Origin of the sequence: Roseburia sp. AM51-8 (genome assembly GCF_003478275.1) — a bacterium.
Classification (GTDB): domain Bacteria; phylum Bacillota; class Clostridia; order Lachnospirales; family Lachnospiraceae; genus Pararoseburia; species Pararoseburia lenta.
Map to the genome: position 1 here is coordinate 576,714 of NZ_QUEY01000002.1, position 57,671 is coordinate 634,384.

Here is a 57,671-nt window from a genome sequence, read left to right on the forward strand (position 1 = left end):
ACAAGACTGTCAAACGCGCGGGCATGGACTACTGGGATCAGTTGGATGTGACGCGTTATGACGATTGGAATGACTTTTTGGAACGCAACCCGGGAGCAAAGATTTATTATGCAACGACCAAGGGAAAACATGTCTATTCGGATGTGTCTTTTGAGCCGGACTGTTTTATCATGTTTGGCAAGGAGAGTGCAGGTATCCCGGAGGAGATCTTAGTCGAGCACCCGGAGGAATGCATCCGTATCCCGATGATCGGTGAGACAAGATCACTCAACCTGTCAAATTCTGTGGCGATCGTCCTCTATGAGGCATTGCGTCAGAATCATTTCGACCACATGAAACTGGAGGGCGAGTTGCATCGCCTGCACTGGTAAAAAGGAACAGATATGGGAATCATTGAAGCAAAAGATTTAGTACATGAATATATCATCCGCGATGAAGAAGGCAATGTGGAGAGCATCCGCACAGCCCTCGATCATATGGATCTTTCCGTGGAAGCGGGACAGTTTATCGCGGTATTGGGACATAATGGATCGGGCAAGTCTACCTTTGCCAAGCATCTGAATGCTCTTTTGACACCGAGCGAGGGAACTCTGATCGTAGACGGCATGGATGTATCGGACGAGAGCCTGACCTATGATATCCGACAGGAAGCCGGTATGGTCTTTCAGAATCCGGACAATCAGATCATTGCCAGTGTGGTACAGGAAGATGTCGGTTTTGGACCGGAAAATATCGGTGTGCCGACAGAGGAGATCTGGGAGCGGGTGGAAAAGAGCCTGAAGGCTGTCGGTATGTGGCAGTATCGGGAACACTCTCCCAATAAATTATCCGGTGGACAAAAGCAGCGTGTGGCGATCGCCGGAGTTATGGCGATGGAGCCAAAGTGTATCATTTTGGACGAGCCTACTGCTATGCTGGATCCGAATGGACGAAAGGAAGTTTTGGAGGCTGTGCATGCGCTCAACCGTGAGAAAGGTGTGACCATTATTTTGATCACACATTATATGGAAGAAGTTGTGGACGCAGACTATGTATATGTCATGGATCAGGGCAAAGTCGTTTTGGAGGGCAATCCGCGTGGTATCTTTTCACAGGTGGAGACACTCAAGGAACACAGGCTGGATGTGCCGCAGATCACGCTTTTGGCGCATGAACTGCAAAAAGCGGGACTTGCTATACCGGATGGTATTCTGACAAGAGAAGAATTGATCGATGCCCTGCAAAAAGTGGCAGACAAGAGAAAATAAGGTGAATTATGTCATTTATATTAGATAATGTATCTTATCGTTACAGTGAAAAAACAGCATATGAGATCACAGCACTGGATCATGTGAATTTGCAGATCGATGACGGTGAATTTATCGGCGTGATCGGGCATACCGGGTCCGGAAAGTCGACCCTGATCCAGCATCTGAACGGGCTGCTGAAGGCGACGGAAGGCACGATCTACTTTAACGGACAGGATATTTATGAGGAAGATTATGATCTTCGTGATCTGCGTATGCAGGTGGGCATGGTCTTTCAGTATCCGGAACATCAACTTTTTGAGGAGACAGTCTTTAAGGATGTCTGCTTCGGTCCTAAGAACCAGGGCTTGCCGGAAAAGGATGTTACGCTTCGTGCCTATGAAGCATTGCAAAATGTGGCTTGCCGGAAAAATATTTTGATGTTTCTCCTTTTGAATTGTCCGGAGGACAAAAGCGTCGTGCTGCAATCGCCGGTGTGATCGCCATGAAACCGCAGGTGCTGATCTTAGATGAGCCGACGGCGGGGTTGGATCCGAAAGGACGTGACGAGATCCTGGATATGATCGCAGATATGCATGCCAGATATGGCAACACGGTTATATTGGTCTCTCATAGTATGGAAGATGTGGCAAAGTATGTAGACCGTATCATTGTCATGGATCACGGACATGTCAAGTTTGATGATGCGCCGCGTCAGGTCTTTCATCATTATAAGGAGTTGGAGGAGATCGGACTTGCGGCACCGCAGGTGACATACCTGATGCATGAGATGAAGGAAAAGGGCATGGATGTGTCAACAGAGGCGACGACCGTAGACGAAGCAAAAGAGGCGATACTACGCCTGATAGGATAGAATTATGTTAAGAGATATTACATTAGGACAATATTATCCGGCGGATTCTGTCATTCATAAACTGGATCCCCGGACAAAGTTATTTGCAACACTTCTGTTTATCATCAGTGTTTTTTCTTTTGACGGCATTGTGGGATTTATCGTCATGACCGCCTTTTTATTTGGCGTGATCGCCCTGAGCAAGGTGCCTTTGTCTTTTATGCTGCGCGGACTCAAGGCTATTATGATCCTGCTTGTTATCGCGGGTCTTTTTAACCTTTTTCTGACACCTGGACAGGTGCTCTGGAGTATCTGGAAGATCCACATCACGCGGGAAGGACTGCGCAATGCGGTGCTGATGACCATCCGCATGGTCTATCTGATCATGGGATCGTCCGTGATGACGCTGACGACAACCCCGAACCAGTTGACGGACGGCTTGGAAAAGGCATTGAAGCCTTTGCAGAAGATCAATGTACCGGTGCATGAGATCGCAATGATGATGTCAATCGCCCTTCGTTTTATCCCGATCCTGATCGAGGAGACGGATAAGATCATGAAGGCGCAGATGGCAAGAGGTGCGGATTTTGAAACGGGTGGACTTGTCAAAAAGGCAAAGAATATGGTGCCGCTCTTAGTACCGCTTTTTGTATCAGCGTTCCGCCGTGCCAATGATCTGGCACTGGCGATGGAAGCAAGATGTTATGTTGGTGGCGAGGGCAGGACCAAGATGATGCCACTGGTCTATCATAAGGTCGATCGTCTGGCGTATGTGGTCGTGATCGCCTACTTTGTCCTCTTGATGGTCATAAAGGTGGTGCTTTAATGCGGGTAAAACTGGTTGTGGCATACGAGGGAACCAACTACTGCGGATGGCAGATCCAGCCAAACGGGATTACGATCGAACAGGTGCTCAATGAGACCCTGAGTTCTCTTTTAGGGGAAGAAATCACGGTGACGGGAGCCAGCCGGACGGATGCCGGTGTGCATTCTCTGGGCAATGTTGCTGTTTTTGAAACCCATACCAAAATGCCGGCAGAGAAGATCTCTTTTGCACTCAATCAGCGCCTGCCGGAAGATATCGTGGTGCAGGAGTCCTGCCAGGTGCCAGAGGATTTTCACCCACGTTTTTCCAAAAGCAGGAAGACATATGAATATCGTATTTTAAATTGTCGTTTCCGCCAGCCGCTGGAGAGAAGGACAAGTTATTTTTATCACTATCCGCTGGATGTCAGTGCCATGCAAAAGGCGGCGGCTTATCTGGTGGGGGAACATGATTTTACTTCCTTTGCGTCCGTGCATGCGCAGACCAATACTTATGTGCGCATGATCTATGCACTGGATGTGGTGCGTGAGGGAGACATGATCCGTATCCGCGTGCAGGGGAATGGATTCCTTTACAATATGGTGCGCATCATAGCCGGAACCCTGATCCAGGTGGGCGCAGGGATCAAAAAGCCGGAGGATATGGAAAGCATCCTTGCGGGAAAGGACAGAGAATTGGCAGGACCGACAGCACCGGCGCATGGACTTACCATGATCGGGCTGGAATATTTATAGAAAAGAATTGACAAAAAGCCGTGTGCGTAATATAATGTAACGGCTGATGTAGTTTAGAAGCACAGTTTCATTAGCCCCGAAACGTGTTTTGACTATAGACATGTCAGTGATCGTATTTCGGACATTGTACGAGACTGACGCTTTATGTTATTTAAGGAGGAAACCAAATGAAGACTTATATGCCAAACCCAAGTCAGGTTGAGAGAAAATGGTATGTAGTAGATGCAGAAGGACAGACATTAGGTCGTCTTGCTTCTGAAGTTGCTAAGGTATTAAGAGGAAAGAACAAAGCGATTTACACACCTCATGCTGATTGCGGAGATTATGTGATCGTTGTTAATGCAGAGAAGATCAAGGTTACTGGTAAGAAGTTAGACCAGAAGATCTATTATCATCATTCAGACTATGTTGGTGGAATGAAAGAGACAACTTTAAAGGAGATGTTAGCTAAGCATCCTGAAAGAGTTATCGAACATGCAGTTAAGGGAATGCTTCCAAAGGGACCTTTAGGAAGAGAGATGTACACAAAGTTATTTGTATACGCTGGCCCAGATCACAAGCATGCAGCTCAGAAACCAGAAGAGTTGACATTTTAATTCGGTAAGGAGGTAAATCACATTGGCTAATACAAAGTATTACGGAACAGGAAGAAGAAAATCATCTGTTGCTAGAGTATATTTAGTACCTGGAACAGGTAAGATCACAATCAATAAAAGAGATATCGATGAGTATCTTGGACTTGAGACTTTAAAGGTTGTTGTTCGTCAGCCACTCGTTGCTACAGACAATCTTGACAAGTTCGATGTTTTAGTAAACGTTAAGGGTGGCGGTTACACAGGTCAGGCTGGTGCCATCAGACACGGTATTGCTAGAGCATTACTTCAGGTAGACGCTGATTACAGACCGGTTCTGAAGTCTAACGGATATCTTACAAGAGATCCTAGAATGAAAGAACGTAAGAAGTACGGCTTGAAGGCAGCTCGTAGAGCACCGCAGTTCTCAAAGAGATAGGATTTTCACAATTCAGAACATCCTACGATGTTTCAGAAGAGTATATTACACCTCAGGACTTTTGCCCTGGGGTGTTTTTTAGTTAGAAAATATCCATCTTCTAATCGCATCTTCTTGCAGAAATTGCGGATACAAGTACAAGTACACCGACAAATGTCATACCAACATAGCAGATCTGCATTGCCGCCATAATACCTATACTATCTTCTAGTATGGCTTCCAGAGACATAAAGATGGTGCTGCCGAGCGCACCGGAAATTGTGCGAAGGGATGTGATCAAAGACTGACCGAAAAACCGGTTGAAAGTTGAAAGATCGAACCTTTACCGAGGTTGCTGATACCATACAAAATACCGGTAAATCCAGTAACTGCGAGAATGGCAGATAAAATATCCAGTTTACTATGTTCATTTTCCAGAACATTATCCATGGCGAAAAAAGCAACCACAAGAGCAATGATACACAAAACTGCCAGACTATAAAAGATCATGCGCCAGCCCCAGTGATCGACAATGATACCGGCAGCCTGCATTATTCTGCCAAGCATCATGACAGTAAAACTTTGTGCAAATCCATTCAAAATCACCCCGATAGAAAACAGCAATGAACTTTGCTATGCAACAAGTCAGAACTACAATGGACCTTACCATTTTGGCGGAACCATTATTTCCAATGGAGATGTGGGATACCACGGAAGAAGTGGGGAAAATCGCACCAATCAGACGGCAAACGATCATGGAAGTCTGGCATGCATAAAAGGACAGTGGTATATTTTCCACCACAGACAGACGCACAGTGGTACTTTCAGCCGACAGGCATGCGCAGAACCCGTAAGGATCGCAGAGGATGGAAGTATTGTCCAGGTAGAATGTACTTCTATGGGATTCCATAGGGGAGCACTGGAAACGAAGGGATCTTATCCGGCAATTATTTCCTGTGTCTTGACCAATGGTGCTATGCCGCACATTACCAACACTTTGATACAGGAGGATATCATCTTCTCTGCCCGACCGAAGATGTGGTGGGTATTATTGCGGCTAATTTTGAGTGGCGCTTTCGTACCATACCGGCATTGAAGCCGCAGGCTGGACACAGTATGGAAAAGAGTTATGAAGAAGGTTGTAAACTCTTAAAACTTATGAATATTGATGATGTTCCCATCTATCATGGAGCCAAAGATTTTATAGAAAACAGGGCAGATCTTCCAACTTCCGAGGGATCGCGTTTCATTATTGAAGAAGCCATGCGGGAGTGTGAGGAGCCGTTGTATATTGCACTGCTGGAAAATGTCGCAGGACAAAAGCGGCATATAGAAAAAGCACCGCGGATTCTGGATGATTTTTTTGCCAGATTAAAACTTTGTTATGGCAATGAATAAATTCTTAAGCAAATCTTAAAGACTTGCCTCATTGAATCTTAATGCTATAAAAGCCACAATGGATATGTAAGAAAAACATATCTCTTGTGGCTTTTTTATATGGATCGTACATCTGTTTCCAAAGAAAAGATTTAGAAAAGTTAAGAAGTGTTTTTAGGGGATTGTTAAGAAATAAACACCATACTATAGGACGAAAAAAGATTGTAACAAATGATAGGTGTCTGCGTCTAATGATAGAAGACAAGAGAGAAAGGACAGAAAAGATGGAAAATGTACTGGATTATTTGGAAAAAACGGCAAAGAAGTATCCGACACAGATTGCCGTGGAGGACGAAAATACATCTTTGATGTGGGCGGAACTGGTCTATCGGGCAAAGCGGATCGGCAGTGTCCTGTGTGATCAGATGAAAAGACAGGATGCCGTGGTCATCGTTGCGGAAAAGAGCACACAGACCCTGGCACATATGTTTGGCGTTTTGTATGCAGGAGGCTTTTATGTGATGGTCGATCCTATGCAGCCCCAAGACCGCATCCAGAGGATCTTTTCGGTTTTACGACCAAGCCTTGTGATCGCAGATGAAAAATACATGGAAAATGTAAAGCAGATCCTGAGTACTATGCAAAAGAAAGAGACAGAAGACAGACCAAGGCTCACGGCTATGCAAACGCTGCTGCCTTCCTATGATGTGACGGATAAGGTTACAGAAGATAGTGGCACTGCGGAAAATACAGCCGACCAGCCTTGGAATGATCTGGTCGCAGAAGTCAAATTACAGAAGATCCGAGCCAAGAGCCGGCCGACCGATATTCTATACGGTATTTTCACTTCCGGCTCCACCGGCATGCCAAAAGGAATTGTAGTCAGTCATGGTGCTGTCATTGATTTTATTTCACATTTTACACAGACCTTTTCCATCACAAAAGAGGATCGTCTGGGAAATCAGGCTCCCTTTGACTTTGATGTGTCGGTCAAGGATATCTACTCCTGTGTGATGACCGGAGCAACCTTGGTACTGATTCCGCGCACCTATTTTTCGGCACCACCACTGCTTTTGGATTATTTGTGTGACCGACATGTGACCAGCCTGACCTGGGCGGTATCGGCACTGACCATTATTTCTTCTCTGGGAGGCTTGAAGTACCGGGTGCCGACAGAGATAAAGCGTGTCATGTTCAGTGGCGAGGTTATGCCGAACAAACAGTTAAAACTCTGGCAGGAGCTTTGCCGGACGCTATGTTTGTCAATCTCTACGGACCATCGGAGATCACCTGTAACTGCACCTATCACATCATCGACCATGCGGTGACCGAGGGTGAAAAACTGCCGATCGGAAAGGCATTTGCCGGAAGAAGCGTCTTTCTTTTGGATGAGCATCATAGGCTCATCACAGAAGCCGGGCGACAGGGGGAGATCTGTGTAAGCGGGCAGTCCCTTGCCAACGGTTATTATAACAATGAACTGGAGACAAGAAAGCAATTCTGTTATCTGGAAAAAGAGCAGTTGCCAACCGACATAACAGGACAAGTTCTGACGGAGGGACAGCGTTTTTATCGCACGGGAGACTTGGGATATTTTGATGAGGAAGGACTGCTCTATTTCTGTGGGCGTAAGGATTTTCAGATCAAACACATGGGGCATCGGATCGAACTTGAGGAGATCGAGCAGGCTTTGGATATGGTGCCAAATCTCAAACGTTCCTGCTGTCTGATGGATACAGCGCACAATCGGATCGTTGCCTTTTATCTGGGAAATGTGAAAAGTGCAGAGATCCGCAGGGCTCTGAAGGAACATGTGCCGGATTATATGGTACCGCGTAAGTTTATCCAGGCAGAGACTTTTCCACTCAATAAAAATGGAAAGACTGACCGTGCTTATTTTAAGAGCATATTGGAATCGGCATAATGAAAAAGATAGGAGACAGGAAACATGCAAGAAGAAAAATTTCCTTACATAGACCGGTTGGACGAGACCGTTTTAGATGAAGCCATCCTGCGCTTTGGTACACCGACCTATGTCTTTGATGTAGAGCAGGCAAAAAAGCGTGCCCGGACATTCCGGGGGATCATAGGGCAGGCGGCGGATCTTTGTTATGCCATGAAAGCCAATCCCTTTTTGGTAAGAGCCATGGCAGAGGAAGTCAATCGTATTGAAGTGTGTTCCATGGGCGAATTCCGCATCTGTAAACAGAAGGAGATTCCGGCGGAGAAACTTTTGATCTCCGGCGTGATGAAAGACCGGGATGATCTGTGGGAGATCTTGGAGACTTATGGAAACCGCTGCCATTATACGATCGAGTCCTTAAATCAATATGCCATTTTAAATGAATGGGCACGAAGCAGCGGGAAAAAGGTTCCGGTATATTTGCGCCTGACTTCCGGTAACCAGTTTGGCATGGATGAGGAAACGCTGACCAATATTGTGGAACTGGAACAGGATAAAGATCTTTTGGAGATCTGTGGCATCCACTATTTTTCCGGGACACAGAAGAAGCGGAAAAAGACCTTGGAGGAATTGACATATCTGGATGAAGTCTTTGCCCGATTAAAGGAAAAAACAGGCTATCAGGTGACGGAACTTGAATACGGACCGGGGCTGGCAGTACCTTATTTTGCCAGACAGGCGGATGAGCGTTTTGAGACTTTGGAAGCCATTGCGGATGCCTTGGCAAAAATGCAGTGGCAGGGCAAGGTTACTTTAGAAATGGGACGTGCCTTTGTGGCGGATTGTGGCTATTATATTACGACGGTCAAGGATACCAAGCGAAGCGGTGACCAGAATTACTGCATTATCGATGGCGGTATGCATCAGGTCAATTATGACGGACAGATTCGGGGCATGTATCAGCCCAAACTGACCATCCGTCCGCAGGGAGCCAGAGGAATCTATCAAAACTGGACGATCTGCGGCGAACTCTGCACGGGAAATGATATCCTGGTGCAGAATATCAAGATTGATGATCTGCGGGTCGGCTCGACCATCATCTTTGAGAATACCGGAGCCTATGCAGTCATGGAAGGGATGGCACTTTTCTTAAGTCATGTGCTTCCGGCGGTCGTTCTCTACGATCCGGTCGGTGGTTTTACGCAAGTCCGGGCAAGACGCGAGACTTATGTTTGGAACTCATAAAATACAGAATAAGAGGAGAAATAAAAATGGAAGAATTACTTACTATCTTAAATGACGTGGATGACAGCATTGATTGGGAACATGAGGAGGGATTGATCGATAATCGCATCTTAGATTCCTTTGGCGTGATCTCCCTTGTGGCAGAATTGGACGAGACTTTTGATATTGAGATCGAAGCATCCGAGATCATCCCGCAGAATTTCAATTCTGTGCAAGCCATTTATGCTATGGTAAAGAGATTGCAGGAGAACTAAGATGGCTTACCATGAAGTGACCTATCTCTTTCTCTTTTTGCCACTGGTGCTGATCGCTTATCAGGTCGTGCCACAAAAGAGGCGCTGGTGTGTCCTGCTTCTGGCAGGATATGCATTCTTTTGGTCTTTCAGCAAAAGTCTGGTATTGGTGTTGATGGCAACGTCCATGTTTACGCATTATATCGGACTTTGGCTGGAACGGGTCAAAGAGGACGGAGATAAGAAAAAACAAAAGTGGATTTTATTTTTCGGTGTCTTTGTCCTGCTGGCTGTCTTGGGCTATTTAAAGTATGCAAATTTCTTTGTAGAAAATGTAAATGGTCTGCTGACGGCAGTGGGTAAGTCAGGCATGGCACTGGAGACGAAAAAAATAGCCGTTCCCATCGGTATTTCTTTTTACACCTTGCAGGCGATCGGCTATATGGCGGATGTCTACTGGGGCAAGATCCCGGCAGAACGACATCTTGGGAAAGTGGCACTTTTCCTAGGCTTTTTTCCGCAGATCATGGAAGGACCCATTGCCATGTATTCCCAGACAGCGGATGCACTGTGGAGTGGAGAAAGCCTGAAATCCGAAAATCTGGCGCAGGGATCTATCCGTATCCTCTGGGGACTTTTTAAAAAGATGATCATTGCAGATCGCCTTTATTATCTGGTAACAGAGGTCTTTGACCACTATGAGAACTACAGCGGTGCCATCGTGATCGTGGCAGCCGTTTCCTATGCCGTGCAGTTGTATATGGAGTTTTCCGGCTGTATGGATATCGTGATCGGAAGCGGACAGATGTTTGGTGTGAGACTGCCGGAGAATTTCAACCAGCCCTTTGCCTCCAAGAGCGCGGCAGAGTTTTGGCGCAGGTGGCATATGACACTGGGCGTATGGTTTAAGACCTATGTCTTTTATCCGGTATCTGTTTCACCATTCATGCGAAAATGGAATAAATTTGGAAAAAAACATGTGGGAAAATATATGACAAAACTGGTGGGGTCTGCCATCGCTCTTTTCCCGGTCTGGCTTTTTAACGGACTTTGGCACGGACCGCAATGGAACTATATCTTTTATGGTATGTATTATTTTGTCATCCTCTTGCTGGAAGTGGCATGTGAACCGCTCAAGGAGAAGTTTTATGCTAAGACCGGTACAAGCGAGACAACCGGCTGGTGGAATGTCCTGCGGATTGCAAAGACCTGGATCATTATTTTTACCGGAGAACTTTTCTTCCGTGCCAATACGCTGACGGCGGGCTTTTCCATGTTTGCAAGCATTTTCCGGGGATTTGCACCGGAAAGGCTCTGGGACGGAACCCTGCTTCGCATGGGACTGGACCTGGCAGATTATAGCATTATCATTGCCGGCTGTATCGTAGTCGGTATTGTGGGACATTTGCGGGAAAAGAAAAAATTGAGTCTGGATCAGATCGCTGGCATGCGTCTGCCGGCTCGCTGGGGACTTTATTACGCGCTTATTTTTGCCGTGATCCTATTCGGCGCATATGGCGTGGGTTATCAACAGGTGGATTTGATTTATGCTGGATTTTAAAGAAAAAATGAAAATAAAAAAATATAGAAACAGCCTATTTTTTGTCATACTGGCACTGCTGATCATCGGCAGTTCTGCCGGGTTGTCCTATTTGTCCATGCAGGACGATCATCTGCTCCAGAGCCGCAATAAGAGCATGATCCGTATTCAAAAACAGAGGGAGGACTCACTGGATGCCCTCGTGGTCGGAGACAGTTTGAGTTACAGTGCTATCTCTCCTATGAAAATGTGGGAAGAGAAGGGCATTGCATCCTATGTCTGTGGACAATCCGGGCAAAAGCTACAGGAGACCTATTCCATGCTGGAGATCGCCTTTAAGACCCAGCATCCCAAGGTAGTAGTCATGGAGACAGGACCTCTCTTTCGTGTGCGCGGTAAGAGCGAGGAGATCAAGTCAACGCTTTCCGAGATGGGCAACCGCTATTTTCCGATCTTTCGCTATCATGATGTCTGGAAGACCCTGCTCTTTGGCAAAAAGTATGCAGAACAGGATTTTGAGGGCTATCTGGTGCGCGGGACAAAGATCCCTTATACCCATGGCGATACTTATATGAGCAAGGCAAAGACGCTGGAGGAGATCAAACCAAGCATTGTTCTGTATATGCAAAAGATCATTGCACTGTGCGAGCAAAATGATGCCAAACTTTTGTTGGTAAGCGCGCCATCACCGCACAACTATAATACGGCACGCTGTAATGCGATCGCGGCATATGCAAGGGAAAATGATATTGCCTATCTCAATCTCAATGATACGGCAAATCCGGTCGGGATTGACTGGTCAAAGGACTGTCTGGATAAGGGAGATCATCTGAATGCATCCGGCGCAGAGCGGGTCAGCATCTATCTGGCTGCCTATCTCAAGGAAAACTATGATCTGCCGGATCACAGAGGAGAGGAGGCTTATGCGTCCTATACACAAATGGAAAAACAGTACGATCGGATCGTGAATGAGAAAATAAAAGAGATCCGTGAGTAAGAAAGAAAAAGACAGGGAGTTCCCCCTTGTCTTTTTTTGTATTTTTGGCTAAGATACAGAGTATAGAGATATAGAAAAGAGCAGGAGGTTTTTCATATGAAAGTAACAATTTCAGATGCTATTCGATACATCGGTGTGGATGATACCACCATCGATCTGTTTGAAAGTCAGTATGTTGTGCCGGAGGGCGTTTCCTACAATTCCTATCTGATTCTGGATGAGAAGGTCGCGCTTATGGATACAGTGGATGCCAGAGGTGCCGAGGCATGGGAAAAGAATCTCATGGATACTTTGGCAGGACGCAAGGTAGATTATCTGGTGATCTCCCACTTGGAACCGGATCATGCCGGAAGCATTGGCAGACTGGTGGAATTGTTCCCGGAAGTGACGCTGGTGGGCAATGCTAAGACTTTTGCCATGCTGCCACAGTTCTTCCCGGATGGTGTGATGGAGTGCGAAAAATTAACGGTCAAAGAGGGCGATACCTTATCTTTGGGCAGCCATACACTGACCTTTGTCATGGCACCCATGGTACACTGGCCGGAAGTTATGGTTTCCTATGAGTCCAGTGAAAAAGTCTTATTCTCTGCGGATGGTTTTGGCAAGTTTGGCGCCCTGTCTTTGACAGAAGATGCGGACTGGGCTTGCGAAGCGCGCAGATATTACTTTAATATCGTAGGAAAATACGGCAATCCGGTGCAGGCACTTTTAAAGAAGGCGGCAGGACTTGATATTGCCACGATCTGTCCTTTGCATGGTCCTGTTTTAAAAGAAAATCTGGGTTATTACATCGGACTTTATGATACCTGGAGCAAGTATGAACCGGAAAGCAAGGGCGTTTTGGTGGCATATGCATCCATCCATGGAAACACGAAAAAGGCGGCAGAAGCACTGGGGCAGATGCTTCGGGAAAAAGGCGTAGAAAAGGTGGTTGTCAGTGATCTTGCCAGAGAGGATATGGCAGAAGTCATCGAGGATGCTTTCCGCTATGACCGTATGGTACTTTGCGCAGCATCTTATGATGGCGGCGTATTCCCATGCATGCAGGACTTCTTACATCATTTGCAGTCCAAGGCATATCAGAAGCGCACGATCGGCATGGTAGAAAATGGTTCCTGGGCGCCATGCGCAGCCAAGGCAATGCGTGAGATCGTGGATACTTTCAAGGATGTGACTGTGGTAGAACCGCTTGTGACGATCCGCTCTACCATGAAGGACTCTGATCGTAAGACCATGGAGGCTTTGGCGACCGCAATCGCAGAGGCATAGACTTTGGGTGAAAATGAAAGAGAGAGATTATTTATTTGATAATTACAAGGCATTTCTGATCGTACTGGTGGTTGTCGGACATTTTATTGAAGTGGCATCGGATGACAATGTGGTGATGGAAACGACAAAGTGGATCATCTTTTCCTTTCACATGCCTGCTTTTGTATTTATCTCAGGGTATTTCTCGAAAAAAACACAGGGCATCTACAAGTTGTTACAACAACTTGTGGTGCCTTATCTTGTGTTCGAGATTCTTTACTACATACTTTATACTTACATTCTGAATAGGGACACGGAACTGGCGTTTTTATATCCAAAATTTTCTCTATGGTATCTGCTTGCCATGTTTATGTGGAAGATGATTACACCGCTGTTTCGTCGACTGCCGGGTTATCTTTGGATTGCATTTGTGCTGGGACTTTTCGTAGGGGCATCATCCTTGGATGATAACTATCTGACTTTGCCGCGTATGTTTACCTTTTATCCCTTTTTCCTATTGGGGATGGACTTAGATCGGAACAGGATTGACCTACTTCGTGCGCGCATCCGTCGTATGTGGGCATTTGGTATATTTTAGCCATCAATGCATTTTTGGCATGGGTTGCAGTAAGTGATCGTATTTCTATCAAAATTTTTTATGGCAGGTACGACTACGAATATCTGGGATTGTCTGTGCCCATGGGGATCGCACTTCGTGCAGCCTGCTATCTGATTTCCTATATTATGATCTATGTTGTTGCTATCATGATTCCGGGAGCGAAAAACAGTCTTTCTGCCCTGGGGCAAAAGACCATGGCGATCTATCTGTTTCATGGATTGATTTTTGCAGTCTTCCGGCGCGGAGAAATCTGGTATCAGAGTTTGGGGGAGATTGTGGAGGATGCTATTTTGGTGGAGGCATCCATCGGAACCATCTGGCTTCTTTGCCAACGGCCATTCGTAGCATTTACGGATTGGGTAACGCATATCCCGATGCCGCTGCTGCAAAAAATCGCTAACTTCGGGTTTATAGGTCGTTTGGAAAAATTACGTGGTGTAGGGCAACAAAAATTGTAAGGAAAACAGGAGTCTTGTCTTGCTATGAACCAAATCCTAGTATAAAATAGGAAAAGATGGTAAAAACACCGTCAAACATTGCGGTGATCAAGATAGCACAGATAAGGAGGAGACTATGGAACAAAATACGATTTGTGTGCAGGGAGGTTACACACCGGGCAACGGCGAACCACGTCAGATCCCGATCATTCAGAGTACAACCTTTAAATACGATACGAGTGAGGATATGGGAAAATTATTCGACCTCGAGGCAGAAGGCTATTTTTACACGAGATTGCAGAATCCGACCAATGACTATGTGGCAGCAAAGATTGCCCAGTTGGAGGGCGGTACAGCGGCAATGCTTACCAGCAGCGGACAGGCAGCCAATTTCTTTGCCCTCTTTAATATCTGCGGAGCAGGGGATCACATTGTATCTTCGACCAGTATCTATGGCGGAACTTACAATCTGATCTCGGTGACGATGAAGCGCATGGGAATTGACGTGACCTTTGTAGACCCGGATGCATCGGAAGAAGAACTCATGGCAGCTTTTCAGCCAAACACCAAGGCAATGTTTGGTGAGACGATCGCCAACCCGGCACTGACGGTTCTGGATATTGAGAAGTTTGCGCGGGTTGCTCATGCAAATGGGGTACCGCTGATCGTGGACAATACTTTTGCAACACCGATCAACTGCCGTCCGTTTGCATGGGGTGCAGACATTGTGACCCATTCTACGACCAAGTATATGGACGGACATGGCGCCGGTGTTGGTGGCGCCATTGTTGACAGTGGCAACTTTGACTGGATGAAGTATGCGGATAAGTATCCGGGACTTTGCACGCCGGATGAGAGTTATCACGGTGTGACCTATGTGGAGCGTTTTGGTAATGGCGGTGCATTTATCACCAAGTGTACGACACAACTGATGCGTGATCTGGGATCGATCCAGAGCCCGCAGAATGCCTTTATCTTAAATCTGGGCTTGGAGAGTCTGCATGTGCGTATGGCAAAACATTGTGAAAATGGACAGGCTGTGGCAGAATTTTTGGAAAATCATCCAAAGGTTGCCTATGTCAATTACTGCGGACTTCCGGGGGATAAGTATCATGCGCTGGCAGAAAAGTACCTGCCAAACGGCTCCTGTGGCGTTGTCTCCTTTGGTCTGGTCGGCGGAAGGGATGCGGCAAGCACCTTTATGAAGCATTTAAAGATCGCAGCCATTGAGACCCATGTGGCAGATGCCAGAACCTGTTGCCTTAATCCTGCATCCAGCACACATCGTCAGATGAATGATGAGCAGTTGAAAGAGGCAGGTGTTCCTGCAGAACTGATCCGTATCAGTTGCGGTATCGAAGACAAGCGTGATCTGATCGCAGATCTGGCACAGGCACTGGAAGCCATCTGATGACAAGAATTCCTATCGGTTTATAGGAAAATGCGAGACCCCAAAAAATCAGGGCTGGGGCATTATTCCTCAAGGCGAAAAACAGTGAGGACTTGTACGCAAATAAGAACACAATCGGTGCATTTGAATGGGAGAAATTCTGTTGAAATGTGCCGATTTTTACGTTACCATAAATGTAGATATACACGTCTCTTTTGGACTTTGCTTTGTCAAAAAATTAACGAAGCAGGGGCTTTGGTGAGTGGGGTGTGTGATAAATTTATGAGGAGGAGAATAAATGCAAGATTACAAGGTCATCGAAGTAAAGCGCAGTATCTTTGAGGACAATGATGCAGATGCTGCCAGACTTCGTGATGAATTGAAAGAGCAAAAGACTTTTCTTTTGAACCTGATGTCTTCACCGGGAGCAGGCAAGACGACCACACTTCGTCAGACTATTTCCCGTTTGAAGGATGAGATGCGCATCGGTGTCATGGAAGCAGATATTGATTCTGATGTTGACGCAGCAACCATCGCAGAGACAGGTGCAAGAGCCATCCAGATCCATACCGGTGGTATGTGTCATCTGGACGCAGACATGACCAGACAGGGCATCCATGAATTTGGTACCGATGATCTGGATCTGGTCGTTCTGGAAAATGTCGGCAATCTGGTCTGCCCGGCAGAGTTTGATACCGGTAGTGTCAAGAATGCTATGATCTTATCGGTTCCTGAGGGGGACGATAAGCCTTTGAAGTACCCGCTTATGTTTTCTATCTGTGATGTGGTACTGATCAACAAGTGCGATACACTTAGCGTATTTGATGATTTTTCAAAGGAAGCAGTAGAGGAGCGTATAAAGAAATTAAATCCAAATGCTCAGGTGATCTTTGTTTCCGCAAAGACCGGAGAGGGATTTGATGCCTGGTGCGACTGGCTTCGCAAGGAAGTAGCAGACTGGCAAAATAATTAATAAGCATAAGAAGAGAAATGTGGAGGAAAGTATGGAAAGAAGTAAGGACGAAAAGTATCTGATGACACCGTATTCATTGGATGAGAATCGTAACAAAAAGGATCCGAGAGCGGGATATTGTATCGAAGAGTTAAAGAATAAGCCGTTCCGTGAGCCACTTGCAAAGTTTGCAAAGGCTGTTACCGACCGTGCAAAGGTACAACTTGGCAAGGAAGATATCACAGCAGAAAGCCCGGAGTACTGGGGACTTTACAATCTTGTTACAGATGAGCAGTGCGAGATCGGTATCAAGATGGAGAAGCGTCATCCAAGAACACTTGCTGATATGAAGGCTCTTTGCCCGGAATATTCTGAGGAAGAACTCTTGAAGCAGTTGGAAGAAATGTCTTATAACGGTGTGATCGAGTGGAATTATGAGAATCCACAGCATGAGAAGCAGTGGGTACTTCCTATGTATGTACCGGGTTCTGCTGAGTTCGGCAACATGAATGCAGACCTTTTGGAGAGACATCCGGAAGTAGGACCATTCTTCGAGCGTATGAGCCGTATCCCATTGGAGGGGCTGACCCAGATGGTACCACAAGGCGGCGCAGGCGTTGGTATGCACGTTATCCCGGTAGAGGATGCTATCAGCATGGAGAACAATTCTTCTTCATTGGAGCATATCTCCTACTGGCTGGACAAGTACGAAGGAAAATATGCAGCCAGCCCATGTTCTTGTAGAAAGTCCCGCAAAACTTTTGAAGAAGGCTGTGCGGATGATCCGGAAGGCTGGTGTATCGCAATCGGCGATATGGCTGACTACGTTGTTGAGACAAACAAGGGTGGCCGCTATATCACCAAAGAAGAAGTATTAGAGATCTTAAAGAAGGCTGAGGACAATGGTTTTGTTCATCAGATCACCAATATCGACGGCGAGGAAAAGATCTTTGCTATCTGTAACTGTAATGTCAATGTATGTTATGCGCTGCGTACATCACAGTTATTTAACACACCGAATATGTCACGTTCTGCTTATGTAGCACATGTTGTAAAGGATAACTGTGTTGCCTGCGGACGTTGTGTTGAGGTTTGCCCTGCCGGTGCCGCAACCTTAGGACAGAAGCTCTGCAAGAAGGACGGATCTGAGGTCGTATATCCTAAGATGCCACTCCCAACCGAGCAGAAGTGGTCTCCGGATATGTGGACAGAGGATTACCGCAATATCAACCGTATCAATACACACAAGACCGGTACTGCTCCATGTAAGACAGCATGTCCTGCACACATTCCGGTACAGGGTTATTTGAAGATGGCTGCACAGCAGATACGAAGAAGCCTTGGCTCTGATCAAGAAGTACAATCCACTTCCGGCAGTCTGCGGACATGTATGTAACAGACGTTGCGAGGATGCATGTACCCGTGCAACGATCGATGAGGCGATCGCTATCGATGAAGTAAAGAAATTTATCGCAATGCAGGATCTCAAGGCAGACAAGCATTATGTACCAAAGAAGGTCATTCCAAAGATTCAGGGTGGCTTCGACGAAAAGGTAGCCATCATTGGTGCAGGTCCTGCCGGTATTTCCTGTGCATATTATCTGGCAGAAAAAGGCTACAAGCCAACCTTGTTTGATAAGAACAAGAAGCCGGGTGGAATGGTTACATACGGTATTCCTTCTTTCGTTATGGAAAAGGATGTTGTTGAGGCAGAGGTTGACGTACTCCGTGAGATGGGCGTTGACATTCGTCTTGGTGTTGAAGTAGGTAAGGATATTACCTTAAAGCAGTTGCGTGAGGAAGGCTATAAGGCATTCTATATCGCTATCGGCTGCCAGGGTGGACGTGGTGTCAATGTTCCTGGTGAAGATGCAGAAGGTGTAATGAAGGGTGTTGACCTTTTACATACCGTTATTGACGATGAGTCTTACACACTTTCCGGTGACACCGTTGTTATCGGCGGTGGTAACGTAGCCATCGACGTATCCCGTACCGCAGTTCGTTGTGGATCTCCTAAGGTAACACAGGTTTCTTTGGAGACACGTGATATCATGCCGGCACTTCCGGAAGAGATCGAACTGGCTGAATCCGAAGGTATCGCATTCGCAGGCGGATGGGGACCAAAGGAGATCCTTACAGAAAACGGTAAGGTGACCGGTATCGTATTCAAGAAGTGTACACAGGTTAAGAATGCAGAAGGACGTTTTGATCCGAAGTACGATGAGAACGAGACTATGACAATCGCATGTAGCAACGTCATTCTTTCCGTAGGTCAGGCAACCATCTGGGGTGACCTCTTAGAAGGTGAAAATGTCGAGTTTAGAGGACCGGCTCCGGTTGCAGACAAGGTTACCTTCCAGACAAGTGTTCCGGATATCTTTGTCGGTGGTGATATGTTCTACGGACCAAGATTTGCTATCGACGCTATCGCATGTGGTAAGGAAGGCGCAATCTCTATCCATAGATATGTACAGCCGCATTCATCACTTACGATCGGTCGTGATCCAAACTACTTCTTAGAGTTGGATAAGGATGATATCAAGGTTGAGAACTACGACAACACCGGTCGTCAGACAGCAGTAATCAAGAAGAATGCAGATGGCAAGTTGACCTTCCGTGATATGAAGGAAACCTTTACCGAAGAACAGGTGAAGGCAGAGACAAGCCGTTGCTTAGGCTGTGGTGCGTCTATCGTTGATCCGAACAAGTGCGTAGGTTGCGGTCTTTGTACAACCAAGTGTGAATTTGATGCGATCAAACTTACAAGAGACAATCCAAAGGCTTCTACTATGCGTAAGTCAGAGGATAAGTTGAAGTATATTCTGCCAAATGGTGCTGCACAGGCAATCAAGCGTCCATTTATCAGAAAGACTTCGAAAGAGACTGCTTGGTATGTTGAAAAATAAGATATAAAAAAATAGACACTCTCCCTGTTGGTATGTGATACTGACAGGGGGAGTGTTTTTGTATTTGACGAAAGTAAACCAGAAACTAGTTTTGTAATCAACAAAAATTTTAATAGATTTTTGCTATGTCTTGTAATCGGATTGCTTGGATGTGGAAAGGCAACAGGTGTGTCAGAGGCAGACCAATACTTTGGAACTTATATGACAGATGATGGTTTGACAAGTGCTATGACAAAAGGAGTATCGCGGAAGTCTTCTTTTGACAGAGAAAGATGGTCAGTGGCTGGTAGATGATGTGGCAAAGCAGTAGTGAAAATCAGTTTTTCTATAAATGATTATGGTACTTAGGGGGGAAAAGAATTGAGAAAGAAAAAAATCATACAGTGGATGTCCATCATTTTATTGCTTATCTATGCGGTTATCTTTGTTATCATGCTGGTTAATTTGGGGATGATGCAGCAGGCGGCAGAGGACATGAGCAGCGGTGTTCTTGCAACGACAAGGGCAGCGGTTTATTATGCCCTGATTCATGGTGGATGTAATTTATGTTTCAATGCTATGGCACTCTTGTCCTTGAAATATAGAAAACTTACGATACCAACTATATTTGTGGGACTGCTAATTTCTGTCGTTATGTGCTTTGTATCAAATTATTTGTTAGGAACGTATTGGAATAGTTCACTCGCCTTTGTTCTGCGGATGGTTATGATAGTATTACTGTCCTTACTTTATCGGGATACTATCAAGGACAGGTACTAACCCATAAATAAAGCAGATCCCTGCAGGGCGCATCTTTATTTCTCTGGCAGAATATGGTACAATGCTCTGACAGAATTTGTTTTTTAAGGGAGATAAGTGCTATGAGTGCTATGCCGGGCAACAACTGGGGAGAAATTTTTTACAATCTGCTTGTTATTTATTTGTTTTTGTCATTGGTGCTGACTTGTTATTCGGTCATCCGTATGTATATTGTTAAGCATTTCTGCAATGGCGTAAAATATGGCAAGGCGCGTATCAAGCAATTGACAGCCCAGGGACGTTTTCGTCAGTTGCCGGTCTATTCTCTGGACGAGATTTATGAGGATAAAGACTTGGGAACTGTTCGTTTGAGTGTATTTCCGAATGATTCCGGAGAAAAGACAAAATATGTGCTGATCTTACCGGGCGGTGGCTACGCGCATTGTGTGACACGAGAAGAAGGCTATCCGATCGCGGCAAAGTTTAACGAGATGGGATATACCGCTTTTGTATTAGAATATCGTACCGGCTTTCACTGTACCCCATATGCACCGATGGAGGATGTATCGCGTGCAATCAAGCATATTGAGGAGCATCAGGTTGAGTACAACATCGACCCGGAAGGCTATGCCCTCTGTGGTTTTTCAGCCGGAGGCAATCTTGCGGGCATCTATGCCAGCCATAATCATGGATATGAGGAGTATGGCACACGCCGTCCGGCAACTATCATGCTGGGTTATCCGTGGACCAATATGCAGCACTGGCTGGATCACCCATATTGGAATATCTGGAAAGGAATCATGGGTGTCTGGCTGTCTGAGCGTGGCTTTATCTATATGTTCGGCCGTTCCTGCAATCATGAAAAGAGAGAGTCTTTATGTGTGCAAAAGCAGGTGCGAGATGATTATCCGCCGACCTATATTTTTTCCGGTGGACGTGATGTACTCGTTCCGGCGTCCCATCATGCTGAGGTCATGGTAGATGCGCTCGAAGACCATCATATCAAGTACCGTTATCGCAGGTTTTTCGCCCTGCCACATGGCATCGGTCTGGGGCTGGGAACCAGTGCAGAAAAATGGTTGAAAGAGGCTGTGGATTTCTGGCAGGAAAATGTAGCAGAAAAAGAAAATTGAGACGAGGTAAGTGCATATATAAAAAGTGGGTACCAAGGATGGAAAATCCGAGGTACCCACTTTTAAAATGCTTATTTTTTGTTGTAGAGTTCGCAGATAATGTGAACACAGGTTTCTTCGCCGAGTTCCCCACTATCTAGGGCTACATCGTAATTGTGGTAGTTGCCCCACTGCTGATCGGTGTAGTATTTGTAGTAGGTCTTACGTTGCTTATCCTTTTTGGCAAGACGTTTTTCAATGCCGACATTCTTAATCTCGCCATAGCGTTTGAGAACACGCTCTGTACGATGTTCCATGTCAGAATGGATAAAGACGTTCAGACATTTGACGTCCTCTTTGCGCAGGATATAATCCGCACAGCGTCCGACAATGACGCATGGTCCTTTGGCTGCACAGTCAAGGATGACGCGCTTTTGCGCGATGAAGATCTCGTCCTGTGGACTTTGGAAATACATGGCACTGGCTGCTGAAATGTCAAACCATTTATTCGCAGAGGTAGAGTATTCGCCCTGTTCTTCGATCAATTCTTTGGCATAGCCACTTTCTTCTGCCACGCGTGTCACAATTTCCCCGTCATAAAATGGTATACCGAGTTTGGCTGCAACCTTTTCGCCAATGCTGTGTCCGCCACTACCAAACTCTCTACTTATCGTTATTACTGGGTACATATGCATTACCTCCCTTCTTTCTTACCCTTATTATATTTAAAATTGTCAGAAAAATCAATGCGAAATCTCGGAAGATTTGTTAAATTTGTCCTGCAATTATAAACTTTATTTAATAAAAAGTTAATATCCAGTTCACCCACTTTTACCGGAAATTGGATATAATAAGAAAGTAAGTTAGGGGGATTGATAGTATGTCAAGCGCAGCGAGAGCAGTACGAAAACAGACCGTGGCATCTGTAAATATGGGGACAGATGCAAAGACAAAGAACAAGGGGAAGAAAATGAAAAAGGGGAAACAGGATATGGAAGAAAGACAAGAAGAAACAATCGAACAGGATATAGAAGTGCAGGAGACCTATGAAGAAGAACGGGGTTCAACGGCATACCAGACCGTCGATGGTAGGGCAGAGACGATCGAGGTCTATGAACTCATGACCTCACAGGCGACGACCGGGGAAGATATGCGTCATATGGCGGATATCCATGATGAATTTATGCACACCATGGATCCGATCCTTCGCATGTATAATGCGGCTATGAACGTTACGGAAACCCGTATGAACATCATCAAGGATGAGTTCAAGTATCGCGGACTCCGCTGCCCAATCCATCATATTGATACGCGATTAAAGTCTATGAAGAGCATTGTCGGCAAGTTGGAGAAAAAGGACCTGGATCTTTCTTTGAATGTTGCCTGCAACAATATCTATGATATTGCCGGAGTTCGTGTCGTATGTCCTTACATCAAGGATGTATATCTGATCCGTGACCGTTTGATGGCACAGGATGATGTACATATCATGGAGATCAAGGACTACATTGCCAATCCGAAAAAGAACGGCTACCGCAGTCTGCACATGATCATCCGTGTGCCGGTCTATTTTATGAATAAGAAGCAGTTCGTACCGGTCGAGGTGCAGATCCGTACCGAGGCCATGGATATGTGGGCAAGTCTGGAACATGATATCAAGTACAAGTCCCTGTATCAGGATATCGGTGTGGATTTTACAGGTGAGTTATTGGAATGCAGCAAACTCATCTATCAGGCAGAAGAGAAGATGGAATACATGAATAATGTGTTGGAGGGATAGAAAGTTCTATTGACTGACAATAAGATAAAAAGTGTGAAGAATATGTGAAATTAGCACTCACCTCTTGACAGTGCTAATAAATGGTGCTATAACATAGTCAGAACAAAGGAAGAGGGAATAAAAAGAGAACCAGATGTTCCCCGAGTTTCCTTAACAACTTCGTTCCAAAGAAACAAGGTAAACAAGCATGAGGTGTTGCCAGAGGCGGCACGGTAGAAAAGGAGAGATGACTTATGTTAATGCCTAGTATTTTTGGAGAGAATTTATTTGATGAGTTTGATAACTGGATGGACGCTTCCTTCCATGATGTTGACAAGGCTTTGTATGGTAAGCATGCGAAGAACATGATGAAGACAGATGTCAAAGAGACAGAGAAAGGATACGAAGTCGATATTGACCTTCCGGGATTTAAGAAAGATGAGATCCAGTTGGAATTAAATGATGGTTACCTGACCATCAGTGCAGAAAAAGGATTGGATAAAGACGAGGAGGACGAAAAGAAACACTACCTGCGTCGTGAGCGTTATGCCGGCAGCATGAGCAGGAGTTTCTATATCGGTGAAGGTATCACCGAGGAAGATATTCATGCGAAGTATGAATATGGTATCCTGAAATTATCTATTCCGAAGGAGCAGCCAAAGGCGGTTCCTGAGAAACACTTCATTTCCATTGAAGGATAATCGGACGATCCAGAGCCGGTGCTTTCGGGCACCGGTTCTTTTTTTGTCCTTTTTTCCTGTTTGTAACCTTATTTGTCCGGGTGTGCTATAATGAAATGAAATGTTTTATGATAGGAGTTAATCACACATGAAGATCAATGAAAAATATAAGGGGATTTTCTATATTATCCTGGCGGCATTTGGTTTTGCCTTTATGAATTTATTTGTCAAACTGGCGGGAGATCTTCCGGCGATCGAAAAAAGTTTCTTTCGGAATCTGGTCGCCGTCTTTTTTGCCTTTGTTGTCATGAAAAAGGAGCATATAGCCTTTTCTATTCCCAAAGGCAGCGGCAAGTATATCTTCTTTCGTTCCCTTTTTGGAACCATCGGTATTTTTGCAAACTTTTATGCGATCGGGAAACTCTATATTGCAGATGCATCCATGCTCAATAAGTTATCCCCTTTCTTTGCCATTATCTTTTCTTATTTCCTATTAAAAGAGAAGATTCAGCCATACCAGTTGATCTGTGTGATCACGGCATTTATCGGGGCACTTTTTATCCTGCGCCCGGGCTTTGACAGCGTTGCAACTTTGCCTGCATTTATTGGTATGATCGGCGGTATGGGAGCGGGGCTTGCCTACACTAATGTGCGCATTGCGTCCAAGCATGGAGCCCCGGGACCGCTGATCGTCTTTTGCTTTTCCGTATTTTCCTGCCTGTGTGCCGTTCCTTTTATCATCGTCGATCACCAGCCTCTTGCCTGGTGGCAATTGGCATCCCTTTTGATGGCGGGACTTTCCGCAACGCTGGGACAGTTCTCCATCACGGCGGCTTATACCTATGCGCCGGCGAGCGAATTATCCGTCTATGATTATACGCAGATCGTCTTTGCTGCCCTGCTTGGCATCATCTTCCTTGGGGAAGTGCCGGATGTTATCAGTATTCTGGGTTATCTGATCATCTGCGGCGCCGGTATTGTCATGTTTTTGATCCGCAAGAAAAAAGAAGCATAAGAGGGTAAATATGAAAAAACTCATGGTTGTTATGCATATGTCCGGGGCATATGCCGAGCAGACATTTTATAAAGAAAAGAAAGAGGGCTGGCAAATATGTCAGATCACTTGTCAGGATATCGAGGGGACAAATTGCTACTGCGATGATGCGGCAAAAGAAAGCCTGCGTGAGAGGGTAAGACCTTATTCTTATGAGGGCATACATTTTTTGGATTCCGGAAATTATCACTATCTGTCCCTGTTCTGGCTGGAAAAGATAAAAGAACCTTTTTCTTTGATCTTATTTGATCATCACCCGGACTTACAGGCTCCGTCCTGGGGCGGTATCACCTCCTGCGGCGGTTGGGTAAGGGAAGCACTGCTGACCAATGAAAAGTTGCAAAGGGTATATCTTGTGGGTGTGGATGCGCATCTGATTGAGGACGTACGCGCAGAAGATGAGGCAAGCAATAAAGCAGGCGTGCAAATGTCTGATGCGACAGGAAATACGATATCTGCAAAGAAATTGTGGGAAAAGATCCGGATCGGCATGCCGGATTTTTTACAGGAAAAGCATCCCATCTATGTCTCTTTTGACAAGGATGTTTTGCGTGAAGAAGATACTGTCTGCGACTGGGATCAGGGAGATATGACTCTGGATGAAGCAGTGGAAAAATTGCAGGAGATCAGGGAAAGAGCAGACAAAATTCTTGGTATGGATATCTGCGGGGAGGATGCGCGCTGGAAGCAGACACAGGGGGCGGGCACCTGTCAGATCAATGACCGGTGCAACCGGAGACTTGTGGAAACGCTGGAATAAGCACTTTTATCTAGCAAGGAACACAGAGGAATGTGCCGAAATGCATGTTCATGCCTTACACAAAAAAAGAAAGTGATGCAACGCACACATCACTTTCAAGTAAGGGGGAGTTATGAAAAAGTTATGTTCTTGTCTTTCGACATTATTTATATTACAGGTCAGATGTGACGAAACTGTGTTGCCTTTATTAAAGAAATATGAAGAATTTCAGAAATAAAATTTATAGTTTTCATATGCTGATAGCAGGCATATAAAAGCGGCGCAGTTTGACATTTTTATGGAGGCAGTATATAATCTCACGGAGAACTTTGACAAGTGAATAATTGATAATATGTGACACATTGTCCTCATTTTAGCGCCAGGACCTTAGAAAAAGGTCGACGAGGAGAAGGGTTATCGATAATTCGGCGGATGCCCTTCCGTAGATCTCAATGCGACATATATTGGCAAATATGTGGGTAACTACAAAACAAATCCAATATAATGAGAGTAAGAAAAAATAATTGCAGTCCGGTGGATCATCCGGCTGCTTCGTATAGAAAGAATGAGGATTTAAAATATGTGTGGAATCATAGGATTTATTGGAAATGATGCTTTAAATGGCATTTTAAACGGGCTGGAACTGCTGGAATACAGAGGTTATGACAGTGCGGGATTTGCTATCCGAAGAGCCGGCGAGAGCCAGCCGGAGATTCACAAATGCCAGGGACGTGTCAAAGACCTGCGGGAGATTTCTCCGAAAACCGGTGACTATACCTGTGGCATCGGTCATACAAGGTGGGCGACCCATGGCGGCGTGTCTGATACAAATGCGCATCCACATCGTGTGGGAAAAGTAACTCTGGTCCACAACGGGATCGTGGAAAATTACAAGGAACTGAGTGAAGAGTATGAGGTGGAAGACCAGTTGGTATCAGAGACGGATACCGAGGTGGTAGCGGCTCTTTTGAACAAGTTTTACAAGGGAGATCCGAACGAAGCCATCCGCAGAACGGTCAAGAAATTAAAGGGTACCTATGCTTTAGTGGTCATGTTTGATGATATCCCGGATACCATTTATGCGACCAGAAACGTAAGCCCGATCGTTGTGGCAAAGAACGAGGAACTGACCATTCTGGCATCCGATCCGGCTGCCTTGTACGAGTATTCCAAGGAGTTTTTTGTCTTGGATGAAAAGTGCATCTTAAAGGCGACCAAGGCGCAGGTTTCTGTTGTTGATTTCAATGGACAGGAAGTGCAGCCGAAAATGCAGGTCGTTGACTGGGATGCAGGAAACACCGGCAAGCAGGGCTATGCTTATTATATGGAAAAAGAGATCAACGAGCAGCCGGAGGCTTTGAAGCGGATCCTGACAAACTACCTGGTGGATGGCAGTATCGATCTTGGCTATGAAGGGGCTGTTGATAAAATGCTGACCTCTTTTAACCGCGTCTGCATCGTAGCATGCGGAACCGCTTTGCATGCAGGCATGATGGGAGCTCATCTGTTTCGGAAATGGCTGGGTATTCCGGTCGAGACAGAGATGGCATCGGAATTTATCTATTCGGACACCGTCTTGGATAAGGGCACACTCTTTATCGCAGTATCCCAGTCCGGCGAGACCATTGATACCATGGAAGCATTAAAGAAAGCGAAAAAAGAAGGCGCTGCCTGTCTGGCAGTCTTAAATGTCAGAGGTTCATCCATTTCCCGTATCGCAGATTATACGCTTTATACCGATGCGGGACCTGAGATCGCGGTTGCCAGCACAAAGGCATATACGACCCAGTTGATGATCTTTTATCTTCTGGTATTGCGCTGTGCATCTTTGCGGGGCAGGATGACAGAGGCGGATCTGGAGCATGCACTGGAAAATCTCAGAAGAGTGCCGGATGCTATTACCCAGGTCATTGCCATCAAAGACGACATCCATCGTCAGGCTAAGGAAGTGATCATGGCAAGCGACCTCTTTATGATCGGTCGCGGCATGGATTATCTGGTTCTGCTGGAGGGAGCCTTAAAACTCAAGGAGATCTCTTACATCCATTCCGAGGCATATGCTGCCGGAGAATTGAAGCATGGACCGATCGCCCTGATCACAGACGGAACACCGGTCATTGCAGCAGCGACCCAGACCAAACTGATCTCCAAGGAACTTTCCAATGTAAAAGAAATCAAGGCGAGAGGTGCCAATGTCGTGCTCCTGACCAAGGAAGAACTGAAAGCGGACTTTGCCCAGAGCGATGAGTATCATGTGATCGGTCTGCCAAATCTGGACGACGAATATATGTCATTCCCGGAGATCGTTGCTTTGCAACTCTACTCCTACTATGTGTCAGCAGATAAGGGGCTGGACGTAGATAAGCCAAGAAACTTGGCAAAAGTTGTAACTGTAGAATAAAATCGAAAAAAATAAGGACAATGTCATATTATCAACACAGGTCAAAGAATTGGGAAAGCAGGTATATCTGCTTTCTCTTTTTTATGCAGATATCAATTATTTAATAAGTTTAAAAAATATACTTGCATTTTACTGATCTAGGTTCTATAATTAGTTAAACGAATTAAAAAATTAAAGCGAGGGGGTTTTTACAATAAGAATTGAAGAGATTTTAAAAATGGAAGTAAGCATTGGTTCCGGGGAGAATCAGTTTTCCATGTCCAGAGGAAGTTTCAAGTACAAACAGAAGATTTCCGGGAAAAGAAAACTGACCTTACAGAATCAGGAGAAGACCGAGGAGGGCTATCTTTTGACCTATGTAGATCCGAAAGGAAGCAGTGCCAAAGAGCAGGTACATCAGTTTGCCGTGACCCAGCAGGGTTCACAGATCCGTCTGGCTTATGTGGGAGAGGAAAAGCCGGGGGTCAATCGTTACTGGCTGACCTTTGTGACCAATCCAAAGGAGCATATCTACGGTTGTGGGGAGACCTATTCGGAACTAGATTTGAAAGGACAAAATGTACGTATCTGGGTGGCAGAGCATCAGAACACCGGACGTATTTCCAAAAAGATCATTAAGGAAAAGTTACTGGGTAAGCACCCGGACAAGAAACTTTCCTTTGACCAATACGAATCCTACTATGCACAGCCGACCTTTGTTTCCAGTGACAAATATTATGTGCATTGCGATATCAATGCCTACAGCGAGTTTGATTTTACCGATGCCGGAAAGATCACCTTATATTTCCAGGAGCCGCCGGTCATCATCACAGACAGCGGTCAGGATTTTGCAGAGGTATCCCGCAAACTGACAGGACTCCTTGGCAGACAAAAGGCATTGCCGGATTGGTTATATGACGGCGTGATCCTGGGTATCCAGGAGGGAACAGATGTTGTAGATGCCAAGATCAAAAAGGCAAAGGAAGCAGGCGTTCCTGTGGTCGGTGTCTGGTGTCAGGACTGGTCAGGCTGCAGAAGAACCGGTTTCGGCTATCAGGTCATGTGGAACTGGGAGTGGGATCAGGAACTTTATCCGGGACTGGATAAAAAGATCGCAGAATGGAAAGAAGAAGGTGTCCGTTTCTTAGGCTACATCAATCCATTCATTGCCATTGAAAAGGACTTATATGCATATGCATCTGAGCACGGTTATTGTGTCCAGGATCGCGAGGGCAAAGATTATCTGGTGACCATTACGACTTTCCCGGCAGCTATGGTTGATTTTACCAACCCAGAGGCATACGAGTGGTACAAGGGACTGATCAAGGAAAATATGATCGGACTTGGCATGGGTGGCTGGATGGCAGATTTTGGTGAGTATCTGCCGATCGACGCTGTGCTTTACAGTGGAGAGGATCCGGCGATCATCCATAACCAGTGGCCGGCGATCTGGGCAAAGATGAATCAGGAAGCCGTTGCAGAATGCGGCAAGGAAGGTCAGGTATTCTTCTTTACCAGAGCAGGACATACCGGAACGATCGCACATTCCCATATGATGTGGACGGGCGATCAGCATGTTGATTGGTCTATTGATGACGGACTGCCGGCAGTGATCCCGGCGACCTTATCTCTTGCTATGAGCGGTTACGGTATCGCCCATTCGGATGTCGGCGGTTATACCACCATCATGCATATGCGACGCAGCAAGGAATTGCTCTTGCGTTGGGAGGAAATGAATGTATTTTCACCACTCTTCCGTACCCATGAGGGCAACCAGCCGGTCAACAACGTGCAGTTTGATGATGACGAGGAACTGTTGGCGCAACTTGCCAAGTGCGGCAGGATGCATGTCGCTTTAAAAGATTATCTCAAGGGTCTGGTGGCTGAGGAGATCAGCGATGGCACACCGGTCATGCGCCCACTCTTTTATCATTATGATGAGGCAGAAGCCTACACCGAAAAGACAGAGTATCTTTTAGGCAGGGACCTTCTGGTAGCACCGGTTTATGAAGAAGGCGCAAAGAGCCGCACGATCTATCTGCCAAGCGATGGCTGGGTCAACATTTTTGACGGCAAGGAATATGCAGGCGGACATATGATCGTGGAAGCACCGATCGGCAAACCACCGGTATTTGTTAGAAAAGACAGTAAAGACTACGAAGCACTCATGCAAGTAGCCCAAGCATAAAATTTATAAAAAGGAGATTACGAAAATGAAGTATTTTTTAGACAGTGCAAAAATTAACGAGATCCGTGAGGCATATGACACATTTGGTATTGATGGTGTTACAACAAACCCAAACCACATCATGTTGTCCGGTAAGCCATTCAAGGAAGTTTTAAAAGACATGGTAGAGTTTGTAGAGGAAAAGGACATCGTAGGTTATGAAAAGTTCCCAATCTCTGTTGAGATTAATCCACATCTGGATGATGTAGATGAAATGGTGGCTATGGGCTCGGAGATCGCTGCCATGTGCGACAACTTTGTCATCAAGATCCCTTGTACACAGTCCGGTATCACGGCCGCAAGAATTCTGGAGAAAAAGGGTGTCAGAACCAATGTGACCTTAGTTTTCTCAGCATCACAGGCTATCGTTCCTGCAAAGAATGGTTCCCTTTTCGTTTCTCCATTCATCGGATGGAAGGAAAACAGTGGTGAAGACTGCAAGGAATATATCCAGGATATCGTTGATATTTACAAGAATTATGGATTCTATGGCAAGACCCAGATCATCTGTGCAGCCGTTCGTAACGGTAAGCAGTTTGTTGACTGCGCAAGAGCAGGTGCTGATATCGTGACCGCAGGATTGCAGGTATATAAGGACAGCATGTATCATCCATTTACAGATTACGGCATGGCAAAATTCCAGGGCGCATGGGATAAGACAGTCACAGAGTAAATTTGCAGGAAAATCAGGAGGTAGGTAATGAAGATCGGATTTATCGGACTCGGCATCATGGGCGAGTCCATGTGTGAAAATATTGTAAAGAAGCATGACGACAAGGTATATGTTTTTGACTTTGTCGAAGCAAAGGTAAAGCAGTTGGAGGCAGTGGGAGCCGTAGCATGCAGCAGTTCCAAGGAAGTAGCGGAACATGCAGATGTCATCATTTCCATGGTGCCAAAGTCAGAGCATTCCAGAAGTGTCTACAATGAAGTCCTTCCGGTACTGGATGCTACAAAGACCTGTATCGATATGTCAACGATCGATCCGTCTGTTTCTGTTGAGATCTCAGAGATGGTCAAGGCAACAGGCGCACAGTTTATCGATGCCCCGGTTGTTAAGAGTAAACCTGCAGCTATTGCAGGTAAACTCGGTATCTATGTCGGTGGTGACGAGGCTACTTTTGAGGCTATGAGGCCAATCCTTTCTTATATGGGAGAAAATGTGATCCGTATGGGAGACAACGGCAAGGGGCTGGTCATGAAGATCTGTCACAACGCTTTGGTTTCACAGATCCAGAACGGTGTCAACGAGACATCTACTTTGGCGGCAGCCAACGGCATCGACATCATGACTTTTGCACAGGCAATCTCCTATGGTGGAGGTCAGAACTTCTACCTGGATTCTAAGAAGGAGCCGATCTCAAAAGAGGATTATACCACAGCATTTTCTATCGAAAATGAATACAAGGATGTCAATATCTGTATGAACCTTGCAAAAGAATGTGGCGTATCCATGCCGGGCGAGGAAAATGCACTTCGCGTTTATCAGGCGGCTATGGATGCAGGCTATGGAAAGGAAGATTTCTGCGCAACGATCAAGGTCGTAAGAGAGCAGTAAAGGGATAAAAAGATGGAGTTATTGGAAGCGTTAAACGCATGTAATGATGTGAAGATCTATTCGGTTGAGGATGCAGAGTTTTCCTCCTTCGGACGGATTATCAAGGGATATGATTTTGAAGAACTGGAAACCTATATGAATCTGACGTCACAGATCCCGGAAGATGGAAATGTCTATGTGGCCTCGGTGGAAGAGATGGAGAGCGAGCCGGTAGCAGAACAGATCGCTGCAAGTTTTTACGGTGGTATGCCGATCCAGATTGGTTATTGTAATGGCAGAAATACGACATACAATGGCTTTGAATATCATAAAGGCAGTGAGATCAATATCGCGATCACGGATTTTATGCTGGTCTTAGGACATAATTATGATATCTGTCACAATACTTATGACGTATCGCAGGCGACGGTTTTCTTTGTACCGAAGGGAACGGCAATCGAGATGTACCAGACCACGCTTCACCTGTCTCCTCTGCGCGTGACGGACGAGGGATTTAAGGACATCGTTATTTTGCCGCGGGGAACCAATACCCCTTTGAGCCAGGCAGAAAAGCAGGCAAAGCAGCAAACCGGGGATGAGGAAGCCATTCTTTTGTTACAGAGGAACAAATGGGTCATTGCGCACCCGGATCGTGAGCCTCTGATGAAGCAGGGAGCCCATGGCGGTGTGACCGGGGAGAACAAGGAATTGTTCTATCCAAAGGAGTAAGTTATGTCCGAAATACTGTTTTACATAGTGATCTTTTTGGCAAACATTATCCAGGGTATCACAGGGTTTGCGGGAACGATCCTGGCAATGCCTTTTTCTATCCATCTGGTGGGCTATTTGGTCGCAAAGCCGGTATTAAATGTGCTGGGGATCATCGCCGGCATATATGTTGTCGTGGGTGGTTATAAGAATGTAAATATCAGAGAACTAAAGCGTGTGACCTGCTATATGGGCATTGGTATCATCGTCGGTATTCTGGTAAAACATTTCTTTACCGGACACGAACGTCTGCTGTATGCGGCGCTGGGCATCTTTGTCATAGGTATCGGTGCACGAGGTCTGATCGCTTTTGGCAAGTACGCATGGGAAAACGGCTTTGGTATCATGGATAAAAGTCCAAGAAAGTCCAAAGGGTCTACCGAAGAACGAGAGCATTACATTGAAAAGGGCATGACGGCGAGTGCCAGAGCCTTGCTTCTTTTTTCCGGTGTCGTGCATGGTATCTTTGTCTCCGGCGGACCACTGATCATCACCTATTTGTCCAATCACACCAAAAGCAAGGAGGAATTCCGCAGGACGGTATCTGCGATCTGGATCATCTTAAACAGCATGATCCTTGTCAGCGACATCATGGCAGGTTACTACACTATGAACACCATACGGATCCAGGCAATCTCTGTGCCGTTTTTGTTTGGCGGCATGTTTTTGGGCGGTATTTTGTTTAAACGGATGAGTCAGACGGTTTTTACCGTGCTGACCTATATTCTGCTCTGCATTGCCGGAATCAGTCTTTTGTGTAAATGATGTTTTGAGGCTTTTGGTTGACCAGAGCAAATAATATGAAGAAAAATGTACATAGATGATGTGCAAAAAGGAGTTATAGAAAGATGAAAAAAGAATTTCAGATAGCATATGTACCGATCGGTGTACCGACCTTTCATTTGGAAAGTGCACAGAAGGAATTTGATAAATCGGTGGCTTTGATCAAGAGTCTGACGGATGCCTGTGTCTTTCCAAAGGAGATGCTCTTATCCATTGACCTTTTGGATGCATTTTTGGAAGAGTGCCAACCGGATCTCGTGATTTTACAGAACATTACCTTTGCCAATGCAGCCTATGCAAGCGAGGTATTAAAGAAACTGGATTGCCCGATCCTTCTTTGGACCCTGCGTGAGCCGGCCATTGATGGCGGCAGACTCCGCTTGAATTCGCTGACTGGTGCCTACTCTGCAGCAAATGCCATTAAGGCGTTCCGTAAGGAGCCGCTCAACTATATCTTTGGCTCACCGGAGGAGGAAGAAGTCAGGGCGAAAGTTGGCGCAACCATACGCGCTGCAAAATTAAAATACGATATGCGTCATCTGACGGTAGTAGCGGTAGGACATACACCGCAGGGCTTTGGGTTTGGACGCGCGCTGGATCTGGAAATGCTGGAAAACTTTGGAGCAAGTTTAGAATCCATTGAAGCAAGGGAATTGATCGACATCGCTAAGGGATACAGTGATGAGGATGTAAAAGACTATCTGGCAGATGCAGGAGAGCGTATGTGCGGTCTGGAAAATACACCGGAGCAAAACCGCAAGGATTTTGCCAGACTCTATCGTGCTTACAAGGAATATGTGACAGACCATCATGTAGGGGCATTGGCATCCCGCTGCTGGCCGGACTTCTTTACCGCATTTGGGACACCGGTCTGCGCCGTGCTTGCCATGTTAAATGACCTTGGTGTGGCAGCAAGTTGTGAGGCAGATACTTATGGAGCACTTTCCATGTATCTGGGTATGCAGCTGACACAGCAGGCAACTTTCTTTGGCGATCCGGTTTCCATGGATGAAAAAGAAAATACCATCACTTTCTGGCATTGTGGAACGGCAGCCTGCTCTTTGGCAAGAGAGGATACCGGGGCAAAGGTCGATGTACACTGCAATCGAAAGATTGGTCCAACCCTTGATTTTGGATGTAAGCCATGCAAGGAAGTTACCATTTTCCGTATCGGTAAGGATAGTGACGGAGACTTCCGATTCTTTATTGCCGGCGGGGAAGCCCTGGACAAACCAAAGCAGTTTAATGGTACATCTCTGGTAGTAAAGACGAACGCAGATGCAAAGACCATTGTCTATGAAAGTGTTGAGGCTGGATGGGAGCCGCATTTTGTGGTTGCCTATGGAAATGTAGCGGCAGAACTTGAAATTTTGGCAGGAATGCTTAATATGGAAGTACAGAGATATTAAATGCGTCACAGGCGATCGTGTCTGGCGCAATCGTGTGTCAGGCTAGATTTTATTTAAGGAGAAAGGCGGGATCATGATTCGACATACCGGTGCAAATATGGAAACGGTACGCAAAAGAAACCGTGCGGCAATCTTAAAATTTATAAACGACCACGGCCCGGCATCCAGAAAGGATTTGGCAGATGCGCTTGGGCTGACTCCAGCGGCAGTAACGCAGATCTGTACCGATCTTTTTGCAGAAGGAATTCTTGTGGAGACCGGAGTCAATGTGAAAAGCAGTGGGGCAGGACGTAAGAAGGTGCTTCTGGATATTAACTATGAAGCGTCTTATATTTGTGCTATGACGATCGAACCGGAATATACGACCGTGGCGATCACGGATCTGCGCGGGCAGGTTGCTGCAAAGAAACGCTGTAAGACTAATACTTCGATCACACCGCAAGCCTATTTGGACAAGTTGAGCCAGACCGCCGAGAAACTCTTGCAGGAGTGTGGGACAGGTGACCGCAGGCTGGCTGCGATCGGCGTTGGTATCACAGGTCTTGTGGACAAGGCGACCGGAAGCAGTATTAAGGCATATGGCATCTGGGATGAGCCGGTGCCGATAGCAAAGATTTTGGGACAGCACTTTACAGTTCCTATATATGTGGAAAATAACGTCAATGCCTTTGCAGTGGCAGAACTTTTATATGGCACAGGAAAAGAGCACGATAACCTTATGGTCATCAAATGGGGTCCCGGTGTTGGCTGTGCCATTATCATCGATCAGGAGATCTACGAAGGTCGCCATGCTAAGGCGGCAGAGTTGGGACATTTTATCGTTGAAAAAAACGGGCAACTCTGTAAATGCGGCAGACGGGGATGTCTGGAAACGAAAGTTTCCTATGCGGCGCTTTGCAAGATCGCGCCTTTTTCTGAGGATGCCTTTGGCAGTCTGTATTGTGGTCATTCGGATGACGAGATAGGACGACAGTTGGCAGATGCCCTAGATCTCTTCGCCAGAAGTATTGTCAATTCAGCGACCATCATGGCTCCAAATCGTATCATTTTGACCGGAAGCCTTTTTGAAAGTCCGGAGGTGCGAAAGGCACTGATCCAGGCATGTGCATCTTATGACGCCAGTTTGGGACAGGATAGAATCATTTATTCTGAATTGGCGCAGAAGGAACACTATATCGGTGCAGCAGCTATCTGTACCAAGATGTTATTGTTTTCCTAGTTTTTAGTGCGTGCAGTGTCATTGACATTGCCGGATTTGCGATAAGCACTCGGCGTGATGCCGAAATTTTGTTTGAAACAGCGGCTGAGATGTGCCGGTGTGGAAAATCCACATAAAAAAGCAATTTCTTCAATGGAGAGCGCAGTGTCATTCAGATACTGCGCAACCATTTTTAGTTTTGTATGGAGCAAAAGGTTCTGAAATGTATTCCCTGATTTTTCTTTTATGATTTTACAGATATACTGCTTGGAAAAATGCGTTTTTTCTGCCAGTTCACTAAGAGAGAGCGTTTGGTAATTACGGCGTATCTCATCAAGGATAGTCTGATACAATGTATCGCTGCCACTGATAGGTGTTGGAGATTCAATTCTGGTGTTGGAATCCCGCAAGAGATCTATCATGAGAAGTGAAAAGAGATTTTTCATAGCAGCATTGCTAAAACTTTCCTGATTGATATATTCGGCAAAAATATCAAGTATACGGTTGCGATGCATAGATGATGCGTTCGTATGGATGGCAAGATGTGTGGAAGAACTATCCTGGTTCAGAGAATTTATAAAAAATCTTTCCAACCGGGCATCGTCCTGAAACAAGGACTTGTAGTTAGAATTGAGAAAACTTTTTCGCATATCGAGGAAAATACCGATAGACTCCGGGGCTGCCGTAGCAGCGTAAGGGGTATTGGGAGGAATCAGGTAAAAGTCCCCTGGCAAAACATGAACACTGACATCTTGAATTTGCAGATGGGCATTTCCTTCCATAAGATAGAGCATACTGTAATAATTGCACTGGTGCGTGGCAGACTTGGGAAAATTAAAAAGTTTGCTGACGGAGATATCAAATCCAGGCAAAAATGTCAAGGAATCTGAAATAACATCAAAATTAGAGATGTCATTTGGGTATTCTAAATGTTCCATATCTTTAGGAATTGGAAAGTAGAAGCGTGTTAAATTGTGATTTTGAATCACATAGTTGTTGAAATAATCAAAATATGTATGATATTCGTTGTAGTTGATTTCCTGTCGGGAGTAATCCACATAGGAAATTTCAAGATTACTTAAATTTTGCAGAATATGATAAATCTGATCTCTGTTTTTTATTTCCACTTTTATATACCTCTTAGCACAATCTGTTTATATCATAGGAAAGCCCCTATGATACAAATACTCTTTTTTATTATAACGGAATCACATGAAAAATAAAAGTGATTTGGTTTATCACAGATAAGAAAAAGGGGATTTGAAGAATATATGATAAGAAAATGGATAGTAGAGAAATTCAAATCTCCCAGTTTTCACGATAGAATAAGTTTATCAAGTTGGGATGCGAGGGAGGATATACTATGGCAGATCAAATTAAACGTCTCAATATTGCAGACGAAAAGTTTTCTAAGAAAAAGTTGCTTGGCTTTTCCATGGTAAGGATGGGAAATATTTTACAGGGACTTATGATAGGTGAGGTAACATATTTTGCTACCAATAGTCTTGGAATTGCAGCAGCCGCTATTTCCATTGGCATGGCAATCAAGACGGCAATTGATGCTGTTACCGATCTTTTGATGGGGGCTATTGTTGATAGAACACATACAAAGTGGGGCAAGGCGAGACCTTGGGTTCTTGCAGGCATTCCGATGTGGATACTGACTTTACTTGTATTTGCGGTGCCAAGAAGCCTGATGAGTGACATGGGAATTGTGGTCTATATTACAATCTTATCCACGCTGGTCAGTGCTATATTTGGAACTATGGCAAATATTGCATACGAAACACATATCAAGCGAAGCATTGTAAATAACGATAATCGTGTACGGACTTTGACGGTGATTGGTTTAATTTATGCGATAGGGTCATTGGGGCTGCAGATTGCCTTGCCGGCTGTTATCAATATTTTCCATGCTTCACAAAGAGGATTTATTATTATTGCGGCAATCACAGCAATTATTGGTATTGTTGCTTGTTTGATGGCATTTTTCCTCTGTGAGGAATATTCCGAGGAGGAATTGGCTGCATTTGAAGGATATGAACCGGAAAAACAAAAAGAAAATGTTCCGATTTCTGTATTTCTAAAGAGCGTGGCAAAGAACAAATATCTGGTTATGTTTACCCTGATCAACTTCATGTATATGATTGTTATGATGAGTTCGTTTGGTGTAGGACAGTATTATTTCCAATATGTTTACGGTAATTTGGGAACATTCTCCATTGTTATGGCTGCTTCTGTGGCATTGTTTCCAGTATTTGCTGCGATCCCAAAACTTTCCAAAAAGATGGGCTCAGCAAAATTGATTAGTGGTTCCATGATGATTTCTATTATTGGTATTATCATTCGAATGTTCTTACCACAATCAATTGCGGCACAGATGGTTGGTTATCTTGCGGTCAGCCTGCCAAACATCATCAATGCCTGTGTTTTGTCTCAGGTAAACTATGAATTGATGGAGTATGGACGTTACAAAACAGGTGTCGTTGCGGAAGGTATGTATTCTGCATTTATTAGTTTTGCGCAAAGATGGCAACGAGTCTGAATTCCGTGATCGTCGGTCTGATTCTTTCTGGAACCGGATTTGACACCTTGACTAAGGCAGTTACAAAAAATGGTTTTGAAGATTGGGCAGCACTTGCTGCTTTAGGAACCAAAGGATTTGACACTTATGTAGAGGGCGGTGCAGCGACGGTTGATAAAGCCTTAAAAGGAATCAGTTTTGCTTATAATGGAATGCCTCTTATTTTCCTTGCAATCAGCATTGTCTTATTCGCATTTTTCCACTTGGAACGAGATTTAAAACAACTTCGAGTTGAGAACGGCTTTAATGAAGATGGAACCTTAAGAGAAAGTAAATAAGATGAGTTACGGCAGGAAGAAGTTCCTGCCGCAATTATTATAGGTAGGACAGATAGAGTATGAAAAAAATTAAATTTAACGATGGATGGACATTTCAGAACCTGTTGAAGCATAGCGAACCAGTGGAAGTAAGACTTCCTCATGATGCCATGCAGACGGAAAAAAGACTGGTAAATATGAAAAATGGCGCAGCAGCAGGCTTTTTCCCCGGGGGTAAATATCAATATACCAAGCATTTTGGGGCAGATAGCGCATGGAAAGATAAGTCTGTGTTAATCGAGTTTGAAGGGATATATCAGAATTCTACAGTGATATTAAATGGGAAAAAAATTGGCGGCTGGGTCTATGGTTATTCCGGATTTGTACTGGATATTAGCAGAAATCTGATTTTGGATGCGGAAAATGAACTTACGGTAATTGCAGATAACAGCAGGACACCAAATAGTCGATGGTATACAGGAAGCGGCATTTATCGCAATGTGAATTTATATATAGGAGCTCCTTCCCATATAAGTGTAGATGGCATCGAAGCAGTGACAAAGCGGGTTGATTATAAAAATCAGTGTGCCTATGTCTCTGTTACTACAAAAGTAAACGATGTGACTGGCTGTGAATTGCAAATAACACTTTGGGATGATAATAAAAATAAGGTGTCAGAAGCATCCGGTATCCATACAGAAATGATCGTGCCGCATGTAAAACTGTGGAGTGACGAGCATCCATATCTTTATACGTTAAAGGCGGAACTGCGGAGAAATGGGAAGGTAGTCGATCAGGAGGCCATTCTTTTTGGAATCCGAGAACTTCGCTGGTCGGCAGAACGAGGACTTCTGGTTAACAACGAAAGTGTGAAACTGCGTGGCGGATGTATTCATCACGACAATGGAATTTTGGGAAGTTGTGCTTATGATGGGATAGAAGAACGAAAAATCAAACTTTTAAAAGAGGCTGGATTTAACGCTATTCGTTCGGCACATAATCCGGCAAGTAAAGCACTCCTGACGGCCTGTGATAAATATGGAATGTATGTGATGGATGAAGCATTTGATCAGTGGAGATTCATGAAAGTAGATTATGATTATTCTATTTACTTTGAAAAGTATTATGAAGAAGATGTAAGTGCCATGATCCGCAAGGATATCAGTCATCCATCTGTGATTATGTATTCTATTGGTAACGAAATAGGGGACACAGGTAGTGACGAGGGGCTGTGTGGAACCGTATTTTGGTTGATATCTGCCATAAACTGGATGCTTCCAGACCAGTTATCAATTGTATCAATCCAGTGGTGTCCATGATGGGAGGAAGAAAATCTAAGTGCAGTCCTCAGGACAGTGTGAATCCTTACGAGGAGACAAAGAACGCCCAGGCGACAGCAAGTCTACTGGCTAATATTATTGTCACGGTAGTACCTTTTGTCCAAAAAATGATGGGAAAACCGAAAAAGGTAGAGAAAAAACTGAAAGCCTGTTTTGATGAACTGGATATTGTAGGGCTGAATTATGCAGAAAATTGTTATGAGCCACATCATGCATATGATCCCAAACGTATCATGTTAGGTTCCGAGACTTATCCGCATTCCATGGCAGAACGATGGAAGTTGGTTGAGGCTCACCCATATGTGATTGGTGATTTTATGTGGACAGCAATGGATTATTTGGGGGAAGCCGGTGTCGGCGTTCCGATTTATGGAAAGGCAAAAGGTGGTTTTAATCGACCATATCCGTGTGTCAGTGGAGGGTGTGGAGCAATCAATCTTTTGGGACAGAAAGAAACGGAGATGTATGCTGCAGCCATTGCTTGGAAGAAGTATAAACAACCATATATCGCTGTAAGACCGGTTAATCATTCCGGTGAAAAGTATTTCCTTGGTATGTGGCGCGATACAGATGCTGTACATAGTTGGAGTTGGCCGGGCTGTCAAGGGAAAAATGCGCAGATTGAAATCTATAGTATAGGAACCGAGGTAGAATTGTTTCAGAACGGAGAGTCTCTTGGTCGAAAAAAATTAGAATTTTGTAAGGCGTCCTATGAGACAATCTATCAAATGGGAAGACTTAAGGCGGTCAGTTATGATGAAAAAGGAAATAAAATTGATGAGGATGAACTTATTTCTGCAGGCGATGAAACAAGGCTTTGTGTGAAAGCGGAAAAAGAAGTTCTGACAGCTGATGGAGAAGATATGACGTTTGTGCTGGTCTCTCTGACTGATGCAGCTGGTATTGTAAAGATGCTTTCTGATAGGCAAATCAGGGTCAGTGTTTTGGGGAACGGAATCCTGCGCGCTATTGGCAACGGAAATCCTGTGACCGAAGAAGCGTTTGATGGCGATTCCTACCACTCCTGGATGGGGCAGATGGGATTTTATGTACAAAGCACAGAAGAAGAGGGAACAATCGTGATTGATGTGAGTGCAAAGGGAACCGAAGCAGAGCAAATTATCCTGCAGACAAAAAGAAGGTGACAGACATGAAAGAGACATTTGTTTTTTCGGTAAAAAAAAACACTAGGCGGGTGGAAGTATCCAATCACTGGAAATATTGTGTTGGCTCTGGTCAGGCAAAACTTGCTATGCGTTCAGATTATGCCAGACAATTAAAATTTATTCATGATGAACTTGGCATAGAGAGAGTCCGGTTTCACGGCATTTTTGATGATGATATGCAGGCAATTATGTCCATGGCGGATATGATGCCGATGCCGGGCGCAGAAAAGTTTCAAAATTATAATTTTTTTAATATTTTTGCGGCATATGATAATGTACTTGCAGCAGGAATGAAGCCATGGGTGGAACTATCTTTCATGCCATCAACTATTGCAAAAAGGAAGAAAAAAGTCACAGTCAACGCGGAGGGCATGAAGACCATGCCGGCGAAAGACGATGATTGGGTAAAGTTGGTACAGGCGTTCATCCGGGCTGCGATACACCGGTATGGCAGGAATGAGGTTATTACATGGAATTTTGAGGTTTGGAATGAACCTAATATGTTCACTTTTTTTGCCGGAACGATGGAGGACTATTTCCATCTCTATGAGATTACAGCCAAAGCCGTGAAGGAGGTAGAGCCGGCTCTGTTGGTGGGGGGACCTGCAAGTGCAACCGGAGATTGGATTGCTGAGTTTATTGACTTTTGTGAGCAAAGGAAATTGCCACTTGATTTTATTTCAACATATAATTATCCGGGAGATGGTATAGGAGAAGCCTTTGCCATGAAAGATCTTTTCTCCAATGTTGTGGGGGGAATGAAGCAATTGAGAAGTAAGAAAGCGGGGACTGCTCTGGATGGGATTCGTCTGATCATGGAGGATAAGACGGAAACCACGGTTCTGGCAAAGGGGCAGATGTATGATAATACAAAGAAAGTCAGTCAGATTGTGGCGGGCAGATACCCCATTTATTATACTGAGTGGAATTGTAATGCCATCCTGACATCACCGAGTAATGATAGTAAAAAGGTGGCATGTTTCCAGGTAAAAAGCATAGATGAGATGGAAGAAAATGTGACAGGATCATCTATTTGGGCATTTAGTGATATTTTTGATGAATTCATGATAGTGCCGGAAGAATTTTCGGGAGGGTTTGGTTTGCTTACCATCCATGGTATCCCCAAACCGCAGTTTTATGCATTGAAATTATTAAGTGATGCGGGAAGCAGAAAAATATCGGGTACAGATAGAGGTGCCGGGATGTCAGAATGTTCGATTGTACCGGATTGATGATGAGCATTGCAATCCGTATCGTATATGGAAGGAAATGGGATCACCTGAAAATATGAATCCGCAGGAAATCCATGAAGTGATTGAAAAATCATCCCTTGTGGCAGAAAAAGTGACTTATACATATGAAAACGGAGAATTGATCGTATCCGGCAGGCTGCAGGTAAATGACACGCACTGTTACATCATCAGGAAATAGTAAAGGAGATTAGTTATGAAGACATATGATCTGAAAACAGCATATATGAGAAATCCCATGGGATTGGATGATCTGCATCCGCAATTATCATGGAAAACCAAAGATGGTAAAAAACAGACGTCGTTTAAGATAGAGGTGTCCGTAAATGATAAACCATGGAAACTTATGGAGGAAAGAAGAAGTGATTCCATGAAGACGAGTTACAGTCTTCCTTTAGAGAGTCGAGACCGGATTCTGTGGCGTGTAGCGGTGGCAGATGAGAATGGAGTATATGACAGTTGGAGCCAGCCTGCTTTCTTTGAAATGGGATTGTTGGAAAAAAAGGAGTGGAAAGCATCGTTTATCATGGGAAACTATGAACATAGTAAAAGTCCCAAAGTGCGATATCCGGTGGACTGTTTTAAAAAGACTTTTCGAATAAAAAAAGAAAATCTTGTGCGTGCGAGACTCTACATTACAGCCTGTGGCCTGTATGAGACAAAAATTAATGGAACAAAAGTGGGGGATGCGGTTCTGACACCGGGATCCACTGCGTTTCAAAAAAGAGTACATTATCAGACGTATGATGTGACAGACTTGCTGAAAGATGAAAATGTGTGGACCATGGAACTGGCAGATGGTTTTTACGCCAGTGCCACAGGGGTCTTTGACAGCACGAAAGTTTATGGATATGAGCCAAAACTTATGGCGCAAATGGAAGTCTTTTATCAGAGTGGAGAACATGAGGTTTTCGTGAGTGATGCTTCTATGCAATGGTCTAATGATGGCAGTATCCGTTATGCGGATATGAAAAACGGAGAGAGGATAGATCTGGGGCGTAGTCCATCTTATAGTGGAAGGGCAAGAGTGACGTCGTATGAAGGTATGGTCTGTGCTTCCAATAATGACGCGGCAAAAGAACATGAGAAATTTTCGAATCCAACAATTGTGCATTGTCCGGACGGACATACAGTGCTGGATTTTGGACAGAATATTGCAGGCTATGTCAAACTTTCCGTAAAAGGAGAAAAGGGAGCAAAATGCCGCATGGTGTGTGGAGAAAAATTGGATACAAATGGTAATTTTACTGTAGAAAATATTGCATGGAAGGCGAATTATGATACCTGCCGTTTTCAATCCGTGGATTTTGTCTGCGATGGGGTACGTCACGACTACAAACCCAAATTTACGATTATGGGATTCCGTTATGTCCTGCTTTTGGACTGGCCGGAGGATGTGGATGCCGGCAGATTTAGTGCAATTGCAGTTTATACGGACATGGACACAACGTTTTCCTTTACTTCTTCGGATGCTATGCTCAATCGGATTGTGAAAAATACATTCTGGAGTGTAAAAGGAAATTTTATGGATGTCCCGACCGATTGTCCGACACGTGAGCGTGCCGGCTGGACTGGTGATGCACAACTCTTTTTTAATACAGGCAATTATATGATGGATCAGAGAGCATTTTTTCGTAAATGGATGAGAGATGTAGCAGATTGTCAAAAAGGAAATGGTCTTGTCTATAATGTGAATCCAACGGGGGGTAAGAAGAGTGGATTGATTGAGTGGATATCCATGGAGGGAAGTGCCGGCTGGGGAGACGCCATGGTGACTATCCCGTACTATTTCTGGAAACGGTATGGAGATGATTGCCTGATTCGGGAGAATTGGCAGGCAATGGAAAAGTGCATTGCATATTTTAGCAGCAGAATGGGTAAAAGAAACCTCTTTTCCCTTTTTTCACCAAGGCGAAGCAAATATGACAAATATCTTGTGGCCAGTGGGAGACATTTTGGTGAATGGACGGAGCCGGACGACTGTGCGCCATCACAAAAAATGTTATTGCTGCCAATGGTAGAGGAGGCGACCGCATATTTATCCTATGCTGCGAGGTTAATGGAGGAAATGGCTGACTATCTGGGAAAAGAATCCCAAGCAAAACATTATAAGCAGATCGCAGATCGGACGAAAGAGGCATACAATTATTATTTTGTACAGAATGGCGACATTACAAGCAAGAGAATGTGCAAGTATGTAAGACCTTGTGGATTGGAATTGGCTGAGGGACAGGCCCGCCAGAGACTTTTGCAAAAAATTGTGAAACTGAATCAGGAGAGAGAGTATCGTGTGGGAACCGGTTTTTTGTCTACCCCATTTGTATTTCCGCTTCTTACGGAAGCAGGTGCAAGCGATGAGGCTTTCCGCATGCTTATGAATCCGGAGATTGGCTGGATCCAGCAAATAAAACAAGGCGCAACAACAGTGTGGGAAAACTGGACAGATGATGCATCTTTAAATCATTATTCTAAAGGAGCATGTTGTCAGTGGATCTTTGATACCTTATGTGGAATCAAAATGGATGGCAGGGAGAATCATTTTGTGATTGCACCCCATCCGGTTTCACAGATAGATTCTATTTCTATGGAATATGATTTTGCATATGGCAAGGTTTCGAGTGCCTGGTTTAGAACAGATGGAAAGGTGAACTTTAGGATTTCCATACCATCGAACTGTGTGGCTGATGTCATCCTGCCAGATGGAAGCACATTTGCCTGTGAATGTGGAGAATATAACTTTTCTACTGTGACAAAATGAGTTGAATAAAGAAAAATCCCTTGCATACAATGTAAAAACAAGTGTTGCAGGGGATTTTTTTGAAACCATATATTGAAAAACGGGCAGTTGAAATTGGTACATACATTGTGGAAAAGAGTGCGACCGTAAGGCAGGCGGCAAAGAATTTTGGCGTGAGCAAATCTACGGTACATAAGGACGTTGCGGAACGTTTGCCGCAGATCGATGTCGAACTTGCAAAAGAGGCAAGAAGCGTCTTAGATGTCAATAAATCAGAACGACATATCCGTGGTGGCATGGCTACCAGAAAAAAGTATGCACATATCCATTGACTTTCCACGCAGGATAAACTAAGATTTTTAGAAGAGTAAACGAACCGATAAACGGTATTTGAGGAGGAACAAATGGAGAACGTTACTATTATGGATCATCCACTGATCCAGCATAAAATTTCAAGACTTCGTGACAAGACAACAGGAACAAATGAGTTCCGTACCTTGGTCAGTGAGATCGCTATGTTGATGGGGTTTGAGGCACTGCGCGATCTTCCGACCGAACTGGTAGAGATCGAGACACCGATCGAGACGACCAAACAGCCAATGATTGCCGGTAAGAAGATGGCGATCGTGCCGATTCTGCGTGCTGGACTTGGGATGGTAGACGGTGTGCTGAATCTGGTTCCATCTGCAAAGATCGGACATATCGGTTTGTATCGTGACCCGGAGACTCATGAGCCACATGAGTATTACTGCAAGTTGCCGGAACCGATCGACCAGAGAACTATTTTGGTAGTAGATCCAATGCTTGCAACCGGTGGATCCGGTGCAGATGCCATCACCATGATCAAGCAGCATGGCGGCAAGAATATCAAGTTCATGTGCATCATTGCCGCACCGGAAGGTCTGGAGAGACTGCACAAGGAACATCCGGATGTGCAGATCTATGTTGGCGCCTTGGATCGTCAGTTGAATGAGAATGCTTATATCTGTCCGGGACTTGGAGATGCCGGGGATCGTATTTTTGGAACAAAGTAATCAAGGATCAGATGTCAAGGGGGATGCTCTTTTATAGGGCATCCTCTTATCTTATAGCAATGAGTAAAGGAAAAAATATGGGAAAAAATATTGTTTTGATCGGTATGCCGGGTGTGGGAAAAAGTACTTCCGGCGTTATTCTTGCAAAAGTATTAAATTATGATTTTTTGGATTCCGATCTGGTCATTCAGCATCAGACCGGAAAACTTTTAAAAGAAATCATTGCAGAAAAAGGCATTGATGGCTTCAACGCAGTAGAAAACGAGATCAACAGCCAAATTGATGTGGAAAATACCGTGATCGCGACCGGAGGAAGTGTTATCTTTGGCGCAGATGCTATGGCACACTTTAAAGAGAGCGGGATTGTCGTTTATCTGAGGATCAGTTATGATCTCTTGGACGAGCGTCTGGGGGATCTGGATGAGCGAGGTGTCGTACATAAAGAGGGACAGACCTTGCGGGATATTTATAATGAGCGCACGGCACTTTATGAAAAATACGCGGATATTACCGTGGATCTGGACGGCAAGGATGTGGCTGGCACGGTGGATGCAGTAGTGGCGCAGTTAGAAAGAAAATAAACATAAGATGAGTAAACTATTGGTTTTACAGATAACCATGCTTTTGCTGATTTTAGTAGGAGCACTTATAAAAAGAATAGGAATTATAAGCAAAGAAGGGCAGAAGAATATCAACGATCTGGTCATTTATCTGGTGCTTCCCTGCAATATTGTAAAGTCCTTTATGATTGACTGCGATAGCAATACGTTTGTGCAGTTTGCAGAGGTTCTTGTGATTTCCATAGGGATACAGATCGTCAGTGTGATCCTGGGAAAGATTTTATATGGTAAAAGAGAAGTGGGACATCGTATGAGCCTGCAATATGGCGTGATCTGTTCTAATGCGGGATTTCTGGGAAATCCGGTCGCAGAGGGCGTTTTTGGATCGATCGGGCTTGCTATGGCATCCATATTCCTGATTCCCATGCGCATTATGATGTGGTCGTCCGGTATTGCGATCTTTACGCAGTCAAAGGATTGGAAAGCGACTTTGAAAAAGGTTGTGACCCATCCTTGTATTATTGCCTGTTTTATCGGTTTGATCCTGATTCTGACACAATATAGACCACCAGCCGTTATCACAAATACGATCGGAACGATTGGAAATTGCAATACGGCACTTTCCATGATGGTCATCGGTATGATCTTGGCAGAAGCGGACTGGAAATCTATTTTCGACTGGGAAGTGCTTCGGTATTCTATCCTTCGTCTGGTACTGATGCCACTGGCTTTGTATGTCGTCTGCCTGCTCATAAAACTGCCGTCTCTGGTGACAGGGGTCTGTGTACTCTTGACTGCCATGCCGGCGGGGGCAACGACCAGTATTCTGGCATCCAAGTATGGCTGTGATGAGATCTTTGCAACAAAACTAGTAGTGGCATCTACCATCCTTTCCATGATCAGTATTCCAATCTGGAGTATGGTTTTGACCATATGATTTTAAGTGTGTAAAAAAATACAAAGAATGCGAAAAAAAAGATTGTAGAGTGAAGATAATTCCGCTATACTTTCTTTAGTTAAGGATATCTGCGAGGGTGCATATGTCATCTCGCAGATTTTTGCGGAAAGGGATCTTTTCGCAGAGGAACAACAAATCAGTACAAAGGAGTTATGTGATGAATCAAAAAGGAGCAATCAAAGATGCCCGCAGTCTTGGAACACCAAAGATGCTACTGTTGGGTTTGCAGCACATGTTCGCCATGTTTGGCGCAACAATCTTAGTTCCAATTCTCGTGAATGATTATTTCGAGGGAGAAGGACTTTCTGTTCAGGTAACACTATTTTGTGCCGGTGTCGGTACACTCTTATTTCATTTGATCACCAAGCGTAAGGTGCCTGCTTTCTTAGGATCTTCCTTCGCATTTCTGGGTGGATTTTCCATGGTAGCACAATTGGATAGTGGGATTTATGCCAATATGACTATGGGCGAAAAGTTGCCATACGCTTGTGGCGGTATCGTGGTAGCAGGTCTTTTATATCTGGTATTTGCCCTGATCGTAAAACTGGTAGGTGTAAGAAAAGTTATGCGTTTGTTACCGCCGGTAGTAACCGGACCGATCATTATCAGTATCGGACTTTCCCTTGCATCTTCTGCTGTCAATAATGCACAGACAAACTGGATCATCGCGATCGTCGCATTTGCGGTTATTGTGATCTTCAATATCTGGGGCAAGGGCATGTTCAAGATCATTCCGATCCTCATGGGTATCGTGATCTCTTATATCTTTGCTTTGGTATTAAATGGTGTCGGTATGACAAATGCTGACGGAAGCGCGATCTTAGATTTCACTTCTGTAGCAAGCGCACACTGGGTACAGTGGCAGCCATTTGTATGGTGCAAGTTTGATATTACAGCCATCCTTGTTATGGCACCGATCGCACTTGCGACCATGATGGAGCATATCGGTGATATTACAGCAATCTCCGCAACGGTAGATGAGAATTTCGTAGAAGATCCGGGACTTCACAGAACCTTGATCGGTGACGGACTTGCAACCGCATTTGCCGGAGCCATCGGTGGCCCTGCAAATACAACATATGGCGAAAATACAGGTGTATTGGAACTGTCAAAGGTACATGATCCTAAGGTTATCCGCATCGCAGCCGTATATGCGATCATCCTTAGTTTTTCACCGAAATTTGCAGCAGTGATCGGTTCTATGCCATCTTCCATCATCGGTGGTGTAAGTTTCATCCTTTATGGTATGATCTCTGCTATCGGTGTCCGTAATGTGGTTGAGAACAAGGTAGACTTCACAAAGTCAAGAAACCTGATCATTGCAGCCGTTATCCTTGTCAGCGCACTTGGATTTACAGATGGTTTTACATTCACGATCGCAGGAACAAGCGTTACACTGACTTCTCTTGCTATCGCAGCCATTTTGGGAATTTTCCTGAATGCTATCCTGCCGGGCAAGGATTATGAATTTGAGACAAGCGCAAAAAAAGAAGAAGCGTAAAAAGACGGATTCTGTTTCGGGGGAAGCGGGATACGAAAAAGTTATGAGCAGATAGACAAAGAGCATGTGGACGATCGAAGGGATCAGACACATGCTCTTTTTGTAGTTATTATAGGAGTATTAAGCGTAATAATCGATGTTGTTTGCCATGCGCTTGGCATAGGTCGTCAACTGTTTCATGAATTTGGAGTCTTTGTTTAAAAGACTCTTGAAACGGCTGCCCCTGATGTTTTCAACGGCGGAAGAACTGAGGGTCAGATAACCAGAGGAGTTTTCCTTGATGCCGATGTTTTCCAAATCCTTGGAATACTTGCTGGCAAGATTTTTCAGATTCTTGTAAGTGGAGGTCGCATAGGAATTGGTCGAGGATTTGGCGGAATCCATGGTGTAATTGTATGTATCGATAAAGGCGCGTACATGAGAAGAAATATCGTCCTTATCGGCATTTTCAAAGTCAAAATGATCCAGTTTCCGAACCGCGCGGCGAAGCGCCTGTGCATCTGCATAATTTAACTGATTGGTCGTAGCAGAAGAACGTGTACTTTTGGTCGTAAAAGCGCGGTAGGTCGCGTAATAACTGCGCAGGGTGATGTTGTTTGCTACAGAAAATCCACTCATGACGGCTCCTTTCTTTAAAAGTTATAGTAGGGAAAGCGGTAAAATTTTGCCAATTACCGATTGTTATATATTTTATATCGGAAATTCTGTCGGAAAATTGACCTTTGAACTTGTTATTTTTTATAGGCTCTAATATAATGAAACGAGATAGATTTGTACCTGGTACAAAAAGAAACGGAGGACAAGCATGGAGCAGGAAAAGGTCATAGTCATTGACTTTGGCGGACAGTACAACCAGTTGGTTGCCCGCAGAGTCAGAGAATGCAATGTTTATTGTGAGATCTATTCTTATAAAACAGATATTGAAAAGATTAAAGAAATGAATCCGAAAGGGATCATTTTGACAGGAGGTCCAAACAGTTGTTATGAGCCGGATTCACCGACTTATACCAAGGAATTGTTTGAATTGGGAATTCCGGTATTGGGACTTTGCTATGGGGCACAGTTGATGATGCATGTATTAGGCGGTAAGGTCGAGAAGGCACCGGTCAGAGAATACGGTAAGACCGAGGTATTTGTAAAGCAGGATTCCCCATTGTTTGCAGGCGTATCTGCAACAACGATCTGCTGGATGAGCCACTTTGATTACATTTCAAAGCCGGCAGAGGGATTCCGCATTTGCGCACATACGGCGGATTGCCCGGTGGCAGCGGCAGAGAATCAGGAAAAGAATTTATACGCGATCCAGTTCCATCCGGAAGTACTGCATACGGTTGAGGGAACCAAGATGCTGCACAACTTTGTACGCGGTGTCTGCGGATGTGCCGGAACATGGCGCATGGATTCCTTTGTAGAAAATGCCATTAAGGATGTAAGAGAAAAGGTAGGAGACGGCAAGGTGCTTTTGGCACTGTCCGGTGGTGTGGATTCTTCTGTGCTTGCAGCACTTCTTGCAAAAGCAATTGGACCACAGCTTACCTGCGTGTTTGTAGATCATGGACTTCTTCGTAAGAACGAGGGAGACGAAGTCGAGAGTGTATTTGGCAAGGGCGGAGCCTTTGATATCAACTTTATCCGTGTCAATGCACAGGAGCGTTATTATGCAAAACTTGCAGGAGTGACCGAGCCGGAGCAGAAGCGTAAGATCATCGGCGAAGAATTTATCCGTGTTTTTGAAGAAGAAGCAAAGAAGATCGGTGCCGTAGATTTCCTGGCACAGGGAACGATCTACCAGATGTGGTAGAGTCAGGACTTGGCGGAGAATCTGCAGTGATCAAGTCTCATCATAATGTCGGCGGTCTGCCGGATTATGTAGATTTCAAAGATATCATCGAGCCACTGCGCAACCTGTTTAAGGATGAAGTGCGTAAGGCAGGACTGGAACTTGGTCTGCCGGATTATCTGGTATATCGTCAGCCATTCCCGGGACCGGGACTTGGCATTCGCATCATCGGCGAAGTGACCGCAGAAAAGGTGCGAATCGTGCAGGATGCTGATTATATTTATCGTGAAGAGATCGCTAAGGCGGGACTGGATCGAAGCATCGGACAGTATTTTGCAGCACTGACCAATATGCGTTCGGTTGGTGTCATGGGCGATGAGAGAACCTATGACTACGCCGTAGCACTGCGTGCAGTCAACACGGTAGACTTCATGACAGCGGAGGCGGCAGACATTCCGTTTGATGTCTTGCAGACCGTCATGAGCAGAATTATAAATGAGGTGAAGGGAGTCAATCGAGTATTTTACGATCTGACCAGTAAGCCACCGGGAACGATTGAGTTTGAATAAATCGAGTTGCTTAAAAAAGCCAGTGTTTATGCGGGTTTCAGCGATTTCGATTAGTCTTTTGATAACAAATTGATAACAGTCATAGCAAGTGCCATTATTCTTGTTATCCAGTGGTTTATGGGTAACGGAACAATTAACAGGTGGCTTGCAGACTAAAGTTCGGAGCTTGGCTCTGAACAAATTCCATATTATAAACTAAGCCCTTAGCTGTGGTTAATAACCATAGTTAAGGGCTTTTTTGTCGTTGCCAAAGCATCTGTAGGGAGCTGCCAGTGGCAGGTCCTGTAGGTGCTTATTTATCTTTCAAGTGGTCTTTGAATGCTTCCACGAGAGCGTCACTTAATTCCTGTGATGGAACTTTTGCCCAACGCTGTGTGGTGTCGAACTCTGGATAATGGTAACGCCAGTTATCGTATTCTTCTCTGTTGATTTCTTCGGAAGATAGCTTGTCTGCCTGTTCTTTCCAAGCATACAGCATTTTGAGGAGTTCATATGCTTCTCTGCCTTTGTCCTTGTTGACCTTTAAGCATACCTCTCCGTCTGCTTCACTGACAGTAAGACCGTAAATATCTTCAAGGGTAAACAGAGTGTGCATAAGACCGATATAGCTGTCTATGTCAGGAACATCAAGAGCCTGTGGAGAAACATCAAGCACCTGTGCCAATGCATTTGTAAGGTCTGCTTTCGGTTTGCGTGTACCAGTTTCGTACTGTGCCAAACGCACATCAGCACTCTTTTCTGGAAAACCGATTGCTGTACCGAGATACTTTTGTGTCATACCACGCATTAGTCTGAAAAAATGTATTCTTTCGCTGATAGCCATAATGATACGCTCCTTTTATATTTAGTGAAATAAGTATAGCAGAAATGTTTAGTGGAAGTCAAGAAAAACCGAAACAAAAATGTTTAATATTTTCTTTGCAACCACTTGACAATAGCAAATATGTTTAGTAAAATAAATTACGAATTAAACAAATATGCTTAATGCGACAACTGAATGACCGTCCGAAAAGCCAAACCGCCAAGACCTCGTCGGAGCAAGTTCCGTATCGTTCGCTTGTGTGCAAGCACAAAAGCTCATTCGCTGCACTGCTCCTCCTCTTCCCCAAAAGTCTCCGACTTTTCGGGAACCCCTATACGAGCGAGCGCCTGATGTACTGCGGTGCATTGGGACAGCACAGCGCCTGCCGACAAGCAGGAGTGCCTGTTGGAACTTTAACACGGAGAAAGCGGCAAGCAAAAAATTATTTTAAGAAAGGAAGAAAAAGGATATGGAAAACAGATTTATCCGAGCCGAAGATGTGGCTCAGGAACTAAACGTATCAAAACCTTATGCATATAAACTCATCAGACAATTAAATGAGGAATTGAAAGCAAAGGGCTTTATTACGATTGCAGGGCGTGTAAATCGCCAGTATTTTTACGAAAGGCTCTACGGAGCAGGAAAGGGGGAAATGTAAATGCCGGTATTTAAGAATGAAGATAACGGTACTTGGTATGTGATGGCAAGGTATGTGAACTGGAAAGGGGAACGCAAGCAGAAATGCAAGCGTGGCTTTGCTACCAAACGAGAAGCACAGGAATGGGAAAGAATGTTCAAATTGCAGACTTCTTCAGACCTTGATATGAGTTTTGAAGCCTTTACGGAGCTTTATATCAATGATGTGAAGAACCGTTTGAAGGAAAACACGTGGCTTACCAAAGAGCATATCATACGCACAAAGATACTTCCGTATTTCGGGAAACTGAAAATCAGCGAGATTTCCACAAAGGAGATTATTACTTGGCAGAATGAAATGCTTGCCTATCGTGATGAGAAGAAAAAGCCTTATTCACAGACGTATCTGAAAACGCTGCACAATCAGTTGTCCGCCATTTTCAATCACGCTGTCCGCTACTATGAACTGCGTTCCAATCCTGCGGCAAAGGTGGGAAATATGGGACGTGAGGAACACAAGGAAATGCTGTTCTGGACAAAGGAAGAATACAAGAAATTCTCTTTTGAGATGATGGACAAGCCTGTTTCCTTTTATGCGTTTGAAATGCTTTACTGGTGCGGTATCCGAGAGGGCGAGCTGTTAGCTTTGACTCCGGCAGATTTCAACTTTGATAAGGAAACAGTCACAATCAATAAATCCTATCAGCGTTTGAAAGGGCAGGATGTGATTACTTCTCCGAAAACGAAAAAGAGCAACCGCACGATTAAAATGCCGAAGTTTCTGTGTGAGGAAATGAAAGAATATCTCGGTATGCTTTACGGATTGAAGAAGAAAGACCGTATCTTTACGGTGACGAAAAGCTATCTTCATCACGAGATGGACAGAGGGGCAAAGGCGGCAGGCGTGAAGCGTATCCGCATTCACGATCTCCGTCACCCGTATGTCAAGCCCACGACAAAAAATTTATAACTTTTTTTGCAGTTTTTCGGGCAGCTTCATAGCTGCCCATAGCTGTTTCAAATGGGTGTTCACGGTTATACTTCCTTTTCGGATTCCTTAGTTTCTAAGAAATCCTGTGTTGCATATTCAATCTCAATCCGATCTCCTGGAAAGACGTAAACTTTATTGATAAGCCGGTCAATCAGAGCTTTTGTCAGCATGTTGGCGTTTCCGACTTTCTGCACAATTTCCTGTTGTTTCAGCTTAATCTCATAATCACTTTTTATCTGCTTTGTCTGTGCAGTGATGACAGCATGAACATTTTTGGCTTGTACCAGTTCCGTGTCATAAACCGCTTTTCGTGTCCGATAGGTTTCCAAATCAATCTCTCCGAGTGCATACTGCTCATAAAGATACCGCTTGCTATCTTGAATAGAACGGAGTTTTTCTTCATGTTCGGCCTGCTGGACTGTCTGCAAATCCAATTTATCCTTATTGCTATCAATTCCCAATGCCGGACACATTTGAGCCCGAATTGTTTCAAATACAACCTGCTCCAGATCTGCCATCTTTATGCGCACACCATGACAAGGAAGCGTTTCAGCCACCTCGGAATGACGGCAATAAAACCACGCACCATTTCGTAGAGACATTGCATGATCGCAGCATCCGCAGAATACCTTACCACGGAGCAGATAATCACGCGGCTTTTTATTTGACAGAGAGAAACGCTTAATTGAAGCATTGGCTCTCTCAAATAGATCCACACTTACAATAGCCGGATGATGGTTCGGGATTTTGAACCACTCACTTTCATCCTTTAACTGTGTATGTCGGCTGCCAATCTCTTTTACCTTTCTCTTGCCAATTACATAGGTACCGATATATCTTTGATCTTCTAAAATACGCAGAACCGTTGATGTACTCCAAACGCCGTTTGTTCGGGAAACATTGTAATAGGCCTTGCCTTTAAGTTTGCGATATTCCCCAGGGGTGGGGATATTCATGGCATACAATTTTCTTGTGATCTCGGCTGCGGTGTTGCCTTCAGACGCCCATTGAAATATCATCTGCACATTCGGGGCAACATCCTCGTCCGGTTCCATACGTCCGTCTGCACTCTTGCGATAGCCGTAAGGACAGATGACACTCTGATATTCCCCACGACGCATCTTTGCGTATTTTGCACTTTGGATTTTCATGGACATATCCCGGCTATACCACTCGCTGATAAGATACTTGAAAGCAATATCAATCCCTCCGGTATCACCTTTGAAATTAGCTGTGTCAAAATCATCACTGACGGAAATAAAACGGGTGTGATAAAGAGGAAATACCCGCTCAATAAAATAGCCGGTTTCAATGCTGTTACGTCCAAATCGGGAAAGGTCTTTTACAATAATACAGTTGATTTTTCCGGCCTGAACCATTGTTAAAAGTTCCTGCACCGCCGGACGCTCAAAGTTTGTCCCCGTATGACCGTTGTCAATAAATTCCAAAATCTCGCTGTCATCCCATTCCGGCAGAGACATAGCTTTTTCACGAAGAATCAGTTTTTGATTTGGTATGCTCAAACTTTCAGTTTTGAAATCTTCCACAGAAAGACGGATATAAAGGGCAATCACATAGTTGCGCACGGTTCCACCGCCTTTCCCTGAAATTCATTTTTGAAACGGAAGGTCACATGAATATTCCGCTCGTGGTCTATCTCAATTCGTTCAATGAGCCGTTCGATCAGTTCTACAGTCAGTACGTGATCCTGTGCCAGTGTTTTTGCATCCTTTTCCATTGCACGGTATCTGGCAAGCTGGTTGTCCAGAGAGTCCATAGATTTTTCAAATACTTCAATCTCACCAGACAGAGCATTGATAGCATGTTCATAATCCGCTTTCAATTCAAAGTATTCGTCATTTGTCAAAATACCCTGCACAAAATTTTCATATAGGCCACGGATCAGCCGGCGTGTTTTTTCAATTTCCTGCCGTTTGGCCGACATCTGAATTTTCAGCTTATCTTTTTCCTGTTTTTGTCTTGTCTCCAACTGAAAGAGTGGCAGCGACATTCCCAGCGCAACTGTCAGCTCTTTTTCAAGAATAGCCGTAACAGTAGAAATCAGTTCTTTCTCTTGTATCATCGCACCTTTGCAGCTATCTTTTTCTACCCGGCTGTTTGTAAGGCAGTGGAACCAGTAAGTGTCGGGTCCTTTCCGGCGCTCGGCGCGTTGCCTGTGAAGGCTTCTGCCACAATCAGCACAGAACACTTTACCTTTGAAAATGTTTGGTGTGTAGGGACGTTTTGGAGTTGCTTTGCTTTCTTCACAGATCTGTTTTCTGTATTCCTGAACTGCATTAAACAACTCATGGCTGATGATCGGTTCATGGGTGCATTTTGCAATAATCAGATTATCTTCTCCAGCCTTGACCTGCTGATGATCTACAATCTTTGTTTTTCCTTGCACCAGATCGCCTGTATAAACTTCGCTTTCTAAGATTTTCATCACTGTGCGGGTCTGCCATTTGCCACTTCCGATCAGTCCCGGACTGGTAATCTCGCCAGTGGTCTTTTTATAATGGCTCGGTGCCGGAATTCCCATCTCATTTAGATTGCGGACAATCCGGTTCAGTGCCACATGCTCATGTGCCCATTCAAAAATCTGTTTTACCACAGGGGCAGTATTTTCATCAATCAGAAGTTTATGGCAATTATCCGGGTCTTTCCTGTAACCGTAAGGCGCCCGTGCACCAATATAGTCGCCATCTTTCATAGCCTGCCGCGCCTGTGCTTTGATTTTTCGTCCAATGTCCAGAGCATAGGCTTCATTGATCATATTTTTCAAAGGCAGCATGATACCACCATGAAGATTTCCGGAATCCGCTGTGTCAAACTGATCCGTAACAGCAATGAAGCGAACATTATGAGCATGGAAATACTGTTCGATATAATAACCTGTGTCAATAGAATTTCGCCCTAATCGGGAAAGATCCTTAACAATCACACAGTTAATGTGGCCTGCTTCAATATCAGATAGCATTTGCTGAAATCCAGGGCGGTGAAAATTTGTCCCTGTCGCTCCGTTGTCGATATAAGTATCATACACAACGAAGTCCGGTTTATCCGAAAGAAAGTCATTCAGTACCAGTTTTTGGTTTTCTACTGAGCAACCCCGCTTTTTGTTATCCTCCACAGAAAGACGGATATACAGAGCCACATGTACATACAAAGATGGTGCCGGCATAGGAGCTGCCGTCTGTTTTCTGCTTTTTCTTGCCATTTAGCTCACCATCCTTTCTTCATTTTTGTAGCAATCTGTTCAGCCAAAGAGATTGCTTTCTGATATTCATCCTGGTAATTAAATTCAATATGCAGTTCATCTTTACCCATTACCCGTATGCTTCGGATAAGCTGCATGACTGCCCGGCGGTCAATATCCTCCATAGTAGAAAATTTCATAAAATGGTTGATCCAACGGTTTCGTTCGCTTCGGTTTTCCAATACATCTGTAAGTTTATCGTTCCATTCAGCGATTGCCTTTTGGAACAGTTCAATATCTGCATTGTATTTTCGCTTATAAGAGAGAAATTCTTCCTTTGTCAGAATTCCACTCACCAGATTTTCATAGAGTTTTGCCTTAAAGCCCTCGGTCTGTGCCACACGCTTTTCATTTACTCTGATCTGTGCGGCATATTCCTGCGCCAAT

General features: G+C 44.7%; 51 protein-coding genes and 6 pseudogenes (2 of these 57 cut by a window edge). 49 read left to right on the top strand and 8 right to left on the bottom strand.

From position 1 onward, the window contains the following. The 7 genes and pseudogenes from trmL to rpsI form a co-directional block, all read left to right on the top strand. Window positions 1-371: the 3' portion of a tRNA (uridine(34)/cytosine(34)/5-carboxymethylaminomethyluridine(34)-2'-O)-methyltransferase TrmL gene (trmL, locus tag DW996_RS06580; protein WP_118280210.1), read on the top strand. Its footprint begins 127 nt before the window's first position; the window shows 371 of its 498 coding nt (coding positions 128-498); the start codon falls outside the window, past its left edge; its stop codon occupies window positions 369-371. A 12-nt stretch (window positions 372-383) separates the two neighbouring features. After that, window positions 384-1,247: an energy-coupling factor transporter ATPase gene (locus tag DW996_RS06585; RefSeq protein WP_118280209.1), complete on the top strand. Its 864-nt coding sequence runs from the start codon at window positions 384-386 to the stop codon at window positions 1,245-1,247. An 8-nt stretch (window positions 1,248-1,255) separates the two neighbouring features. Then, a pseudogene (locus tag DW996_RS14810) lies at window positions 1,256-2,100 on the top strand (energy-coupling factor transporter ATPase). A 4-nt stretch (window positions 2,101-2,104) separates the two neighbouring features. Continuing rightward, window positions 2,105-2,905 carry an energy-coupling factor transporter transmembrane component T family protein gene (locus tag DW996_RS06595; protein WP_118535212.1) on the top strand — a complete coding sequence of 267 codons (801 nt, stop codon included), beginning with the start codon at window positions 2,105-2,107 and terminating at the stop codon, window positions 2,903-2,905. Beyond that, window positions 2,905-3,639: a tRNA pseudouridine(38-40) synthase TruA gene (gene truA, locus DW996_RS06600; RefSeq protein WP_118535213.1), complete on the top strand. Its 735-nt coding sequence runs from the start codon at window positions 2,905-2,907 to the stop codon at window positions 3,637-3,639. Before DW996_RS06595 ends, truA begins: the two co-directional genes overlap by 1 nt. Before the next feature lie 167 nt (window positions 3,640-3,806). Further along, window positions 3,807-4,235, top strand: a complete 429-nt coding sequence (rplM, locus tag DW996_RS06605; protein WP_118535214.1) for a 50S ribosomal protein L13 — start codon at window positions 3,807-3,809, stop codon at window positions 4,233-4,235. Window positions 4,236-4,257: 22 nt separating this feature from the next. Beyond that, the gene (rpsI, locus tag DW996_RS06610) at window positions 4,258-4,650 is read left to right on the top strand and encodes a 30S ribosomal protein S9 (RefSeq protein WP_118280204.1); all 393 of its coding nucleotides are present in this window, start codon (window positions 4,258-4,260) and stop codon (window positions 4,648-4,650) included. Between the two features lie 276 nt (window positions 4,651-4,926). Here rpsI and DW996_RS06615 read toward each other — a convergent pair whose 3' ends face one another. Beyond that, window positions 4,927-5,229 (bottom strand): hypothetical protein, encoded by a 303-nt coding sequence (locus DW996_RS06615; protein WP_147403537.1) that lies wholly within the window; start codon window positions 5,227-5,229, stop codon window positions 4,927-4,929. Here DW996_RS06615 and DW996_RS06620 point away from each other — a divergent pair. The 16 genes and pseudogenes from DW996_RS06620 (at window position 5,198) to DW996_RS06690 (ending at window position 21,347) form a co-directional block, all read left to right on the top strand. Further along, window positions 5,198-5,725 carry a hypothetical protein gene (locus DW996_RS06620; protein WP_147403538.1) on the top strand — a complete coding sequence of 176 codons (528 nt, stop codon included), beginning with the start codon at window positions 5,198-5,200 and terminating at the stop codon, window positions 5,723-5,725. The two genes, DW996_RS06615 and DW996_RS06620, sit on opposite strands and share 32 nt — an antisense overlap. A 20-nt stretch (window positions 5,726-5,745) precedes the next feature. Next, the gene (locus DW996_RS06625) at window positions 5,746-6,027 is read left to right on the top strand and encodes a hypothetical protein (RefSeq protein ID WP_118535216.1); all 282 of its coding nucleotides are present in this window, start codon (window positions 5,746-5,748) and stop codon (window positions 6,025-6,027) included. A gap of 263 nt (window positions 6,028-6,290) precedes the next feature. Next, window positions 6,291-7,417, top strand: a pseudogene (locus DW996_RS06630) (AMP-binding protein); the annotation flags it as partial. A 318-nt stretch (window positions 7,418-7,735) separates the two neighbouring features. Further along, window positions 7,736-7,930, top strand: coding sequence for a hypothetical protein (locus tag DW996_RS13295; protein WP_243098700.1), 195 nt, complete (start codon window positions 7,736-7,738; stop codon window positions 7,928-7,930). 24 nt (window positions 7,931-7,954) lie between these two features. Further along, window positions 7,955-9,154, top strand: a complete 1,200-nt coding sequence (locus DW996_RS06635; protein WP_118535217.1) for a diaminopimelate decarboxylase family protein — start codon at window positions 7,955-7,957, stop codon at window positions 9,152-9,154. A 26-nt stretch (window positions 9,155-9,180) separates the two neighbouring features. Beyond that, the gene (locus tag DW996_RS06640; protein WP_118280199.1) at window positions 9,181-9,408 is read left to right on the top strand and encodes a phosphopantetheine-binding protein; all 228 of its coding nucleotides are present in this window, start codon (window positions 9,181-9,183) and stop codon (window positions 9,406-9,408) included. Window position 9,409: 1 nt separating this feature from the next. Further along, entirely contained in the window at window positions 9,410-10,948 is a 1,539-nt protein-coding gene (locus tag DW996_RS06645) for an MBOAT family O-acyltransferase (RefSeq protein ID WP_118535218.1), read from the top strand. After that, window positions 10,935-11,924 carry an SGNH/GDSL hydrolase family protein gene (locus DW996_RS06650; RefSeq protein ID WP_118535219.1) on the top strand — a complete coding sequence of 330 codons (990 nt, stop codon included), beginning with the start codon at window positions 10,935-10,937 and terminating at the stop codon, window positions 11,922-11,924. Before DW996_RS06645 ends, DW996_RS06650 begins: the two co-directional genes overlap by 14 nt. Before the next feature lie 96 nt (window positions 11,925-12,020). Continuing rightward, complete coding sequence (locus DW996_RS06655) at window positions 12,021-13,193, top strand: FprA family A-type flavoprotein (protein WP_118280196.1); 1,173 nt, start codon at window positions 12,021-12,023, stop codon at window positions 13,191-13,193. A 13-nt stretch (window positions 13,194-13,206) separates the two neighbouring features. After that, window positions 13,207-13,770, top strand: a complete 564-nt coding sequence (locus DW996_RS06660; RefSeq protein WP_118535220.1) for an acyltransferase family protein — start codon at window positions 13,207-13,209, stop codon at window positions 13,768-13,770. After that, entirely contained in the window at window positions 13,749-14,249 is a 501-nt protein-coding gene (locus DW996_RS06665) for a hypothetical protein (protein ID WP_118535221.1), read from the top strand. The genes DW996_RS06660 and DW996_RS06665 overlap by 22 nt, the downstream gene beginning before the upstream one ends. A 115-nt stretch (window positions 14,250-14,364) precedes the next feature. Next, window positions 14,365-15,639: an O-acetylhomoserine aminocarboxypropyltransferase/cysteine synthase family protein gene (locus tag DW996_RS06670; protein ID WP_118280194.1), complete on the top strand. Its 1,275-nt coding sequence runs from the start codon at window positions 14,365-14,367 to the stop codon at window positions 15,637-15,639. A gap of 277 nt (window positions 15,640-15,916) precedes the next feature. Next, window positions 15,917-16,591 carry a hydrogenase nickel incorporation protein HypB gene (gene hypB, locus DW996_RS06675; protein ID WP_118280193.1) on the top strand — a complete coding sequence of 225 codons (675 nt, stop codon included), beginning with the start codon at window positions 15,917-15,919 and terminating at the stop codon, window positions 16,589-16,591. A 61-nt stretch (window positions 16,592-16,652) separates the two neighbouring features. Then, window positions 16,653-19,476: pseudogene (locus DW996_RS14815) on the top strand (FAD-dependent oxidoreductase). A 360-nt stretch (window positions 19,477-19,836) separates the two neighbouring features. Then, the gene (locus tag DW996_RS06685; protein ID WP_118280187.1) at window positions 19,837-20,235 is read left to right on the top strand and encodes a hypothetical protein; all 399 of its coding nucleotides are present in this window, start codon (window positions 19,837-19,839) and stop codon (window positions 20,233-20,235) included. A gap of 101 nt (window positions 20,236-20,336) precedes the next feature. Continuing rightward, window positions 20,337-21,347, top strand: a complete 1,011-nt coding sequence (locus DW996_RS06690; RefSeq protein WP_158572987.1) for an alpha/beta hydrolase — start codon at window positions 20,337-20,339, stop codon at window positions 21,345-21,347. Window positions 21,348-21,418: 71 nt separating this feature from the next. Here the strand turns inward: DW996_RS06690 and DW996_RS06695 are convergent, their stop codons facing one another. Next, window positions 21,419-22,015, bottom strand: a complete 597-nt coding sequence (locus DW996_RS06695) for a cytidylate kinase-like family protein (protein ID WP_118280185.1) — start codon at window positions 22,013-22,015, stop codon at window positions 21,419-21,421. A 191-nt stretch (window positions 22,016-22,206) separates the two neighbouring features. On the opposite strand from DW996_RS06695, the gene DW996_RS06700 reads away from it, so the two are divergent. From DW996_RS06700 to DW996_RS06755, 12 genes are all read left to right on the top strand, one after another. Then, window positions 22,207-23,106 carry a GTP pyrophosphokinase gene (locus tag DW996_RS06700; protein WP_243069482.1) on the top strand — a complete coding sequence of 300 codons (900 nt, stop codon included), beginning with the start codon at window positions 22,207-22,209 and terminating at the stop codon, window positions 23,104-23,106. 233 nt (window positions 23,107-23,339) lie between these two features. Further along, window positions 23,340-23,786, top strand: coding sequence for an Hsp20/alpha crystallin family protein (locus tag DW996_RS06705; protein WP_118280184.1), 447 nt, complete (start codon window positions 23,340-23,342; stop codon window positions 23,784-23,786). 127 nt (window positions 23,787-23,913) lie between these two features. Next, complete coding sequence (locus tag DW996_RS06710; RefSeq protein WP_118535222.1) at window positions 23,914-24,780, top strand: DMT family transporter; 867 nt, start codon at window positions 23,914-23,916, stop codon at window positions 24,778-24,780. Between the two features lie 10 nt (window positions 24,781-24,790). Continuing rightward, window positions 24,791-25,579: an arginase family protein gene (locus DW996_RS06715; RefSeq protein ID WP_118535223.1), complete on the top strand. Its 789-nt coding sequence runs from the start codon at window positions 24,791-24,793 to the stop codon at window positions 25,577-25,579. 559 nt (window positions 25,580-26,138) lie between these two features. Next, window positions 26,139-27,959 (top strand): glutamine--fructose-6-phosphate transaminase (isomerizing), encoded by a 1,821-nt coding sequence (gene glmS, locus DW996_RS06720; protein ID WP_118535224.1) that lies wholly within the window; start codon window positions 26,139-26,141, stop codon window positions 27,957-27,959. Window positions 27,960-28,176: 217 nt separating this feature from the next. Next, window positions 28,177-30,126, top strand: a complete 1,950-nt coding sequence (locus DW996_RS06725) for an alpha-glucosidase (protein ID WP_118535225.1) — start codon at window positions 28,177-28,179, stop codon at window positions 30,124-30,126. A 25-nt stretch (window positions 30,127-30,151) separates the two neighbouring features. Beyond that, a complete protein-coding gene (locus tag DW996_RS06730) occupies window positions 30,152-30,838 on the top strand; it encodes a transaldolase family protein (protein WP_118280179.1) in 687 nt (228 codons plus the stop codon). A 27-nt stretch (window positions 30,839-30,865) separates the two neighbouring features. Continuing rightward, window positions 30,866-31,723 carry an NAD(P)-dependent oxidoreductase gene (locus DW996_RS06735; RefSeq protein ID WP_118280178.1) on the top strand — a complete coding sequence of 286 codons (858 nt, stop codon included), beginning with the start codon at window positions 30,866-30,868 and terminating at the stop codon, window positions 31,721-31,723. 12 nt (window positions 31,724-31,735) lie between these two features. After that, a complete protein-coding gene (locus DW996_RS06740) occupies window positions 31,736-32,431 on the top strand; it encodes a DUF4867 family protein (protein WP_118280177.1) in 696 nt (231 codons plus the stop codon). Window positions 32,432-32,434: 3 nt separating this feature from the next. Continuing rightward, window positions 32,435-33,235, top strand: coding sequence for a sulfite exporter TauE/SafE family protein (locus tag DW996_RS06745; protein ID WP_118280176.1), 801 nt, complete (start codon window positions 32,435-32,437; stop codon window positions 33,233-33,235). Between the two features lie 83 nt (window positions 33,236-33,318). Continuing rightward, on the top strand, window positions 33,319-34,662 hold the full coding sequence (locus DW996_RS06750; RefSeq protein ID WP_118535226.1) for a fucose isomerase: 1,344 nt from the start codon (window positions 33,319-33,321) through the stop codon (window positions 34,660-34,662). Window positions 34,663-34,735: 73 nt separating this feature from the next. Next, on the top strand, window positions 34,736-35,881 hold the full coding sequence (locus DW996_RS06755) for an ROK family transcriptional regulator (RefSeq protein WP_118535227.1): 1,146 nt from the start codon (window positions 34,736-34,738) through the stop codon (window positions 35,879-35,881). Here DW996_RS06755 and DW996_RS06760 read toward each other — a convergent pair. Further along, complete coding sequence (locus DW996_RS06760; RefSeq protein WP_118535228.1) at window positions 35,878-36,987, bottom strand: AraC family transcriptional regulator; 1,110 nt, start codon at window positions 36,985-36,987, stop codon at window positions 35,878-35,880. The two genes, DW996_RS06755 and DW996_RS06760, sit on opposite strands and share 4 nt — an antisense overlap. Window positions 36,988-37,223: 236 nt before the next feature. On the opposite strand from DW996_RS06760, the gene DW996_RS06765 reads away from it, so the two are divergent. The 11 genes and pseudogenes from DW996_RS06765 to DW996_RS06820 all read left to right on the top strand — a co-directional run bounded on the left by DW996_RS06765 (window position 37,224) and on the right by DW996_RS06820 (window position 49,247). After that, window positions 37,224-38,405, top strand: a complete 1,182-nt coding sequence (locus tag DW996_RS06765; RefSeq protein WP_118535229.1) for an MFS transporter — start codon at window positions 37,224-37,226, stop codon at window positions 38,403-38,405. A 5-nt stretch (window positions 38,406-38,410) separates the two neighbouring features. After that, entirely contained in the window at window positions 38,411-38,722 is a 312-nt protein-coding gene (locus DW996_RS06770; RefSeq protein WP_147403539.1) for an MFS transporter, read from the top strand. Between the two features lie 59 nt (window positions 38,723-38,781). Next, on the top strand, window positions 38,782-40,020 hold the full coding sequence (locus DW996_RS06775) for a glycoside hydrolase family 2 protein (protein ID WP_118535231.1): 1,239 nt from the start codon (window positions 38,782-38,784) through the stop codon (window positions 40,018-40,020). Beyond that, window positions 39,933-41,186, top strand: a complete 1,254-nt coding sequence (locus DW996_RS06780) for a DUF4982 domain-containing protein (protein WP_147403540.1) — start codon at window positions 39,933-39,935, stop codon at window positions 41,184-41,186. Before DW996_RS06775 ends, DW996_RS06780 begins: the two co-directional genes overlap by 88 nt. Before the next feature lie 5 nt (window positions 41,187-41,191). Then, a pseudogene (locus DW996_RS06785) lies at window positions 41,192-42,638 on the top strand (GH39 family glycosyl hydrolase). Between the two features lie 15 nt (window positions 42,639-42,653). Continuing rightward, window positions 42,654-45,215 (top strand): family 78 glycoside hydrolase catalytic domain, encoded by a 2,562-nt coding sequence (locus tag DW996_RS06795; RefSeq protein WP_118535235.1) that lies wholly within the window; start codon window positions 42,654-42,656, stop codon window positions 45,213-45,215. Between the two features lie 59 nt (window positions 45,216-45,274). After that, entirely contained in the window at window positions 45,275-45,526 is a 252-nt protein-coding gene (gene spoIIID, locus DW996_RS06800; protein ID WP_243069481.1) for a sporulation transcriptional regulator SpoIIID, read from the top strand. A 72-nt stretch (window positions 45,527-45,598) separates the two neighbouring features. After that, window positions 45,599-46,228 (top strand): uracil phosphoribosyltransferase, encoded by a 630-nt coding sequence (gene upp / locus DW996_RS06805; RefSeq protein WP_118280166.1) that lies wholly within the window; start codon window positions 45,599-45,601, stop codon window positions 46,226-46,228. A 77-nt stretch (window positions 46,229-46,305) separates the two neighbouring features. After that, on the top strand, window positions 46,306-46,809 hold the full coding sequence (locus DW996_RS06810) for a shikimate kinase (RefSeq protein ID WP_118280165.1): 504 nt from the start codon (window positions 46,306-46,308) through the stop codon (window positions 46,807-46,809). Between the two features lie 7 nt (window positions 46,810-46,816). After that, the gene (locus tag DW996_RS06815; RefSeq protein WP_118535236.1) at window positions 46,817-47,725 is read left to right on the top strand and encodes an AEC family transporter; all 909 of its coding nucleotides are present in this window, start codon (window positions 46,817-46,819) and stop codon (window positions 47,723-47,725) included. Between the two features lie 178 nt (window positions 47,726-47,903). Beyond that, window positions 47,904-49,247 (top strand): uracil-xanthine permease family protein, encoded by a 1,344-nt coding sequence (locus DW996_RS06820; protein ID WP_118280163.1) that lies wholly within the window; start codon window positions 47,904-47,906, stop codon window positions 49,245-49,247. A gap of 120 nt (window positions 49,248-49,367) precedes the next feature. Here the strand turns inward: DW996_RS06820 and DW996_RS06825 are convergent, their stop codons facing one another. Beyond that, complete coding sequence (locus DW996_RS06825; RefSeq protein ID WP_118535237.1) at window positions 49,368-49,865, bottom strand: hypothetical protein; 498 nt, start codon at window positions 49,863-49,865, stop codon at window positions 49,368-49,370. A 187-nt stretch (window positions 49,866-50,052) separates the two neighbouring features. Between DW996_RS06825 and guaA the strand changes: the two are divergent. Continuing rightward, a pseudogene (gene guaA / locus DW996_RS06830) lies at window positions 50,053-51,596 on the top strand (glutamine-hydrolyzing GMP synthase). Between the two features lie 292 nt (window positions 51,597-51,888). Here the strand turns inward: guaA and DW996_RS06835 are convergent. After that, entirely contained in the window at window positions 51,889-52,419 is a 531-nt protein-coding gene (locus DW996_RS06835) for a helix-turn-helix domain-containing protein (protein ID WP_009247529.1), read from the bottom strand. A 448-nt stretch (window positions 52,420-52,867) separates the two neighbouring features. Between DW996_RS06835 and DW996_RS06840 the strand changes: the two genes are divergently transcribed. Both DW996_RS06840 and DW996_RS06845 read left to right on the top strand, forming a co-directional pair. Beyond that, the gene (locus DW996_RS06840) at window positions 52,868-53,056 is read left to right on the top strand and encodes a transcriptional regulator (protein ID WP_009247528.1); all 189 of its coding nucleotides are present in this window, start codon (window positions 52,868-52,870) and stop codon (window positions 53,054-53,056) included. Beyond that, window positions 53,057-53,980: pseudogene (locus DW996_RS06845) on the top strand (Arm DNA-binding domain-containing protein); the annotation flags it as partial. It abuts the gene before it with no gap. Between the two features lie 89 nt (window positions 53,981-54,069). Here the strand turns inward: DW996_RS06845 and DW996_RS06850 are convergent. The 3 genes in view from DW996_RS06850 to DW996_RS06860 are tightly spaced (at most 5 nt apart) and all read right to left on the bottom strand, a layout consistent with a single transcriptional unit that may run on beyond the window. Then, a complete protein-coding gene (locus DW996_RS06850; RefSeq protein WP_118427045.1) occupies window positions 54,070-55,611 on the bottom strand; it encodes a recombinase family protein in 1,542 nt (513 codons plus the stop codon). Then, window positions 55,596-57,245, bottom strand: coding sequence for a recombinase family protein (locus DW996_RS06855; RefSeq protein ID WP_118174147.1), 1,650 nt, complete (start codon window positions 57,243-57,245; stop codon window positions 55,596-55,598). Before DW996_RS06855 ends, DW996_RS06850 begins: the two co-directional genes overlap by 16 nt. Window positions 57,246-57,250: 5 nt before the next feature. Further along, a protein-coding gene (locus tag DW996_RS06860) for a recombinase family protein (protein WP_118535238.1) crosses the window boundary here: on the bottom strand, window positions 57,251-57,671 show its final stretch. 1,202 nt of this gene lie beyond the right edge of the window; the window shows 421 of its 1,623 coding nt (coding positions 1,203-1,623); its start codon lies beyond the right edge, outside the window; it ends in the stop codon at window positions 57,251-57,253.

What these genes read in the sequence shown, in the direction of transcription:
- DW996_RS06820 (WP_118280163.1), top strand. Translation starts at nt 47,904, where the DNA reads ATGAATCAAAAAGGAGCAATCAAAGATGCCCGCAGTCTTGGAACACCA.
- DW996_RS06855 (WP_118174147.1), bottom strand. Translation starts at nt 57,245, where the DNA reads ATGGCAAGAAAAAGCAGAAAACAGACGGCAGCTCCTATGCCGGCACCA.
- DW996_RS06695 (WP_118280185.1), bottom strand. Translation starts at nt 22,015, where the DNA reads ATGTACCCAGTAATAACGATAAGTAGAGAGTTTGGTAGTGGCGGACAC.
- DW996_RS06585 (WP_118280209.1), top strand. Translation starts at nt 384, where the DNA reads ATGGGAATCATTGAAGCAAAAGATTTAGTACATGAATATATCATCCGC.
- DW996_RS06725 (WP_118535225.1), top strand. Translation starts at nt 28,177, where the DNA reads ATGGAAGTAAGCATTGGTTCCGGGGAGAATCAGTTTTCCATGTCCAGA.
- DW996_RS06700 (WP_243069482.1), top strand. Translation starts at nt 22,207, where the DNA reads ATGTCAAGCGCAGCGAGAGCAGTACGAAAACAGACCGTGGCATCTGTA.
- DW996_RS06715 (WP_118535223.1), top strand. Translation starts at nt 24,791, where the DNA reads ATGAAAAAACTCATGGTTGTTATGCATATGTCCGGGGCATATGCCGAG.
- DW996_RS06795 (WP_118535235.1), top strand. Translation starts at nt 42,654, where the DNA reads ATGAAGACATATGATCTGAAAACAGCATATATGAGAAATCCCATGGGA.
- DW996_RS06705 (WP_118280184.1), top strand. Translation starts at nt 23,340, where the DNA reads ATGTTAATGCCTAGTATTTTTGGAGAGAATTTATTTGATGAGTTTGAT.
- DW996_RS06620 (WP_147403538.1), top strand. Translation starts at nt 5,198, where the DNA reads ATGACAGTAAAACTTTGTGCAAATCCATTCAAAATCACCCCGATAGAA.
- hypB (WP_118280193.1), top strand. Translation starts at nt 15,917, where the DNA reads ATGCAAGATTACAAGGTCATCGAAGTAAAGCGCAGTATCTTTGAGGAC.
- DW996_RS06710 (WP_118535222.1), top strand. Translation starts at nt 23,914, where the DNA reads ATGAAGATCAATGAAAAATATAAGGGGATTTTCTATATTATCCTGGCG.
- truA (WP_118535213.1), top strand. Translation starts at nt 2,905, where the DNA reads ATGCGGGTAAAACTGGTTGTGGCATACGAGGGAACCAACTACTGCGGA.
- DW996_RS06765 (WP_118535229.1), top strand. Translation starts at nt 37,224, where the DNA reads ATGGCAGATCAAATTAAACGTCTCAATATTGCAGACGAAAAGTTTTCT.
- DW996_RS06735 (WP_118280178.1), top strand. Translation starts at nt 30,866, where the DNA reads ATGAAGATCGGATTTATCGGACTCGGCATCATGGGCGAGTCCATGTGT.
- DW996_RS06645 (WP_118535218.1), top strand. Translation starts at nt 9,410, where the DNA reads ATGGCTTACCATGAAGTGACCTATCTCTTTCTCTTTTTGCCACTGGTG.
- rplM (WP_118535214.1), top strand. Translation starts at nt 3,807, where the DNA reads ATGAAGACTTATATGCCAAACCCAAGTCAGGTTGAGAGAAAATGGTAT.
- DW996_RS06745 (WP_118280176.1), top strand. Translation starts at nt 32,435, where the DNA reads ATGTCCGAAATACTGTTTTACATAGTGATCTTTTTGGCAAACATTATC.
- DW996_RS06775 (WP_118535231.1), top strand. Translation starts at nt 38,782, where the DNA reads ATGAAAAAAATTAAATTTAACGATGGATGGACATTTCAGAACCTGTTG.
- DW996_RS06650 (WP_118535219.1), top strand. Translation starts at nt 10,935, where the DNA reads ATGCTGGATTTTAAAGAAAAAATGAAAATAAAAAAATATAGAAACAGC.
- DW996_RS06750 (WP_118535226.1), top strand. Translation starts at nt 33,319, where the DNA reads ATGAAAAAAGAATTTCAGATAGCATATGTACCGATCGGTGTACCGACC.
- DW996_RS06825 (WP_118535237.1), bottom strand. Translation starts at nt 49,865, where the DNA reads ATGAGTGGATTTTCTGTAGCAAACAACATCACCCTGCGCAGTTATTAC.
- DW996_RS06635 (WP_118535217.1), top strand. Translation starts at nt 7,955, where the DNA reads ATGCAAGAAGAAAAATTTCCTTACATAGACCGGTTGGACGAGACCGTT.
- DW996_RS06625 (WP_118535216.1), top strand. Translation starts at nt 5,746, where the DNA reads ATGGAAAAGAGTTATGAAGAAGGTTGTAAACTCTTAAAACTTATGAAT.
- DW996_RS06640 (WP_118280199.1), top strand. Translation starts at nt 9,181, where the DNA reads ATGGAAGAATTACTTACTATCTTAAATGACGTGGATGACAGCATTGAT.
- DW996_RS06810 (WP_118280165.1), top strand. Translation starts at nt 46,306, where the DNA reads ATGGGAAAAAATATTGTTTTGATCGGTATGCCGGGTGTGGGAAAAAGT.
- DW996_RS06660 (WP_118535220.1), top strand. Translation starts at nt 13,207, where the DNA reads ATGAAAGAGAGAGATTATTTATTTGATAATTACAAGGCATTTCTGATC.
- DW996_RS06840 (WP_009247528.1), top strand. Translation starts at nt 52,868, where the DNA reads ATGGAAAACAGATTTATCCGAGCCGAAGATGTGGCTCAGGAACTAAAC.
- upp (WP_118280166.1), top strand. Translation starts at nt 45,599, where the DNA reads ATGGAGAACGTTACTATTATGGATCATCCACTGATCCAGCATAAAATT.
- DW996_RS06835 (WP_009247529.1), bottom strand. Translation starts at nt 52,419, where the DNA reads ATGGCTATCAGCGAAAGAATACATTTTTTCAGACTAATGCGTGGTATG.
- DW996_RS06815 (WP_118535236.1), top strand. Translation starts at nt 46,817, where the DNA reads ATGAGTAAACTATTGGTTTTACAGATAACCATGCTTTTGCTGATTTTA.
- DW996_RS06755 (WP_118535227.1), top strand. Translation starts at nt 34,736, where the DNA reads ATGATTCGACATACCGGTGCAAATATGGAAACGGTACGCAAAAGAAAC.
- DW996_RS06655 (WP_118280196.1), top strand. Translation starts at nt 12,021, where the DNA reads ATGAAAGTAACAATTTCAGATGCTATTCGATACATCGGTGTGGATGAT.
- DW996_RS06690 (WP_158572987.1), top strand. Translation starts at nt 20,337, where the DNA reads ATGAGTGCTATGCCGGGCAACAACTGGGGAGAAATTTTTTACAATCTG.
- DW996_RS06595 (WP_118535212.1), top strand. Translation starts at nt 2,105, where the DNA reads ATGTTAAGAGATATTACATTAGGACAATATTATCCGGCGGATTCTGTC.
- DW996_RS06730 (WP_118280179.1), top strand. Translation starts at nt 30,152, where the DNA reads ATGAAGTATTTTTTAGACAGTGCAAAAATTAACGAGATCCGTGAGGCA.
- glmS (WP_118535224.1), top strand. Translation starts at nt 26,139, where the DNA reads ATGTGTGGAATCATAGGATTTATTGGAAATGATGCTTTAAATGGCATT.
- DW996_RS13295 (WP_243098700.1), top strand. Translation starts at nt 7,736, where the DNA reads ATGGATACAGCGCACAATCGGATCGTTGCCTTTTATCTGGGAAATGTG.
- DW996_RS06670 (WP_118280194.1), top strand. Translation starts at nt 14,365, where the DNA reads ATGGAACAAAATACGATTTGTGTGCAGGGAGGTTACACACCGGGCAAC.
- DW996_RS06740 (WP_118280177.1), top strand. Translation starts at nt 31,736, where the DNA reads ATGGAGTTATTGGAAGCGTTAAACGCATGTAATGATGTGAAGATCTAT.